42 protein-coding genes and 1 tRNA gene are annotated in these 49,470 nt (G+C 48.6%); 18 read left to right on the forward strand and 25 right to left on the reverse strand.

Features of this window, described 5'->3' with window-relative positions; translation table 11 throughout:
• Positions 1-132: 132 nt before the first annotated feature.
• On the reverse strand, positions 133-750 hold the full coding sequence (locus tag F1593_RS17045; RefSeq protein WP_149402766.1) for a PadR family transcriptional regulator: 618 nt from the start codon (positions 748-750) through the stop codon (positions 133-135).
• A 164-nt stretch (positions 751-914) separates the two neighbouring features.
• On the opposite strand from F1593_RS17045, the gene F1593_RS17050 reads away from it, so the two are divergent.
• A complete protein-coding gene (locus F1593_RS17050) occupies positions 915-1,700 on the forward strand; it encodes a hypothetical protein (RefSeq protein ID WP_149402767.1) in 786 nt (261 codons plus the stop codon).
• Between the two features lie 105 nt (positions 1,701-1,805).
• On the opposite strand, the gene F1593_RS17055 is transcribed toward F1593_RS17050, so the two are convergent.
• On the reverse strand, positions 1,806-2,072 hold the full coding sequence (locus F1593_RS17055; protein WP_308483059.1) for a PLD nuclease N-terminal domain-containing protein: 267 nt from the start codon (positions 2,070-2,072) through the stop codon (positions 1,806-1,808).
• A 367-nt stretch (positions 2,073-2,439) separates the two neighbouring features.
• Here F1593_RS17055 and F1593_RS17060 point away from each other — a divergent pair, with 367 nt between their 5' ends.
• A complete protein-coding gene (locus F1593_RS17060) occupies positions 2,440-3,711 on the forward strand; it encodes an FHA domain-containing protein (protein WP_149402769.1) in 1,272 nt (423 codons plus the stop codon).
• A gap of 41 nt (positions 3,712-3,752) precedes the next feature.
• On the opposite strand, the gene F1593_RS17065 is transcribed toward F1593_RS17060, so the two are convergent.
• Positions 3,753-4,451, reverse strand: coding sequence for an MBL fold metallo-hydrolase (locus tag F1593_RS17065; RefSeq protein WP_149402770.1), 699 nt, complete (start codon positions 4,449-4,451; stop codon positions 3,753-3,755).
• A gap of 375 nt (positions 4,452-4,826) precedes the next feature.
• On the opposite strand from F1593_RS17065, the gene F1593_RS17070 reads away from it, so the two are divergent.
• A complete protein-coding gene (locus tag F1593_RS17070) occupies positions 4,827-5,231 on the forward strand; it encodes a zinc-ribbon domain containing protein (RefSeq protein WP_235932613.1) in 405 nt (134 codons plus the stop codon).
• A 188-nt stretch (positions 5,232-5,419) separates the two neighbouring features.
• Complete coding sequence (locus tag F1593_RS17075; protein ID WP_172632192.1) at positions 5,420-6,670, forward strand: 3-oxoacyl-ACP synthase III family protein; 1,251 nt, start codon at positions 5,420-5,422, stop codon at positions 6,668-6,670.
• A 41-nt stretch (positions 6,671-6,711) separates the two neighbouring features.
• Here the strand turns inward: F1593_RS17075 and F1593_RS17080 are convergent, their stop codons facing one another.
• Complete coding sequence (locus F1593_RS17080; RefSeq protein WP_149402772.1) at positions 6,712-7,227, reverse strand: hypothetical protein; 516 nt, start codon at positions 7,225-7,227, stop codon at positions 6,712-6,714.
• A complete protein-coding gene (locus F1593_RS17085; protein WP_149402773.1) occupies positions 7,203-7,598 on the reverse strand; it encodes a GNAT family N-acetyltransferase in 396 nt (131 codons plus the stop codon). The genes F1593_RS17080 and F1593_RS17085 overlap by 25 nt, the downstream gene beginning before the upstream one ends.
• A 210-nt stretch (positions 7,599-7,808) precedes the next feature.
• On the opposite strand from F1593_RS17085, the gene F1593_RS17090 reads away from it, so the two are divergent.
• The gene (locus tag F1593_RS17090; protein WP_149402774.1) at positions 7,809-8,609 is read left to right on the forward strand and encodes a phosphatase PAP2 family protein; all 801 of its coding nucleotides are present in this window, start codon (positions 7,809-7,811) and stop codon (positions 8,607-8,609) included.
• 139 nt (positions 8,610-8,748) lie between these two features.
• Here F1593_RS17090 and F1593_RS17095 read toward each other — a convergent pair whose 3' ends face one another.
• Positions 8,749-9,513, reverse strand: a complete 765-nt coding sequence (locus F1593_RS17095; RefSeq protein WP_149402775.1) for a hypothetical protein — start codon at positions 9,511-9,513, stop codon at positions 8,749-8,751.
• A gap of 339 nt (positions 9,514-9,852) precedes the next feature.
• Between F1593_RS17095 and F1593_RS17100 the strand changes: the two genes are divergently transcribed.
• Positions 9,853-10,329 (forward strand): PaaI family thioesterase, encoded by a 477-nt coding sequence (locus tag F1593_RS17100; protein ID WP_172632193.1) that lies wholly within the window; start codon positions 9,853-9,855, stop codon positions 10,327-10,329.
• A 294-nt stretch (positions 10,330-10,623) separates the two neighbouring features.
• Here the strand turns inward: F1593_RS17100 and ftsH are convergent, their stop codons facing one another.
• From ftsH to dnaB, 8 genes are all read right to left on the reverse strand, one after another.
• A complete protein-coding gene (gene ftsH, locus F1593_RS17105; RefSeq protein WP_149402777.1) occupies positions 10,624-12,651 on the reverse strand; it encodes an ATP-dependent zinc metalloprotease FtsH in 2,028 nt (675 codons plus the stop codon).
• A 516-nt stretch (positions 12,652-13,167) separates the two neighbouring features.
• Positions 13,168-14,973 (reverse strand): hypothetical protein, encoded by a 1,806-nt coding sequence (locus F1593_RS17110; protein ID WP_149402778.1) that lies wholly within the window; start codon positions 14,971-14,973, stop codon positions 13,168-13,170.
• 13 nt (positions 14,974-14,986) lie between these two features.
• Positions 14,987-15,805, reverse strand: coding sequence for an alpha/beta fold hydrolase (locus tag F1593_RS17115; protein ID WP_149402779.1), 819 nt, complete (start codon positions 15,803-15,805; stop codon positions 14,987-14,989).
• 96 nt (positions 15,806-15,901) lie between these two features.
• The gene (locus F1593_RS17120) at positions 15,902-16,645 is read right to left on the reverse strand and encodes a class I SAM-dependent methyltransferase (protein ID WP_149402780.1); all 744 of its coding nucleotides are present in this window, start codon (positions 16,643-16,645) and stop codon (positions 15,902-15,904) included.
• Between the two features lie 233 nt (positions 16,646-16,878).
• On the reverse strand, positions 16,879-17,532 hold the full coding sequence (locus F1593_RS17125) for an ATP-dependent Clp protease proteolytic subunit (protein WP_149402781.1): 654 nt from the start codon (positions 17,530-17,532) through the stop codon (positions 16,879-16,881).
• Between the two features lie 287 nt (positions 17,533-17,819).
• Complete coding sequence (locus F1593_RS17130; protein ID WP_149402782.1) at positions 17,820-19,448, reverse strand: ATP-binding protein; 1,629 nt, start codon at positions 19,446-19,448, stop codon at positions 17,820-17,822.
• Positions 19,448-20,200: a DnaD domain-containing protein gene (locus F1593_RS17135; protein ID WP_149402783.1), complete on the reverse strand. Its 753-nt coding sequence runs from the start codon at positions 20,198-20,200 to the stop codon at positions 19,448-19,450. Before F1593_RS17135 ends, F1593_RS17130 begins: the two co-directional genes overlap by 1 nt.
• A 17-nt stretch (positions 20,201-20,217) precedes the next feature.
• The gene (gene dnaB, locus F1593_RS17140) at positions 20,218-21,552 is read right to left on the reverse strand and encodes a replicative DNA helicase (RefSeq protein ID WP_149402784.1); all 1,335 of its coding nucleotides are present in this window, start codon (positions 21,550-21,552) and stop codon (positions 20,218-20,220) included.
• A 935-nt stretch (positions 21,553-22,487) separates the two neighbouring features.
• On the opposite strand from dnaB, the gene F1593_RS29325 reads away from it, so the two are divergent.
• From F1593_RS29325 to F1593_RS17155, 3 genes are all read left to right on the forward strand, one after another.
• Positions 22,488-23,447 carry a peptidylprolyl isomerase gene (locus F1593_RS29325; RefSeq protein WP_149402785.1) on the forward strand — a complete coding sequence of 320 codons (960 nt, stop codon included), beginning with the start codon at positions 22,488-22,490 and terminating at the stop codon, positions 23,445-23,447.
• Between the two features lie 156 nt (positions 23,448-23,603).
• Complete coding sequence (locus F1593_RS17150) at positions 23,604-24,116, forward strand: peptidylprolyl isomerase (protein WP_149402786.1); 513 nt, start codon at positions 23,604-23,606, stop codon at positions 24,114-24,116.
• A gap of 183 nt (positions 24,117-24,299) precedes the next feature.
• Positions 24,300-24,773 (forward strand): nuclear transport factor 2 family protein, encoded by a 474-nt coding sequence (locus tag F1593_RS17155; RefSeq protein WP_149402787.1) that lies wholly within the window; start codon positions 24,300-24,302, stop codon positions 24,771-24,773.
• Positions 24,774-24,862: 89 nt separating this feature from the next.
• Here F1593_RS17155 and F1593_RS17160 read toward each other — a convergent pair whose 3' ends face one another.
• The 6 genes from F1593_RS17160 to F1593_RS17185 all read right to left on the reverse strand — a co-directional run bounded on the left by F1593_RS17160 (position 24,863) and on the right by F1593_RS17185 (position 31,705).
• Entirely contained in the window at positions 24,863-25,468 is a 606-nt protein-coding gene (locus F1593_RS17160) for a hypothetical protein (RefSeq protein WP_149402788.1), read from the reverse strand.
• Between the two features lie 16 nt (positions 25,469-25,484).
• Entirely contained in the window at positions 25,485-26,033 is a 549-nt protein-coding gene (lepB, locus tag F1593_RS17165) for a signal peptidase I (RefSeq protein WP_149402789.1), read from the reverse strand.
• 463 nt (positions 26,034-26,496) lie between these two features.
• Positions 26,497-28,713 (reverse strand): glycosyltransferase family 2 protein, encoded by a 2,217-nt coding sequence (locus F1593_RS17170; RefSeq protein ID WP_172632194.1) that lies wholly within the window; start codon positions 28,711-28,713, stop codon positions 26,497-26,499.
• Between the two features lie 16 nt (positions 28,714-28,729).
• A complete protein-coding gene (locus tag F1593_RS17175; protein ID WP_149402791.1) occupies positions 28,730-30,082 on the reverse strand; it encodes a lipopolysaccharide biosynthesis protein in 1,353 nt (450 codons plus the stop codon).
• A gap of 392 nt (positions 30,083-30,474) precedes the next feature.
• Entirely contained in the window at positions 30,475-31,221 is a 747-nt protein-coding gene (locus F1593_RS17180; RefSeq protein WP_149402792.1) for an RNA polymerase sigma factor, read from the reverse strand.
• 410 nt (positions 31,222-31,631) lie between these two features.
• Positions 31,632-31,705 (reverse strand) — tRNA-Gln (locus F1593_RS17185).
• A 333-nt stretch (positions 31,706-32,038) separates the two neighbouring features.
• Between F1593_RS17185 and mdh the strand changes: the two genes are divergently transcribed.
• A complete protein-coding gene (gene mdh, locus F1593_RS17190; protein WP_149402793.1) occupies positions 32,039-32,965 on the forward strand; it encodes a malate dehydrogenase in 927 nt (308 codons plus the stop codon).
• 51 nt (positions 32,966-33,016) lie between these two features.
• Here the strand turns inward: mdh and rsmI are convergent, their stop codons facing one another.
• The gene (gene rsmI, locus F1593_RS17195; RefSeq protein ID WP_149402794.1) at positions 33,017-33,772 is read right to left on the reverse strand and encodes a 16S rRNA (cytidine(1402)-2'-O)-methyltransferase; all 756 of its coding nucleotides are present in this window, start codon (positions 33,770-33,772) and stop codon (positions 33,017-33,019) included.
• A 58-nt stretch (positions 33,773-33,830) separates the two neighbouring features.
• Positions 33,831-35,387: an AMP-dependent synthetase/ligase gene (locus F1593_RS17200; protein WP_172632195.1), complete on the reverse strand. Its 1,557-nt coding sequence runs from the start codon at positions 35,385-35,387 to the stop codon at positions 33,831-33,833.
• Positions 35,388-36,118: 731 nt separating this feature from the next.
• Here F1593_RS17200 and F1593_RS17205 point away from each other — a divergent pair.
• The 3 genes from F1593_RS17205 (at position 36,119) to F1593_RS17215 (ending at position 39,785) form a co-directional block, all read left to right on the forward strand.
• Entirely contained in the window at positions 36,119-37,501 is a 1,383-nt protein-coding gene (locus tag F1593_RS17205) for a helix-turn-helix domain-containing protein (RefSeq protein ID WP_149402796.1), read from the forward strand.
• A gap of 298 nt (positions 37,502-37,799) precedes the next feature.
• Positions 37,800-38,702 carry an RNA polymerase sigma factor gene (locus F1593_RS17210; protein WP_149402797.1) on the forward strand — a complete coding sequence of 301 codons (903 nt, stop codon included), beginning with the start codon at positions 37,800-37,802 and terminating at the stop codon, positions 38,700-38,702.
• Positions 38,703-38,735: 33 nt separating this feature from the next.
• Positions 38,736-39,785, forward strand: coding sequence for a hypothetical protein (locus F1593_RS17215; RefSeq protein ID WP_149402798.1), 1,050 nt, complete (start codon positions 38,736-38,738; stop codon positions 39,783-39,785).
• On the opposite strand, the gene moaC is transcribed toward F1593_RS17215, so the two are convergent.
• Both moaC and F1593_RS17225 read right to left on the reverse strand, forming a co-directional pair.
• A complete protein-coding gene (gene moaC, locus F1593_RS17220) occupies positions 39,782-40,297 on the reverse strand; it encodes a cyclic pyranopterin monophosphate synthase MoaC (RefSeq protein WP_149402799.1) in 516 nt (171 codons plus the stop codon). The genes F1593_RS17215 and moaC overlap by 4 nt on opposite strands.
• Before the next feature lie 125 nt (positions 40,298-40,422).
• Positions 40,423-41,775, reverse strand: coding sequence for a helix-turn-helix transcriptional regulator (locus F1593_RS17225; RefSeq protein ID WP_149402800.1), 1,353 nt, complete (start codon positions 41,773-41,775; stop codon positions 40,423-40,425).
• Positions 41,776-42,677: 902 nt separating this feature from the next.
• Here F1593_RS17225 and aroC point away from each other — a divergent pair.
• Positions 42,678-43,844, forward strand: coding sequence for a chorismate synthase (gene aroC / locus F1593_RS17230; protein ID WP_149402801.1), 1,167 nt, complete (start codon positions 42,678-42,680; stop codon positions 43,842-43,844).
• A gap of 118 nt (positions 43,845-43,962) precedes the next feature.
• On the opposite strand, the gene F1593_RS17235 is transcribed toward aroC, so the two are convergent.
• Complete coding sequence (locus tag F1593_RS17235; RefSeq protein WP_172632196.1) at positions 43,963-44,457, reverse strand: Fur family transcriptional regulator; 495 nt, start codon at positions 44,455-44,457, stop codon at positions 43,963-43,965.
• 356 nt (positions 44,458-44,813) lie between these two features.
• Between F1593_RS17235 and F1593_RS17240 the strand changes: the two genes are divergently transcribed.
• The 4 genes from F1593_RS17240 (at position 44,814) to F1593_RS17255 (ending at position 48,937) form a co-directional block, all read left to right on the forward strand.
• Complete coding sequence (locus F1593_RS17240; RefSeq protein ID WP_149402803.1) at positions 44,814-45,083, forward strand: hypothetical protein; 270 nt, start codon at positions 44,814-44,816, stop codon at positions 45,081-45,083.
• Positions 45,080-45,946 carry a formate dehydrogenase accessory sulfurtransferase FdhD gene (gene fdhD / locus F1593_RS17245; protein WP_216368896.1) on the forward strand — a complete coding sequence of 289 codons (867 nt, stop codon included), beginning with the start codon at positions 45,080-45,082 and terminating at the stop codon, positions 45,944-45,946. The genes F1593_RS17240 and fdhD overlap by 4 nt, the downstream gene beginning before the upstream one ends.
• 131 nt (positions 45,947-46,077) lie before the next feature.
• Positions 46,078-47,517 carry a tRNA uridine-5-carboxymethylaminomethyl(34) synthesis GTPase MnmE gene (gene mnmE / locus F1593_RS17250; RefSeq protein ID WP_149402804.1) on the forward strand — a complete coding sequence of 480 codons (1,440 nt, stop codon included), beginning with the start codon at positions 46,078-46,080 and terminating at the stop codon, positions 47,515-47,517.
• Between the two features lie 214 nt (positions 47,518-47,731).
• Complete coding sequence (locus tag F1593_RS17255) at positions 47,732-48,937, forward strand: hypothetical protein (RefSeq protein ID WP_149402805.1); 1,206 nt, start codon at positions 47,732-47,734, stop codon at positions 48,935-48,937.
• Positions 48,938-49,470 lie beyond the last annotated feature (533 nt).

Genomic DNA, 49,470 nt, shown 5'->3' on the forward strand with positions numbered 1-49,470 from the left:
ATTCTGTCGTGCAGGAAAGGTGCACAGCACCTTTCCTGCACTACATAATAAAAAGATGTTTGAGCACCGCAGGTGCGAAAACTCATGCACAGAGATGGTGGAGACCACGGGAGCCTGGCAAATCTCTGTCAGTTAGTCTTCATGCTGGCTATGCAGCCGTTGTTCGATGCGCGCAATCGCCTTATCGGTCACAGCCAGGTCGGCCTTAAGCTCTGCCTCCTTGTACTCGCGTACCAGTAACTGATACTCAAGTAAGTGAGGACGTTTCACGGGGCGGTTACCATATTCGCGCAATGCCCATTCCATATGTTCTAATTGTCTTAACACGCTTTCACGATGATCGCGTAGATGAAGCAACGCTGTCTCATCAGTGGTCTCACCACAGAAAAAGAGCTTGGTCAAAAACTCATCTTTAGTAAAGCGTTCCGGGACATCTTCCTGCAACCAGCGTGCTAAATCTTTTTCTCCGGCGGGAGTCAGGCTGTACACTTTCCGGTTGGGACGGCTGGTTTGAACGATGATCTCGGCGTCGATCAGTTTCGCTTTATGCAGATTTTTTAATGTTGTATAAATCTGACTGTTGCCAGCATTCCAATAGGGAGCCACAGCGCGTTCAAAGGTCTGCTTAATATCATAGCCACTCAAAGGGCGCGCCCAGAGTAGGCCAAGCATGATATAGCGCAGCGTGTTACGCGAAGAACTGTCTCCGTTTTCATTTTCATCAATGAAGGTATCTAAGGATTCGTGCATGGACTACTTCTCTCATCTTATAAGCTTAAGCTAAAATTATTGTTGCGTATTATAGCACCTTCGTGGCAGGTCGTCATAGCCTGACACAATATTTGTATATGGATGCTACCTTATAAAACGTATACCATAGAGAACAGGGAAAGATAAAGGGGGATAGTGCTATCATGACTAATGTAGAACAGGCAGTTGTTGTTGGAAGTTTTGAGGATCGCAAGGCAGTAGTCAAGGTACTTGAGGCGTTGACAAAGGCAGGCTTTCAAGAAGATCAACTGGGCTTTGTGGCACGCACTCATGAGGAGCATGTAGCTCAAGCTCAGCAATATGCTCCACGGGCATTGGCCCGAGGTCTGTTGGGTGGATTGATAGGTGCGGCAGATCTGTTACTGGTACCGTTTATTGGTCCATCGGATGCATCAAATGTTTTAGCGGCTGCACTTCCGGCCACTGAAGAAGCGCTGGATCGTCTTCCATATCCAGGCTCCAAAGGGCACAAGAAGCCGCTACAGCGTCCTGATGATGCCCTGCGTGAGACCCATGAGGCTCCTTTGACGACGTCCGAGGTCTCTGAGACAACAGCCCAGAGGCAACCTATCGAGACGACCGGTGAGGATGAGGATGAAGAGCAGGCAGCGCATGAGCAACGTACCAGTAGTATCACCGGAGGAGTGATTGGTGGAGCGCTGGGTGCGGCCGCTGCGGCATTGCTCCTGCCGGGTATCGGTCCCGTAGTAGCTGGAGGTATTATTGCGGCTGCCCTGGGAAGTGGCGCTGTCGCTGGCAATTTTCTGGGAACGCTCACGAATATTGGTGTGCCGCATGAACATGCCCGCCATTATGCCCGGGAAGTTAAAGCTGGTCGTACAATTGTGACAGTCAAAGAGAGCGCTCGTCCACAAGAGGCCGCCAATATCTTACGCCAGTATGGTGCACTGGATGTCCAGATACACTAAAATTGGATCTGAATTGTGGGATTATGCTGTTTTTTTCTTCTGTATTGCAGGAAATACATTGTTCGTATTTCCTGCAATACAGAAGAAACTCTAAACGTATTGTTTTTAGCGTGAGGTGAGCGGTGGTTGGTTGTAGTTTTGGGGTAAACGACTTCGTGGGCGTCGGCGCATGAAGTAATAGATGATCGCACCAATAACGTGCGTGAATACAATGATAATAATCCAGACAATTTTGTCATTGCTGTCTGAGGGTTCATTTTTAATGCAATCTATTAACATCCAGATCCAAAAAACGGTAGCTAAAATGGCAACGATACCAAAGAGGCAATAAAAACCTAGAAAAATGCCCATACCTAGCCCGGCGTTTCTCATAACTTATCCTTCTCTTTCATTCTGATTATCAAAAGTTTATAGAGATAAAATTCTTCTCATATGCTAAAGACGCTAGAAGGATGAGATTTTAAAATGGCAACCTGCCCCACAAGTCCCATGTATTTGCCCGTTGTGATACAAGATGATATCATGAGCCTGAAAGTAGCCTCCTGAGACGGTGGTCTGTTTGCCATGGTAAGAGGTTTAGCTTAATGGATGTACAAAGAAACGTTGTATTTCTTAGGTTGACTATGCTTATGTTCCTTTTACCACCATCCATTGGCTGTGAAGAAGGGAGCATACCACGAGCGCAATAATATTTTCCTCCTGGTTTTATATCGATTGCTACGGTGGTATTGTATGTTGTTTGCTCTCCATCGTTGCCATACTCCTTTTGCGTCTCCTGAGCCGCCGGGGATCGCGCTATCAGGTGTTGATTACGGGCTCATTATGTGTGCTCGGTGCTTTGCTACTGATACCTGCATGGTTATGGTTCCACCTGCGTATGGTGGGCCCACAGACGCATCTTTCAGCCAGCGAAATCTGGGGCATACTTGTCTATGTATTTGTCTGTAGCTGGCTTATTCCTTTGCTGGCGCTGCTTGCAGCCATTGTGAGAACGCGTGCTAAAAAGATCTCTGAGCGCATTCATGCACGGTTCGCCACACAGGAGCAATCCTTTTCCGCTGCCGCTTCTCGGGCCTTACAGCCTCCTCACTATCAACCTGGCACACTCGCTCCCTTTGTCTTTGGTGAGGACACCCCCTGGGGATGGTTAGAATACAAGAATGGCAATTTTCAGGGTCAGCGTCTGGCACTGAAGCGTGCCGTGGCCACATTGGGACGCGATGAGAACTGCGATATCTGGCTTGACGATGAGATGGCCTCCCGCCATCATGCAGAACTGGCCTGGTATGATGGCAAGGTTTGTCTGACCGATTGCGGTAGCCTCAATGGATTGTTATTGAATGGACAGCCAGTACAGGGGACCGTCCTGCTGGAAGGGGACAATCTATTTGAAATTGGCTCGCAACAATTTTGCTTTCTACTGGCCGAACAGCAAGAGATATTAAAGGATCAATATGATCCCCTCGTTAATCATACCTGGCGTTCTATGCTGGATCTGCAGGGGGATAGCAATATCAGCATCCCATTGCCCTCTGCCACGGTACCGGGCTATGATAGAAATCCTGTTAGCACAGGGCGTCCAGTGTTAGAGACGGATCACTCGCTTCCCTTTTTTAAAGCGGCACCCCAGGTGAACTATCTGTTAATCAAGAATGGCGAGCGAGCGGGACAGCGTTTGATGCTGGAGGGTTCGATCATTACCATTGGCAGTGGTGATACCTGTAGTATTCAATTGAAGGAGCCTTCAATTGAGCCAGTTCATATGCGGGTCGTGCGGGTACCTGCAGGCTTCACCCTCTATAACGAAGGCAATAGCACCTTGCTGAATGGCAAAATGCTGCACACACCACCGATCTTGCAGGTTGGCGACGTGCTTTCTCTAGGGAATTTGCAACTAGAATATGGTGTTGGCCCCCAACTTGGCAATACCACGATGCCACCCATTCCAATCACGAAGTCGATGAGTGGCCCGGTCCCTTTGCGTTTACCCAGTAAAATAAAGCCAGTATAGCTGCTGGTGCTTGTGTTTGTAGTTATAAGAGAGATTATTCATTACCACTCTACATCTACATTATTCAGTGGATGCAGAGAGAGGATGGGACGTCCATGGCCTGGATAGAGATAGTGAACCTGTAAGCTGCGTAAGAGACGGAGCGTCTCTTCTAATTGCCGCCGATTGGTGCTCCCACGCAATAACGGCGCACCTCCCTGAATCGTAATCACAGTATCCCCACACAGCAGTTCCAGGCTAAAAGGATTGTAGAGACACAGGCTCTCAGGTGTATGCCCTGGACTGGCAATCACGCGCCAGTAAGGATGATCTGGCAAGCCAACCACATCATCCAACCAGAGATCGACCAATTTATATTGGCGTTCATAAATAGGTGGGAAGAGATCCACATGTTGCAGCGGCCCTGTCATAAGATGTTCTGCCAGTTGCGCAAAAGAGGGTGTTCCTCTTCTCTCATGGGCGGCTTTCTCGATCAGACGTCGCACGACGGCTGAGGCCGCCACGGGAGCGGAACTTAATTTATGCATCGCCTCCACACCAGCTGTGTGATCGGGATGCAGATGTGTCAGCACAATCAGATCAATATCAGCGCATGAACGATGCAGAATATGCTGAATATAAAATTGGAGCTGGCGCACATTCAACTCGGTGCCTGGATCAACCACGATCAAGCGCTCATCATTGATGAGATACGTATTCGCCATTGAGAAGCGGTCGGTAATGGTATGAACCTGGCGCATAGAGAGAGTATTTTCCTCGGTAGATGACTCATGAGTATAGTCAGAGTTCAAGGCGTTCCTCCGGCAATCACAGTAGAAATGTAATTATATCCTAGCATCAAGGTCAAGGAAATACTGCATTTTTGCAGTTAATATGTTACAATGAGATATGTGGTTACGGAAAACTTCCCTTCTGGTATGTATTATCCTACCTCCGGCTTCCGTTCCGTCTCCCGGTTGTATAGGACACCACTGCCTGATAGCCACCATGAGGTACATCTCCTGAGATATATCTATCTATGGAAAGATCTATCTCTTGTCTTATTACCACTGTACAAAATTTGTCAATGTATGTAAGATGGAACGTGTGTAACTCAAGAAGAGGAAAATATACCCATGATGTTTAATGAGGGCTACCGGGATCAAGTACTTGTTTGTCGTGATTGCAATAATGAATTTACGTTTACAACCGGCGAGCAAGAATTTTATGCCAGTAAAGGTCTGACAAACTCTCCAACCCGGTGTCCGAGCTGTCGCGCAGCACGCCGCGGCCAGCAATTCAGTGCTCCACGGGCCCCACGTGAGCAGCACGAGGCCGTTTGTGCCAGTTGCGGTCGTAACACAACCGTTCCTTTCATTCCTCGTGAAGACCGTCCAGTATATTGTAGCGATTGTTTCCAGTCTCAGCGTGCCTCTTCCTCACGCCGTGATGATTATCGCGGCTATAGTAATAGTGACAGTGGGTACAGTGGTGGTGGTCGTGATCGCGGCGAGCGTCGCGGCGGTCGAGATCGCTGGTAAGCTTTTATCGTGGTGTAAGAGTCGTAGCGTTCGACTTATCCAGAAATCTTTAATGGGAGGACCAGGGGTCAATGCGTACCATACGCGATCTCTGGTCCCTTCCTTTTTTAGCGGCATTCAAGACGATATGATATACTGGTTGGGAATTATACGCTCTTTTTATCCTCATTATGGAGGTTTCGTTGTCAATGACATTCACTGATTCTGCCGAATGGCCGAATTATTCATTTGTAATTCCGCATATTTATACGCAGGCGAAAGTTCGCCTCGTGGGCCTGGGTGCATATGTGCCGAAAGGCGTGATTACCAATGAATTTTTTGCATATATTTCTACCCGTCTTGGCAGCCCACGGCGTGCTGAAGATTTGGAGCGTGTCACTGGTTTAGTGACGCGTCATGTGCGTGCCAGTACGCTTGAGTTATGCCGCTCGATGGCTGGTGCAGATGCACCGGGATTACTGGATGATCCTACCGCTCCGCGTGAGGAATCAATGGTCGATATGGCGGTGCATGCTGCCCGGCGTGCCATTGCCAGCGCGGGTCTCAAGGTGGAAGATATCGATACGGTTGTTGGTATCTCTTCCTCAGATAATGAGGGTTTTCCTACCATTGCTGGTCTGGTAACGCATCGTCTGGGCCTGGGTCCTCTGCGTTCAACGATGCTCAAAGGTGCCTGTGCCTGTCAGGCTGAAGGTTTTCAGGTTGCGACCGAGATCCTGGCGGCCAGTACAGCTAAACGCGTACTGCTGGTAGCGACCGAGGCTCTCTTGCCAAATATCATGCATGTGCTGGATTGGAAGACCAGTTCCCTCTTTGGTGAGGGAGCTGCCGCTTTTGTGTTGGAACGTGGGGATGAAGATACCTACGTCATTAATGGATCTGATGCCAGTCTGGCTCAAGCGCTTCTCTATCAGACACCATTGCGTAAAGATTCTGTTGATATGGCTGAGATAGATCTGAAGATTCGTCAGTTATACAGCGAAGGTCGTGGTCAAGAATTGAGCCAATTGCTCTCGCAGTATATGGTTGGCTATACCAGGATGAATGGGAAAGAGGTTTATCGCGAAGCCCCTCGCGCTATGGCGGAATGTGTGGATGCCTTATGCCGTCATGCCGGGATCAAGCCCGCTGATTTAGCTTATATAATTCCTCATCAGGCCAACTCGCGTATTACGCGCCGCCTGGGCGATTTGCTGATACACGATTTCGGCTGGCCTGAAGATACCCTGGATAAATTAGTGGACAATTTCCGCTATTATGGTAACCTCTCGAATGCCAGTATCGCATTAGCCCTGACCGAGATGTTACGTCAGGGACGCATACAGGATGGACAATGGCTTGCTCTACCAGCGGTCGGCGGTGGATTGAACTACGGTTGCTGGTTGTTGCGCTACCATGATCTCAAAAATCTAGAGGCGGCCATTAATCCTGCTGATTAATCCCTTTCCAATGTAGCCCGCACCCTTAAGGTGCGGGTTCTTTATTGCAGTTCGCGTTCATAGGTTGCAAAGCTAGACGCATCGGGAGTATACTCGACGCCTGCAAAAGCATCCTGAATCAGCAACGTATGGGGTGCATAAATGAAAACCTGCTCGGCTGGTAGAGTGGTCAGCCGTTGGCGCAGATCATAGGCTATCAGACTGATTGCTTCGATAGCTGTACCATCGAGATAGCCCACCGAGAACCGCTGCTGATTTTGTATGCTGGTCGTGATTTCAGCGATTGCCAGGCCATCCAGCCGCTCCCAGCGTTGCAGGAGATAGATCTGTTGGGCAGCGATCTTCTGCTCTAAGAATGCAGCCGTAATCGCGCGTGCTTTGAAGCGATGATAGTAGAGGCCACCAACGAGCGGAAAAATATTGGACGCATTGAGATAATCGATAATGGCGTCAAGATCGTCCTGAGTGGCAAGTCGCGTCTGTTGCTGTGGAGCACGCGCTACTGGTTTGCTAAAAGGGGTAGCCTGATAGCCTAAAAAATCTCCCACATGACGCATATGCATACTTTCATACAATTGGATGGGGATAGTATTTGACTATCGACCGCCAGACGTAGGATAGTTGCCCCGCGCCGCATGGCTTCAACGCTGGCCGTCTCACTAAGCGCCCTGGCGAGTCCCTGACGTCGATATGTAGGGTCGACGCGCAAGCCCTCTAGCCACGCCTCCTCGCCATTCAGCATCAGTATATGGGCAGCTCCAACTGGCTGGCCATCGATGGTGGCCACCAAAAGCTGACCGGCGGGATCTTGTAACCAGTTATCCCAGACATGTTCAATATAATCGCCATCTGGAAATGTTTGCGTACAAAAAGCCAGTACAGCCTCACGATCCTCAGATAGTGCTGTACGAATTTCTTTCACTGACATAGAAATAGAATCTCCAAAATATAGAATGTCTCCCTGAATATCTTCTATTCAGCTCCCATCATAGCATTCAACGTCGTGATGAGTATAGTTTTATTTTTATGCTTAGAAACCTTTTTGTTGAGGCATACGTAATGAAAGTACCAAGTCGATATATCCTCAGAGATCAGTATCCCTGGAGCAGCATATAAATAATCATATGAGGTAGTTACTGTGAAGCAACAAAAGCCAGCCAATGAACAAATACAAGAAAATGTTCAAAATATGGTTCAGAAAGCTCAGGATGAGGTTGAAGAAAGTCGTGAGCCCTGGTATCGGGTATCACGCCGGGCGCAATTTCTGATTGTGGCTTATCTACTCATTTTTGTCCTTTTTACAATCCTGGCCTTATACGTCCATTTCAATCCAGTCCTGTCTGTGGACGTGACGATCACAAAAGAATTTCAGGAAAACCATACTCCTGCTTTAAGTAGTTTTATGGTCGCAGTCAGCTTTCTGGGCAATCAATCTCTGATTTTTAGCTTGCTTATCTTATTGACGGCCGCTGTCTTCTGGGCTGTGCGTTTGCGCCTGGAGGCACTCTTCATTATTGGATTGTCTGTCGTCTCCACGCCTATTAATCTACTCCTCAAGTTTCTGGTAAGTCGTCCCCGTCCAACAAATACGCTGGTGGATGTCTTCCAGCGGGCAACGGGGCAGAGCTTTCCCAGCGGTCATGTAATGTCATATGTCGCATTCTGGGGATTGCTCTTCTCATTTTGCCTGATCCTATTCCGGCGTGATCGCTGGTGGATTTATGTGCTATTGATTGTTTCTGGACTCTTCGTGGTCCTGGTTGGACCTTCACGCATCTATCTGGGAGATCACTGGGCCAGCGACGTGATCGGAGCTTATCTGATTAGTGGTTTAATGCTTGGTATTACGCTCTGGATTTATCTGGCTTTGAAAAAGCGTGCCGTCTTGACCCGACCACTCAGAAGTGCGCGGCATCAATTACCTGTAGAAGCACAATAGGATCTTGTTGCTCGCCTATCGGCAGGCGCGAAGATTGCGAAAACAGAGGCATCTGTCATTAGGATAGAAAAAGAGGAATTCTCCACTCCAGGCGAATTCCTCTTTTTCTATCCTAATGACGATTCATTACTCCTACCAATCAGGCTTCTGAACTGTTTTCATGTTTATCCTGATCGGAACTGGGGGATATCTGATTATTTTGTGAGCTATGTGTGCTACGACGGCGCGAAGCGCGCCGTGGGGTCGCGGGTGCTTTCGAGGACGCTGGTGCTGCTGAAGTTACTGCGGTTGCGGTAGTTTCTTCTGTGATTGTCTCTGCCAGCTCTTCACGGATAGGGGCAGGAGGCCATGCTCCTGGTTGGCTATTTTCCAATGAAATACTACCTGCACCTGATTTGATGGAGGCATCAGTGGTAGTTTCATGAGGGGTAGTGTCGCTCTGGCTGGCCTGTTCCGTGGTGTATGTAAGATCTCTATCGAGTGTTGTGGATGCGTTCTCGCCGATGTCGACGCGTCCCTCGGCTGGTTCTAGCGAAACGTGGCGCAATTCTTCAATTGCTTCACTGTCTTCGTAGGACTCGCCTGGATCTGGCTCCTGGCCCGTATACGTATCGGAGCTGGTTTGAACTTTTTTTTGGGTTATGTCTTTGTGGGATGCTTTTTGGCCGCTTTTCTTATGCGCAGGTTGTCGAAGCTGTGTGAGTGAGTCTTCAAGATCCTGTAGTCTGCCAGTATGGTTCTTCAGGTTCTCCTGAGCCCTTTGAATCTTCTGCTCGGCCTTTTGCACATCTTTTTTGACTTGCTCAACTTTGAGCAGCAATTTCGCCTCTTTTTTAGCCAGTTTCTTTCTGCTTGTTAAAGCATCGTCCTGAGAGGGCTTTTGGGTATTGGATGTTTTAGCCATTCTTTCTTCCTTATCTAGAGCCTGCAATGCTTGCCTTGCAAATAGGAGATATGCTCTCTATCTTAATACGATGCGAACAAAATCTTCGTTCCGTTAGCTTTTTTAGTACTGATCCATAAACGTAGGTGCGAGAGCCATAATAATTTGATGTGACCGTTTTTATTGCTGAGTTTTATCAAGTAAGCTTATTTCTTAGTATACAATATTCGGGATACTATAGATATTTAACTATTTATCTTCTTTTTCTACTGCTCATTTGCGAAGCTATTTACGTAGAAAAAGGTTTGGGGTGGTGTGATAGACTCAATGGAATCCAGTGAAGGAGGATATTTTCTATTTATGGATCTTAATGATACTTCTGACTATCAGCGTTGTTTTGCCTGTGGTCAACAAAATCCTTTTAGCTTGAAATTGGTTTTTCGTGAAGAGAATGCTACCGTTGTCTCAGACTTTCTGCCGCGCGAAGAGCACCAGGGATTTCCGGGCGTGATTCATGGAGGGATTATTGCTACGGTGATGGATGAGGCGCTCAATCGTGCCTCCGTTTTTGCCACGCAACCCACCTGGACGATGACAGGGCGGTTAGAGATACGCTATCGACGTGCAGTACCCTATGGTCCTTTATTGCGTGTGCGCGCTTCTTTAACGTCGCAGCGTGGGCGTATGGTCCAGGCGAGCGGGAAGTTGATGCTGGCTGACGATGAGCAGGTGATCTTCGCGGAGGCGCAGGGTACTTTTATGGCTCCCAGCTCTGCTGTTCTGGATGCGGTCATGAAAGATTATCCTGCCATGCGTACTTTCTTTACAGAAGTGTGACTGAGGTCAGCCCCATCCGGAGTTTCTCTATCTTTTAGGGTGAAAGCGGGGTGCAGGGGCGGCAGCCTCCGACGGAGCGCGCTGGCAGGCATGCCAGGGGCATGACAGTCCTCGCCATTATTACCTTCCCCCATCACCCGGAAGGATGGAGGTCTTTTATTTGAACTATTTGGGTATTGCAGGTGTGGAAAACCATGCAAGAAGATCATGGAAGCCTGGCACATTCTAAAAGAGAGCCGCTTCCTCACTATAATGAGAAAGCGGCTCTCTTTTGCTTTTCAACCTGATGGGTTGTTATTGTATTTGTGGTGGTATTACAGGATCAATGGGAGGAGGAGGGGCCAGGGTTGCGACAGCCTGCTTGACCGCCTGGAGCTGCGATTCTGCAATCGGAGCACCAGTCTCTTCCATGATGGCATGTAACTGTTTGATATCAATGGTCTCGTAGCGGCGCAGATCTTGCGCGATACGATCCAGGGTTGGACGGTAGGTTGTGAGCAGATTGAGGGCTTCTTGATACGCCGCACGAACGATACGATCAACTTCCTCGTCAATGAGCTCAGCCGTTTCTTCGCTATAATCGGTTGGCGTGCCAGTATCGCCACCGCCAGCAAAGGGATTTTCGCGGTCGCTAAAGGAAACAGTTCCCAGGCGCTCGCTCATACCCCAGCGGGTTACCATCTGGCGCGCGATCTGTGTCACGCGCTGGAGATCGTTTTCGGCACCGGTGGTGATACGATCAAATATCACTTTCTCCGCAGCACGTCCGCCTAATGCGGTGACGATGCGTGTCAGTAAATATTCTTTTGAATAGTTATAGCGATCATCCAGAGGGGTATACATGGTAACACCCAGGGCCTGACCACGTGGGACAATCGTTACCTTGGTGACTGGATCTGTATCATCGAGCAGGAGACCTGTCAGGGCGTGTCCACCTTCGTGATAGGCCGTGACATCCAGGTCTGCATCACTCAAGACCAGTGGGCGCTCGGCACCCAGCAGAATCTTATCCAGCGCTTCTTCAAAGCAGCGCTGATCAACATTGTCGCGGTTGCGGCGTGCTGCCAGCAAGGCGGCCTCGTTGACAAGATTCGCCAGATCCGCACCGACCATACCTGTGGTCGAGCGTGCCACCATGATCAGATTAATATCGCTAGCCAGAGGTACTTTGCGGGTGTGAATCTTTAAGATCGCCAGACGACCGTTCCAGTCGGGACGGTCCACAGTCACACGGCGGTCAAAACGTCCAGGACGCAAGAGCGCCTGATCCAGGCCATCGGGACGGTTCGTTGCCGCGATAACCACGACAGCCTGACGATTGTCGAAACCATCCATCTCGACCAGCAACTGGTTCAGCGTCTGTTCGCGCTCATCATTGGTATTGATGCTCGAACCACGCTGACGACCAACCGCATCGATTTCGTCGATAAAGATGATACTGGGTGAAGCTTTCTTGGCCTGTTCAAACAGATCACGCACGCGACTGGCACCAACACCAACCAGCACTTCGACAAACTCAGAACCCGACATCGAGAAGAATGGAACCCCTGCTTCACCGGCCACGGCGCGTGCCAGCAGTGTTTTACCAGTTCCCGGAGGGCCCACCAGTAAGACACCGCGTGGAATCTTACCACCCAGGCGCTGGAACTTCTGAGGAGTCTTTAAGAACTCCACTACTTCTTCTAGCTCATACTTTGATTCGTCAACACCTGCCACATCAGCGAAGGTCGTGCTTGGACGATCTTCTAAGATCAGCTTGGCGCGGCTCTTCCCAAAGCTAAAGATACCTTGTTGTCCTTGCGAGGATCGGCGTGTAAAGAAGAAAAACAGACCAATCAAGAAGATCCACGGTAGCAGATTGATCAGTAAGTTCAGCCAGATTGAATTATCTGGTGGCGTCTGGTAGTTAAAAGGTACATTATGATTATACAATAATTGCGACAGATTAGGATCGCCATTGGGCAGTTGATAGACCTGGAACTGCTGCTGGCCTTTCACGGGCTGAATAAAACTACCCGTGATGTCTGTCGTGCCATTAATGGTGGCATTTTTAATGTTGTTGTCTTGAACCTGAGTAATAAAATCGTTGTACAGCAGAGGCAAACGCTGTGAATTGTTATTACTGCCAAAATTGTTACTTGCGATGCTGTATATGTACACGAGAAGCATCACCCCAACCAGCACAAGTAACCATTTATTGAACGTGTTTGATGGTCTCTGCTGTGGCGTTTGCCCGTTAGGTCGACCTGTAGGGCCAGGGCGCGGTTGCTGCCTATCGTTGCCGTTTTGTAGCCAGTACACATTCTCCGGCGGTTTTTCCATTGCAAATTACCTGCTTTCTTGGCCCTTGACATGCATTACCACTACGTATGAATGCATAAGGAAAATACTAGAGGCCGTATTATGGTAACACCCAGTATTATATCTCACTGATGACAGAAATGCATCACTTAAGATCAGATTTCGTCATGAATTCTGCGGAGATTATGGCCTGTCGCCGCTCTCTCTGGCGCATTTCTTCAGTGTTACAAGGTTGCTATTTTTTTCTTTTCTATAATCGCCATGTGCCTTGCCAGTAGCGGTGCTACTTTTCGCCCATGGTTACGTACGCTGTCCGCTAAGAGAAGATATCTCGACTATAATTACGCAAAGATTGCCAATTGCGTTGCAGTCTCGCAAAATATCAGGGCTTGATACTACTTTTGGCCTCCGCTGACGACGCGGGGCGCCGGTGTGAGATGCATCCCGCTGCTGTGCCCTATCCCATCTCCCATGCTGGAGGGATTTGAGATTTCACGGCGCGTGGCGCAGCAGGTGTATCTGGATGCGTAGTATTTTTTAGCCCGGCGGCCATTTGATACTCGGCCAATAGCTGCGCATAGGTGGTGGATAATTATTGGTCGCTGTGATCGGGCGCTGTTCCCCTCTGGCGCGTGCGATCTGCGCCATCCCTTCCTCCCAGATGGCTATGCGCAGGCCAGTAACTGGACTGCGGCGACGTAGCCAGCGCCTTGCTGCGCCTGGCAGAGATCGCAAGCGGGGCCTCAGAAGGCTGTATAATTGATACTGTACAGCCTGACCTCCCAATTGCAACCAGGCACTGATCCAGCCGATAATCTCTGCGGGACTGAGAGTTGTCAGGGCGAGCTTATAAATAGGGGGATAATAGCGTGGCGTGTTCAGTACCACACGCGTATAATCCAGCCAGCCAATGCGATCCTTAAAGAAATCATTGGTGACTTGTGGACCCAGATCCTGTAAGACGCGGCAAAAAACATTGAATGTCTCATTGACTTGCCAGGCCGGTTCCTGTTTTTCGGAGTGGGCAATCATGAATTTGCTGAAGGCCCCGGAGACGGCTGGTACCGCTTCCGAGGCGCGAATGCGATTGAGATCTCTGGCTCGCAGGCTCTTACTCTCCAATGCCTGCGCAAGCAGGGTTGTAATGCGTTGCAGATTGCGCACATACGATCCAAAGCCGCAGAAGGTTAAGGGCGATTGGAAGGCTGCGGCATCTCCCAGGGAGAGTACACGATCATAGGCCAGGATCTTTTGTTTCTGCTGCCAGGGAAGTGTGATATTATAGCCCGCCGGGATAAAACCATATACCGGCTTGAGAACCTCAACATTACTGGTATCTTTATAATCTGGTAGCAAGGCAAAGAAATCGTCGAAGAGCGCGAATAGATCAACCTGACTACCAGCTTCTGCATAATAGAAGAGATAGATAGCGACCTGATCTTCTTTGCCTGGAAAAGCTTCCCAGATTAACTGACGATCATGGCGTCTATCCTCGGTTGATACCAGTACTTCACCTCGTGTCGTATCAATTTCCCGGCTGCCCGGGCCTGCTTTATAGCCACGCGCAACGGTGCCCACGGTGGGACAGACCAGTGAAAAGGGACGGCCACAATTGAGCTGGCAGGCAATCGGGGAGGTTGATCCCATGCCGTCGATCAGCAGTTGAGCGCCATAGCTATGGAGAGAACCGGCGGCATCGCGGACATCGACGCAGACATGTTGCGCGGGCTGTACGGCACAGCGTTCAAAAGTCGTATGGTGCAGAATCAGGTTTGTTCTACCAGTAGCTGACTGATGCTCCTGAATCTTTTTGACACACAGGGCTGTCAGTTTCTCGGCATCGATAGCGATATTCAATACATCCTTGAGATGGAGTTCGGTCGCTGGCACCTGGATATGCGCGGCATGGAAACGCACAAAGCCATCCTGATATTCGCATAGAATTACAGATTCAAGTTCGGCGCGGGTAAGCAAACCACAATCAAGCAACTCCTGTAGCTCTGCGCGTGAAATATTCCATTCGCGATGGACAGCTCCAACCGTAAAACGGTCAAAGACCAGTACCCGTAAAGCATAGCGTTGCGTCATCACTGCCGCATTGAGGAGATTCAACCCCCCACCGGCGTAGATGATATCAAAAGTATCCTGCGCGGGCAGGACGGGACGCGTCTCTGTGACCACCACCTCAGTATACTTGCGTTGTGATCCCGACAGCAATAGCTGTTGCCAGCTGGTGTTGAGATCATGCAAGCGCTTGAGATGGATCTCTCCCTGCGGAATGCGGGCAAATGCCTGTGCAAGATGTGGATACTGACTGGCAAGTTGCTCGATAGGTGTTTGCATATGCATAATTTCTTTAATGCTCTGTTAGAAATTGAGAAACAGCAGTCATATATGCCTGATACTGATCCCTCCGAATACTATGTCCCGCACCTGTGATATGGACATGTTTGCCATTGGGCCAGTGTTGGAGCACCTGTTGCGCAATCTCAGCCGTCACCATGGAGCCGCGTGCAGGCTCTCCTGTGATCAGTAGCGTCGGACCGTTAAGCTCAGTCACCATCTCACCCCAATCGCGGGTAAGCTCTTCGATAGTGGGAGAGAAGATTTCAGCTCGAAACTGACCTTGTGCCTCGGCCCAGGGAATAATCTCCTCGCTCGACCAGAGGGGATTAAACTCATGGGCATCCTCGATGCGTTCTTCAAGGGATTGCTTTTGCATCGCGCGTATACTATCCCCCCATTGCTGCAAGCCCCGCGCTGCCTCGGCTCGTGCAGACTCAGGGATTGGCTTGCGCCAGGTGGGATCTTCGAGCAGGACGGACCGTACCAGCTCTGGATGTAGCTCAGCCACACGGGCAGCGGTATGGGCTCCCATTGAATGTCCAAGCAGTGTGACCTTTCCCAGTTGTAGCGTGTTGATCAACGCCACCACATCCGAAATTAAAAGATCCATGGTAAATCCAGTGCGTGGATCGTCTGAGAGACCATGACCACGGGCATCGGGCATAATCAGTTTATAATCAGCTTCAAGCGCTTTTGCGATAGGTGTCCAGCAGAGTCCACTATCGGTAAAGCCGTGGAGCAGAACCACAGGTGGCTTGTCTCCGCCCGTATGATGATAGTGTAGGTTTATACCGTTTGCCTGGACTTTTCCATCAGACCATGATGACATAATTACATTGTCTCCTGTAAAAGTAGTTGTGCTGTCAGTATAAGCTATTTATGGTAGTGTTTGCTGATCCTGACAGGAAGAACCTTTACCAGTATTCTACCAATGCTCTGCCCCGGTGTTCTTTTCTCCCAGCGTAATGAAGACCTGCCAGCGTTGGCTATACACGCGTTGTGAATGGCGTTGCAAACCGAACTGCTCTAAAGGTATGAGGTTGCCAAAGGGCTGACCGGGTAATTCTTCAGTTGTAAATGTACTATCTGTTGCTCCATTGAGTTCAGTATGGGTGTTTAATGGCACAACTTCTCGTTTGCGGTGCTGGACGACACCTGTCCCATAGACGAGAAGATGAATGAGAAAAAGGATGGGCTGGATAAATCCCACGGACTCCAGATGTGCGCCTTCGATAATAATTAGCCGCCCGCCCGGACGCAGGACGCGCTCCACCTCAGCAATGGTATCGGGATCATAGATATAGTCAGAGGGAAAGGTACTTACGACAGTATCAAAGCTCTGATTGGCAAAAGGGAGAGTTTGGGCTGATCCTTGAATAATGCGTGCGGCATTCCCAAGCTGGCGACGTTGTAAAGTACCTCGTGCGGCAGCAACCATCTGGGCTGAATGTTCGACCGCCTGACAGGTATAGCCTGCCGCGAGCATATCCGCCAGTAGATCCCCCAGCCCACAGCCCAGTTCTAAGACATCCTGTCCCTGGACGCGTTGCAAGACCAGACGCTGCCAGATCCGCCATTGACCGGCAAAGGGAACTGTACTGGCGAAACGGTAAAGATAGCGATTTTTATAGAGTGTTTCAAACAACAAGCTACGTAAGCGTGGACTCATACTTCCTCAATCCCTGTCTATCCTTTCGATGATTGTTGCATCCATTCACTCCGCAATCTGTATCTGTAGGAGATGGAATTGTTCTAGCATAAAGGGCCAGGTTGTTTGTCGTGTATGTTCCGCGAGGGGAGCACAGAGGCAAATAACCTGACCCTTCTGTTGCATATCCAGCGCCGCTTGTTTATCGGCGGAGATGGATTTTATGCACCTGCATGTATGTTGCTAGCCGTGACTTATTCTTCCTTGCCTGAAGAAAGGATGTCGTCAATCAGGCCATACTCAACAGCCTGCTGGGCTGTCAGGTAGTAGTTGCGGTCTGAATCTTGCAAGATACGCTCGGTTGTCTGACCGGTATGTTTCGAGAGAATCTCATACAGGCTGCGGCGGAGACGTAAGATCTCACGGGCTGTGATTTCAATATCGGCCGCCTGACCCTCGGCACCGCCGAGAGGCTGATGGATCAGCATGGTTGAGTTCGGCAAGCAGAAGCGCTTCTCTTTCGCGCCACCAGCCAGCAGGACTGCGCCCATACTCATGGCCATACCCATGCAGACTGTCGAAACATCCGGGCGAACCCACTGCATGGTGTCATAGATAGCCAGGCCAGCATAGATGCTACCACCTGGTGAGTTTACATACATATTAATATCTTTTGTCGCATCTTCACTTTGCAGGTAAAGTAACTGCCCGACAATACTGTTTGCAACCATATCATCGATTGGTGTGCCAACGAAGATGATGCGTTCTTTTAACAGGCGCGAGAAAAGATCCGAACCGTAAGTGCCACGAGGTGTGGTCTCGACAACGTTGGGGATGATTCCCCGCGGCTCCAAGAGTTCGCGTGATTCTCTAATCCATTTTGGATCGCGCGGATCGAATTTGGTCATGTTCGCTCCTTACTTATCTATCACGGTCAATTTCCTTGTAGACTGGAAAATGTACCGTTGGTAAAAAATGAATGTGCAGAGGAAACCCACATATGGGGGACGTTTATAGTTATGATAGCACTTACAAGATGCGAGTGCAAGAAACGGCGAAGAATAAGCTGTAGAGCTCTTTTTTTTCTTCCTTACCACTCCAACGACAAGCAAAAGAAGCAAAAGGTAGGATTGGGGGCTGACACCCCAAACCCCGGCTGTTGCCGGGGATGGGCAGTCTATAGGTGCGAGTTTTTTTAGTGTTTTCGGTTTAGTGGGCGGTAATCTCTGGCCCCATCCATGGAGACGGTAGTGACCAGGGCAATGTCGGCGAGGCGAGAGCGAATCCGTTCATCGACTCCCTGTAGTCCTTTGGGATTGGCTGTGACGACAGTCGGCATGTTGAGATTGTAGCGATAGTTGAGCAATTGAAAGAGTTTTTCGTTTGCCCAGGGTGAGCTTTGCTGCGATCCCAGATCGTCGAGCACTAATAGTTCGGCTTCCCGCATTTTGGAGAAGAGTTGGTCGTAGACCTCGGTGGCAGTAGGGGCGAAGGCTGCACGCAAGTGATCCAGGAGATCGGGTACGGCTTCAAAGAGCACTACTGCTCCACTGTCCAGGCTGCTGTTAGCTATCGAGGCAGCAAGGTGCGTTTTACCACAACCGTTGGGACCGATCAACACCAGCCAACCATCAGGATTATTGGCGAATTCTATGGCGGCGTTAAAAGCTTTCTGGACGCCGGGTGTGTGCAATGAAAAAGTGCTGAATGTCTGGTTGTGGAAGGCATCCATATTCGACATGCCGCGCAATTGCTGGCGGCGTTTTTCTTTACGTTCGTTTTCTTTGCAGTCACAGGGTATAGGTTTGCCAAAGTTTGGATGACCATAGTTCACATTAGCTCGTAAGTAACCAGCACCTTTACATTTCGGACAGATACTCCTGAGGGGAATTGGTTCTTCGATGACGGGTGAGGGGGTTATTTCTGGGGTTGGCGCGACTGGCGCTTCTTGACGCACTGACTTCAGATAATTTGCTGGCACAGCATGGGTTGAGTTTGAGTTTGAGCTTGTTCGTGTGTGTATACCACGCTCGCGCTCCCTTTCAATCCCAGAGATGGTTTGTTGATTCAAAGGTTGGGTGACACGTGAGTGGACCGTCATCTGCTGCGCTGCGATCGCTGATGCCAGGCGCGTGTCGTGCAGGTTGCGCGTGCCACGGGTTGAAATTTCTGGTTCTACTGGCTGGCGTTGACGATAGTTTTGAACAGGTTGAAAGGTAGATGGCCCCTCTTCAAAGACCTCTATTTCATTTTCTTTTTCATAGTAGTATTGACCAACGGGTCCTTTTTCCCAATCCCCATAGCCCAATCCATTGCTTTCCCACTCTTCCATGGTATCGGTTTGCTGGGGAGCAGCGTTATAGGCATCATCGGGCGCATGCATGGGAGCGTAATAATTATTGGTCGGGCGCGGCTGCAAAGGCTGAATGCGTTGCTGATCCTGATGTGGTTGTGGTTGCGATTGATATTGTACACCTGACTCGCGGGCATTTCTGCGCGTGGGCGAGGTAGAATAATGGGATGGATCAGCACGGGAAACTGGTTCGCTATAGTCACGTCCCTCGGGTCTGTTTGGGAGGGGTTCTTCATCCTGGAGTTGATATGAATAGGCACGGGCACGCGCATTGAGTGACGGATTCTGCTGCTGATAGGTGGAAGCAGAGTGATCCTGGTCGTATTTATTTTTCATGCGCGACTGATAATCGGAGGTAACCCGGCGCGAAGAGATACTGTCTTTTGTATGGGGTGTTCGCGTACGTGCACGTTGCTCGGAAAGAGGTTGACGCGACCCCGTGCGGTCAAAAATTTCATTGAGGCGCTCCACTATTGCCTGCCTTCCGTTTCCCAGCGCCGAAGAATGGCGCGAATATAACTCCACTTACGTTTATTTTGTTCAACAGCTTCACGAAAAGCTGCTTCAATCCAATCTTGAGGATAGTGATCGGCTGCGTCTTTTAATTCATCCGCTATCATTGGTGATAATAAGCCAATATTTTGCTCATATAATACAAAAATATTTGGACGTTCTATCTCAACGTGCATAGGGCGAATAGCATTGTTGTAGCCTATAGAACTAGCATACACTTCTGCACCAACGGCCAATTGATTTTGTGGTTGAGCTGGTTGCTCGTCCCGCATTAGCAAATGCGCAGGAATCATTTCTCCTCCCTGTAATTCTATAACGGCTTTGCGGCTCCGGGCGGTATTAAAAAAGTACCAATGAATAAAGAGATCAGCCCCTTCGCCTGCGAGCCGAAGCTGTACTTTCAAAAGTGTGCCGCGTGCCACTGCCTGTTCGAGTCCGATGCGTAAGCGCTCCTCGGATGGTCGTGGATCACCGCGGCGCTTGAGACTGCGCTGTAAAAGATGATCATTGATGAGATCTTGATCACTCACACAGCGTGGATTGCCCTGTTGCTTTGCGAGGAGATAGAAGATATGGAGCGTGACCTTTAGTTCCGCGCTGTCCTCTATCTCTGGTAAAAGTTGCGTAAAAAAAACCTCTGGAATCGGGACATACGGATTTTTTCCGCCAGGGAAACCTGTAAAACCCGCTGGGCCGCTATATGTGGTCATTACTAGTCACCCCCAAATTATTGTTCTGCTGGTGGTGAGACTTCCAGATCGCTAAAACGCGTCTGGCTCGCCTGAAAATACAGGCTGACTTCGCCGACAGGTCCATTACGGTGTTTGGCAACGATAATATCAGCAATATTTTTGCGTTCGGATTCAGGATTATAAACGTCATCGCGATAAATAAACATCACAATATCTGCATCTTGTTCAATTGAGCCAGATTCACGCAAGTCTGAGAGCTGTGGTATTTTGGATTGGCGGCTCTCAACAGCACGAGAGAGCTGCGCCAGAGCCATTACCGGCACATCGAGCTCACGGGCCAGACCTTTGAGATTCCGACTGATCTCAGAAATTTCCTGCACACGGTTATCGTTCCGTTTACCAGCAGAAGATTGCATTAACTGCAAGTAATCGACGATAATCATATCGATGCCATGTTCTGCTTTGAGCCTGCGCGCCTTACTGCGCATCTCCATAGTAGAGATACCCGCAGTATCATCCAGCCAGATATTGGCCTCGGAGAGCGTGCCCATCGCAAAGACAATGCGTTCCCACTCATCATCCTCAATCCATCCAGTACGTAAGCGCTGCTGGTCAATCGCTGCATCCATAGAAAGCAAACGTTGAATCAGTTGTTCTTTACTCATTTCCAGACTGAAGATCGCAATAGATTTTTTGTGCTGGACGGCAGCGTTGTGCGCAAGGCTCAAGCAGAGACTGGTTTTTCCGACCGCCGGTCGGGCTGCCAGAATAATCAGGTCCGATTTTTGTAAGCCGCCCGTCAGTCGATCCAGGTCGGTAAAGCCTGTGGGAACACCGACCACCGTACCACGACGCTCGTGTAGCTTATCCAGCTTACTCATATAGTCGCTTAACAGTTCGCTGAGTGAAGAGAAATCGGCGCGCGCATGGCGCTGACTGATGCCGAAGATGAGCTTCTCAGCCTTATCCAGAGCGACATTCGCATCGTTCTCTTCGTAAGCGCTGGCAGCTATCTCGCCGGCGGCATGAATCAGGCGGCGCAGGATGGCGGTACGTTCTACGATACGTCCGTAGTATTCAATGTTGCCGCTGGTCGGCACCTGATTGATTAAGGACGTAATGTAGCTGGCACCCCCAACTCCTTCCAGCTTATTCTTGCGTTCAAGCTCATCACAAATAGTAATAAAGTCGGCGGCTTCTCGCTGTTCAAAAAGCTGGAGAATCGTCTCGTAGATGGTCCGGTGTGCATCGCGATAGAAATCATCGGGCGTCAGAAAATCAGCAACCTGGATGATTGCTTCTGGATCGATGATGATACTACCGAGGACACCACTCTCGGCTTCTATATTTTGCGGTAATAATTTTTCCACGTCTTCAACTCCAGCATCTACTTATCTTATGCCAACCCTGGTTTATCCATAGGGCTATGCTTGTGTGCAAAATAATCAGTCCGTTTCTACAATACGATCTATACGATAGCATGAGAAATGCATAGTGAAAGCCACTCCCAAGTGAGCGTAAAAAAATATCTAAGTGCGGGCTGATGCAAGCAGCGCGTGCTTGTTTTTATGATTGGTTTGAATTGCAGCAACAAGCATTATAGCATATACACGAACATTTGCTCTGTCTGCTTAGACCCAATACCTCAATCCCCATGAGCTTGCCACTCTTTGTAATCCCGCTTGAAAAGTTTCTGTTCATATCCAGGAGCCCTGGCTCCTCATTATTATTATTACACCCTTATAGATACTGTATCCGTTCCCAACAAATACAGCGGATGTCAGGATAATGCGGTGCACAAGCAAGCTGCGCCCGGGGAAGAGCACTGCTGACATTGGTTACCTCATGTGCTCAAAGTGTAACGAATAATTGGGCTGAAAGCAAATCGTTTTTTGCCACTCTTCCATCTGGATAAGTGGATATCTGATTCTCTTTTAGTGGATAAAACAGGTAAAAATGACACATTTTTCAGACTTATCCACCAGGAAAAGGAGTTTTCCCCTGTTATCCACAAAGTTATCCACCAAATTCTGATGGGAATGTGGATAAACTTGCACAACATTGATAGGTAGAGGGGGGAAGCATGGGCTAGGTTAATTATATAGGCCAATTGTCGGGCTGATATAATGAAGTGAGCAGAGTGAAGAAGGACTTTTTGTTCACTGGCTAGATTTGCCGGCCAGTCTGAGTAAAGATGGATGAAGACAGGACTTGACCATAAAATGCAGTAAGGTTATGATAAGTCAACAAATTACACGAGTTTGTATTGGTCAGGTAACAAAGAAGGAGCATTGGAAAATCTCTCATGCCAAAGACGACAAAACGTGCTGAAGCGAGGCGCGCCGCAAAAATTTCACGGGCACATTCTACCCAACTGCCCAATTTGGATGTAAAAAGCGATCAGGGACGCCGTACTCCTCCGGGTTATAAGCCTCCTGCTCGTGGTATTGCGCGCTACCCCTGGGCCGCCAGTATTTTAGTGGCGGTGGTAATTATTTGCGCGGGATTGTATTTATTTACCAATCATCTCTGGCCTTTTGCATTGGCCAAGGCGACGACCACCAAACCAGCCGTCACTGCGACATCTGTGGTCAAATCGGCCACCACGCCACAGGTTGCTGCCACACCGACGACAGCGGTCATCAGCGGAACCGTTACAGACGCAGCTTCACCCTGTGCAAAGAACGATATGCTCAGTGCGGTCACCGATACATCTGCTGGGCCAACGGCAAATCAAGTCAAGAGCATCAGCCACACCTATAGCAAAGCTGAGAACGTCATTGACACCAATAAGATTTATTGTGCTGGTATCAATACCAACCATGGTTTAGTGGTTGTCGAACTTGATCCCAAGCTGGCCCCCAATACCGTTAACAACTTTGTCTTTTTAGCGCAGAAGCATTTCTATGATGGCCTGACCTTTCACCGTGTCATGTCTGGCTTTATGGCGCAGGGTGGTGACCCAACCGGTACAGGTACTGGTGGCCCTGGCTATAAATTCAATGATGAGAAGGTCCAGGGTTCATATACCGCAGGCACCATCGCGATGGCCAACTCTGGCGCAAATACTAACGGTAGTCAGTTTTTCATCAATACGGTTGACAACTCAAGTAAGTTAACCAAATCCTATAACCTATTCGGCCATGTGGTGCAGGGCTTAAATGTGGTGCAGAGTTTCACCATAAACTACGATGCTAGCAACAATCCTATCGCGGGCGCGGCCCCGAACGTGATGGAGCATGTGATCGTGAAGGCTGCTTCCTGAGTCGCAAGCACTGATTACAGCAGAGTTGCACAACACTGGCATAACTTGACAGCATGCCATAGAATGGTAAGGGCTTCCTATAAATGTAGGAAGCCCTTAAACTGTAAAGGCGACTCTTCAGAATGTCGCTCTCAAGTTATGGAAGGAGAAATATACTTGGCTAAGCAATATAGTGCTCCACCAACAATGCAAATTGATAAAACCAAGACATACAAGGCCATTTTTCATACAGATAAAGGTGACATCACTGTCGATCTGTTTGCTGCTCAGGCCCCTGAGACGGTCAACAACTTTGTCTTCCTGGCTCGTGATGGCTTCTACAATAACACGACCTTCCATCGTGTCATCGGCGGCTTTATGGCGCAGGGTGGCGATCCAGAGGGTTCCGGTCGTGGTGGCCCTGGCTATCGCTTTAACGACGAGCGTGGTGCTCTGGCATTGAAGCATGATGGCCCTGGCGTTTTGTCGATGGCAAATGCTGGTCCAAATACCAACGGCTCACAGTTCTTCATTACCTATGAAGCCACTCCCCACCTCAATGGCAAACATGGTGTGTTCGGGAAGGTTTCTCAGGGCATGGATGTGCTCCGTTCACTGCGCGAGCGTGATCCAATGCGTGACCGCCAGCCTGGTGATGCGCTGCACTTCATCGAGATCGTCGAAGAATAAGCAGCGTTTTTCCTGCATTTCCCACAATCTATCAGGATTGTGGGATTTTTTTTGCTCTTATCCCTTTGCTCGCTCTCGCACGTATTACAAGAAACATGAGATAAGATCGAGAGGGGCGGCGCGCTATGAAGATAAAAGCAAAGATTTGATGTCGTGCGCGCTGCTGGTAGAAGGAGTGTTGTTATGAGTTCCAATCGCGTGGATGTTGTGAAATCTTTGATTGCAGCCTTGCAATCTGGTGATATAGAGTTAGCTACTCATCTTTTGGACGAGCAATTTGAGATGACCGGCTTCGCGCAAAAGTCCCTGTCTCAGGCCCAATTTTTAGGGATGCAGGATGCCTTGCTGGCAGCAATGCCTGATCTTTCCTATCATCTGGAAAATGCTGCTCGTTTGGAGGATCAGAATAGTGTAGAGGCAAACATAACTCTGACTGGCACCCACAGTAATGATCTTGCTCTTCCTCTGTTTGGACTGGAGTTGATCCCGGCAACAGGCATCGCAGTCACGTTGCCACAGACCGCGGTCACTTTTGAGGTGGTAGATGATAAGATTGTGAAGATGGCTTTTGAGCCAGTAACTGGTGGTGGCCTATCGGGATTATTGCAGCAGGTTGGCTCTGAACTCCCACTTCTGCCAGATAACACTGTGGGATAGTCCGGCTCAGGCTTGAGGGTGGTAGAGGTAGGGGAAAGGACCAATCTGGATGTGGGGACGACCATAGCAAGCATGGTCGTCCTGAAGTATTATTCCACTTCCTGCTGAGCTTTTTTGGCGAGATAATAGGGATGTTTGCGGGTGGCTGTCTGTGTACCCCAGAGGCTAATCAGGGCTCCAATCAGCGCCCAGACCAGTACAAAGACCACCAGGAGCAGTATCCCGCTAGCAGTAGTGGAGGAGGCTGTGGCTGTATTGGTCAATCTGCCAGGATAATTGGGGATATATTGTAGGACGATACCCCCGATATAGGAGACGGCTCCAACCAGGGCACCGGCATAAAAACCATACAGGCGGCGTACCGATTTCTTTCCGACCAGGAAACCTACCCCAAAGGCCACCAGTAAAGCCAGGGTATAATTCAGGCAACTCAAGCCGAGAATGGTCTGGGCTGTCCCAAGTGACATATTATCTCCCTGGCTGGCCGCTGTGCGAAAGAGAGACGTATTTGAGAGGGTTGTCCCGATCGAGATGACCACTGTGAGCAGGCCACCCAGAATACCGATCCCCAGGGCGTTACGGAGGCCATGAGGTGGAAATGAGGTAGAGGCCAGGGAACCTTCTTCAAGCGAGCTATCGTTGCCATAGTCAAACGCTGGACGCGAATTGGAATAGTGCTTTTCCGAGTCTTGCATTATGCTTATTATCCTCTTATTTGTTTGGGAGGTCTTTATAGACATCCGAGTGGGTGTCGATGAAATGAATATGATTGAGTGGCCAAAAGACCAGCACAGCTTTGCCGACAATATAGTCCCTGGGCACAAAACCCCAGGTTCGTGAGTCATCGCTGACAGGGCGATTATCTCCCATCACAAAATATTGATTGGCAGGTACGGTCCAGGTCTGACCAGCCAGATTATAGGGCGCGCTGATATAGGCCTTCTCATCGAGAACCTTCCCATTAACAGTCACCGTATCGCGATCAGTCGTAATCGTATCTCCTGGTAGGCCAATCACGCGCTTAATGAAATTTTGTGTCACATCCCTGGGATAGTGGAAGACGATCACATCTCCACGTTCAGGGCCATGGAACAGATAATTCACTTTATTGACCATGACATATTGATCGGTGACAAGTCCTGGCTGCATGCTGGGTCCATCGACACGATAACTTTGCACCACAAAGCGTACAACGAGGAAAATCAATATGGTGAGTGCCAAGATTTCGACAATTTCACGCGCTAATTGTGAACGTTTCAACTCAAAACCCTCTCTTATTTTCCGGCTGCTTCGGATTATAGGACCAGCAGCCGAAGAATTGCCACCTGGCCTTATTTTTTTGCTGTTCTCATTATAGCTGATTATCGTTGCCGCTTTCACCTCTTACCAGAGCAATTTACTATACTCTCGCTTTGTATTTCTTGTATTTTGTGAGCGGTCAACTCCTGTATCGCGGCATGATGATATCACAATTGTAGGAAGAATGGCAGCGAAACGGCTTGTGCTGTGAATAAGCATTGAACAAATAGGTTATAGCACAGGCTAAATTTTTTGCTGGTGGCCGAGCGCGGAATGCTCTGAGCAGTGGTTATTTGTTCTTTTCTGACACAGCTTTTGGATCAAAAAGTAGATGGGTGAATAGTACTAACTAAGATCACTCCACTGTTCAAGAGCGAAAGCGAAGTGACCTTGAGACATGCCCTGTATAAGGATGTAAAGGTGACTAGCCCTGTTGTTCGGTGGGAGCTGACATAATGGCTAGCAGGCGTTGGTAAGAGACACTAAGATGCTGTGCGTAGGTTTTCCAACCTTGCCGATAGTCCAGCGCAGCTGACTCGGCCAGGGTATGTTGATATTGTCGCTGTGGAGCCAGCAGTAGCGTCTGTACCAGCGAAGAGCGCTGGGTTGGATCATAGAGCAGACCTGCATGCGGCGGTAGTAAACCATAGAGACGTGGCAGATTGGGCGAGATGACCAGACGCTCATAGGAATAGCAGAGCATGGCGATCGCGGGCATGCCGGCTGTTTTTGCTGTGCTATAGGGCATGATCAGAGCATTTGTTGCGGCAAGATAGAGTGGTAAATCTGCTTCATGATAATCCACGAAGGTATGGAGAGCTGGATTTAATGCGGCGCGTTGGATCAGCTTGAGCGCCTGTTTTTTATCGCGTGGCGTGCCCACGAGGAGCAATTGAGGAGATAGTGCCGCCCGCTGACCATCAGCCAGTAACAGGGTGCGCATAGCCGAGAAGGCTTCGATGCAGTAGATAATTTCATGTTCGGTATGGAGATGAGCCAGACAGAGATAGACAAACGTCTCATTGGCTTGCAGGCCTAGTTGCTGACGAGCCTCAAGGCGTTCAGGTGTGGTCGTGAATACTCCCTGTAAACCTGGATGCGAGAGAAAGTGGGTACGGGTATGCCAGCTATAGTCCTGATAAAACTGTTCTGGTCGTCGTGTACATGTATAAATAATATGGCTCTGCGCGAAGATACGCCGCTCAAAGGCACGCCGCGCGGCACTGTGAAAGCTCCGCACATTATGCCACCAGCCGCCTGCATCTGTACTGACAATGCCCAGACCTAACCATCTGGCAAGGAGAAGTTTTAGCAAGAAAGCGTGGCGTTGCCAGATGGATAGATCAAATCTCCCAGGCTGATAGAGATGGAGGATGCCAACCGCAGTATGTTGATGGGCACGATGCCGCCATAACCAGGAAAAGGGAATTTTCGCTGTACAGGTCGTACAATAAACACCCTGCTGAACGAGCGCTTGCGCCTGTAATGCGGCATCCTGTTCATGAGCCTGGACCATTAATACATGTGGGGTACGTAGCGTTGCTGGCGTGTGATTGCTGAGCATAAAACGTTGTTGAATACGTCCCCAGGTTCTCGCCTGCGACATGGCGGCATGGAGACGCTCACTGGTGGATTTGCGGGCCAGATAAAGCCGCGGGCGCTGGTAGAGACAGATCTGGAGCAGCGTTTTCACTTCCAGCCAGATGGAAAGAATGGTCTGAAGGAAAGAGTCGCCCGCCGCATCCTGATATTGGTCAATATCAGCGTATTGTGCCAGGATTTCAGAGCGACCCTGCCAGTAGGCGCGACCAACCAGAAAAGGACGTGCCAGACGAGCAGGTGAGACACGATGCATGATTATTGCTGTGGGTTCATACCAGAGCGTACGTTGCTGTAAGCGCAGGCGGCGGCAGAGATCAGCTACCTCAGCATTAATAGGACTATGCAGGCGCTTGGTCAGGAACGGCGAGAAATCTCCCGCACGTTCGAGTGCTTCACGTTTGACGGAGAAACAACTGGCCGCAAAGTTGATATTTTCAGGCAGGCGTGTCCGTGAACGAAAAGGCATATAGTAGCCAAAAGTCTCTAGCATGTCATCCGTCAGCCAGTAGGGCTTCTGTGCCTCCCAATACAGTTCTACACAGCCACCAATTGCATCGGCCTGAGTTTCCTGATAAGCAAGTTGGAGGCGTTCCAGAAAAGCAGGATCGGCGAACATATCATCATCCAGAAAGATAATAATCTCGCCACAAGCCACGGACACGCCAGTATTGCGGGCATAGGCCAATCCATTGCGCTTCTCAAGCAGGCATTGTGCACGCCACTGTGTGGATGTTATGGGCTGATGTCCATGATCCACACCGAGATAGGTCTGAATGGCATTGAATGTCCCATCCTCGGAACCATTATCCACCACAATCACTTCGAATGATTCATAAGAGAGTGTTTGCTTTCGCAGGCTGGCTAATGCCGCCAGTACCAGCGTACGGCGGTTATAGGTGCAGATGACGACACTAAAACGCGGGCGTACAGGTTGTTGTCCGGTCTGATGTTGTTCTTTGTTACCCGTCCTGAAAGCCCCCGTCGAGCGTGTACGTAATGAAATATGGGCTGTATGGACAGCGGTATGTTGATGCGTCATAATCTCTCCTCTTGTCCTAATGCAGCGTGCCATGGCGCAACAATACTTTTTTACACAGAAGGATGGAAATCAAGGCCGAGGTAATTTGAGCAATGGCGCTCACAAGTGCCGCGCCTTGCATCCCCCAGAGGATGATCAAGGGAACTGCCAGGATGATTTTTAGGCCCGCCACGCCGACATGGCAGGCTCGTTGCAACTGCTGCATCTGACTTTTAGCATAGCTTTCATGGCTGGCAAGATACGTCAGCCCTACCGTTGCGATACTGCCAAATACTGTCGCGATGAGGAGAATACGCAATGGTTCTACCATTGGCAGATAGTCCGTTCCCAGATAGCTCGCGATAAAGATGGGACAAAGCAGGATCATGAGCGTACAGATAGGGACTGAGAGAAAAATAATGTAACACGAGGTTCTGACAAAGGCATCATATTGATTTAGATAGCGATGTCCCGGAAAAGAGCGTAGCACCAATGGAAAGATCCACTGAGCAAAGAGCGAGGGAGCGACGCCAATAATCTTGCCACTGATAATCGTACTCAGTGCGTAAAAGCCTAATTCTTGTGGATTACACCAGCAGGCGAGCAATAATAATTCGCTACGTTGCCAGATGATAGCATCCAGGAGAAAATGGATACGCGAATGATGCATGTTGTGGATCAGGCGTTCCTTCAGGAAAATACCTGGTGTTAGCGCCTGCTCTAGTGGTAGCAGACAGATAACACAATAGACTGCCAGGACCAATGTCAATGTGTTGGAGAGTGCGCAGGCCAGAATAAAGATCTCAATGGGATGCCCATTGATCTGGGTTGCAATGAGTGTGAAGAACAGGGTCAGGAGTCCACCAAAGAGATTGAGCATGATCAGCAGATCTGAACGGCGCAGGCTACGCAGTGTAATGCCTGCCACGCTACTCAATAATAATGGGAGGGTCGCCAGACTGAAGAGGAGCAAGAAGCCCGGTACAAAGTCATGGAATACCCGCGTCAGAAAGAAAGAGAGCGCGAGGTAAATCAGACAATACCACAAAATATTCCGATGTTGACGATACCACAAAAAATAGAAGATACCTGCCATAAGGCGAGGTGATTCGCGGCTCTGTGTTGCCGCAATTTGGCGGCTTGTCAATGTTGACATACCAGTGCCAATCACCGGAATGATGACCGTTGCCAGCCATTGTGTAAAAAGATAACTCCCAAACAGGCGCGGTCCCAGCATGCGAGCAATACAGATATAGATGCTGGCATTGATCAGTATCGAGCATGCGCGGCAGCTATTTTGCCAGACAGCGGCGCGATTGAAGCTTGAAACATGAAATTGCTGCTGTATAAAAGTTCGTGTTTGTAAGAACGAAATATCCCTTCCACCCACCTTTTTCCCCCTCAGATTATAGAATGAAGCGTCCAGTTCTTTTGTTCATACTTGTGCCTTTAAAATGGAAACAGACTGTTCATACTGATAATTGTACCATACTATGGGATAATACTTTATTCTATTGCTTATCATGTAGGAAGACAGCGTCGTAGTAAATAAAAGAAGAGCTGCGAGTTTTTATCGCATATAGCTCTGGCATCAAAGAAGAGATAAGGAACCGACCGATTTATTGGGAGGCAGAAGGTGTGGTGTTTTTATGCAGGAGCGTGTTTTACCAGTATGAGGAGGCAGTTATTGTGTTAGATCACGGTGAAGAAATATAACATACACCGTATGAACTGCCTCCAGATCCTGTTTGTAAGCCATAGGTAGACATGTATAACATAGTGTTACGCAGCCGACGGCACGAAGCCAAGCAGACAACGTGGTGTCACTTCTTCTTCTTCTTCCATCTCGGAAGCACGCAGGATACGGCGGAGATTCGTGAGCGCGGCCTGAATTCGCTTTTTCAACGTATTTTCGGACGTATCTAATGTTTGCGCCATCTCCGGCAGGGTCATTCCATTATAATAATGCAGTACAATAACAACCCGTTGTTTCAAAGGGAGGCTTTCAATTGCGTTCGCCAGATCCCAATCACGTTCCATTCGTCCTTTATAGTCATCGGCGGCCTGAGAGATCATATCTGTCTCCTGTTCGGATAGAGCCTGTCGCATAAAGGCGCTGGTGCGGGCCAGACGGCGCTTAAAGCTAATACACTGATTGACAACGATACGCATCAGCCATGGACGAAGAGCCCCCGCCTTACGTAAATCTCCCAGATGATGCCAGGCCTGGATGAGTGCATCCTGAACCACATCTTCCGCAATATCGCGATCCCCAACAATCATCGATGCTGTACGCAACATCAAAGTGCTATATTGATCCACAATATCCCCAAAGGCGTTATGATCACCTTGAATCGCGCGGTTCACCAGTGCCTCTTGTTCCAAGAGTTCTGCAGTTTTCTCAGCTGAAATATCATCATTGGCCTGTTGATCGGTATCCATATTGATAGTGGTATCCAGACCTGGCAGTTCAACAACTTCATCCAGCGTTAGGATAGTTTCTTGAGCCTGGGCTGTGGCTGAGACCATGTGAATTGTCCTCCTGCTAGAGTTTTACTGTGCAAACTATATACAGGAATATAACATACGATATACATATGAACAAGGTGTGCCCGCTCATGGATTTTTGCACATCACTATTTTCTTATTCTATTTGTAGAAACTATCTACAAACATTGTACAATGGACGTGCTATTGGGAGGGATCTCCTATCTGACGGATTTCATCAGGATATTTGCTTATGTGCCATATTAAGGATCTTTTTTGTCCCTTAATAGCCATTTATAGCTGGACCACTTGCTTGTAATAAATGAGCTTCGGAAGTGCTCTTATAAATTCTTGTAAAGGCTTGAAACAAAAAAGGTAGTTGGCTTTTCATCATTTTATTGATGAAAAGCCAACTACCTTTTTTGTTTCAAGCCTCTACAAGCCGTTGCAAGTGGCTGGGGTACAGGGATTCGAACCCCAATTAACTGATCCAGAATCAGCCGTCCTACCGTTGAACGATACCCCAATATTTTTTTGTTTCGCGTCGATCTCTCGTTCGCATAGGTATAATACTCCATCCATTGCTTTCTGTCAAGCGCTTTTTATTGAGTTTTTGAAAAGTGCGAAAAATCCATTGTTCTGGCCCTGTTTTATCCATTTCGGGCGCACATGGCACCCATCGCCAGAGCAAAAAGAACGGGATTGGTATCAGATTCAGGGTGCTGGTTAATTGCCAATCGTGGCCCTTTAGGCATACAATAGCGGTAGAACGCTAAACATTTTATTAGTGGTAGCGGTTAAACGCGATCTCGAAATCGATTAAGAAGCAATGAACATGGACATATGAAAGGATACGTCGATGCGAAGTAAAATCACTGTAGTGGGAGCTGGATTTGTTGGGAGCACCCTCGTACAGCGTATAGCGGAGCGTGATTACGCTGATGTGGTAATGTTTGATATCGTTCCCAACATGCCTCAGGGGAAGGCTCTCGATATGCTCCAGGCTGGTCCTGTATTGGGCTATGATACCTTGATCACTGGCACCAACGATTATGCTGATACCGCCAACTCTGATCTGGTGGTGATTACCTCTGGTTTTCCACGCAAGCCTGGCATGAGCCGCGATGATCTCTTGAAAAAGAATCAGCAAGTTGTCACTCAGGTCACCGAACAGATTGTGAAATATTCACCTGCTTGTATTCTCATTATTGTCACCAATCCTCTGGATGCGATGGCCCAGGTGGCATTGCAGGTCAGTGGTTTCCCTCGTGAGCGTGTGTTGGGTATGGCAGGCGTCCTTGATACTTCCCGTTTCCGTACGTTTATCGCGCAGGAATTGGGCGCCTCGATTCGGGATGTGCAGGCGTATGTGCTGGGTGGACATGGCGATAGTATGGTGCCGTTGTCTCGCTTATGCACAGTCGCAGGTGTGCCAATCTCCGAGCTCTTGCCAGCCGAGCGCATTGAACAGATTGTCCAACGCACACGCGATGGTGGTGCGGAGATTGTCAATCTGCTGGGTAATGGTAGTGCATATTTTGCTCCCTCCGCCTCAGTCTTACAGATGATTGATTCTATCATTCTGGACAAAAAGATGATCATGCCGTGCGCAATTTATTTACAGGGTGAGTATGGGCTCAATAATCTGTTTGTAGGTGTGCCCGCCAAATTAGGGGCCAAAGGCCTGGAGCAGGTGATTGAGGTCGAACTCTCTGAGAATGAGCAGGCCCTGCTCAATAAATCCGCCGAGGCCGTCAAAGAATTGGTGACTGTGTTGGGTTACTAGGAGCACGCTCTTGTCGTAGTCGATGAGGAAGGAAAGAGCACTGCTAGTGCCCTATTCCTCCTCATCCATCGCATCTTCCACTTCGGCTTTGACGTCATCCTCCGTATTCTGCTCCTCACGGTTGCGCAACGATTTCTCTTTTTCCTGACCACCAATTACGACAATATATTCGCCTTTTAATTTGGCGTTCTGGGGTAAGGCAGCTAACAGAGATGAAAGTGTTCCACGCTCAACTTTCTCAAACATCTTGGTCAGATCATTTGCCAGAGCAGCCGGTCGGTCACCAAAGACGGCAAGAGCATCTTTCAAAAAGCCATCCAGGCGATAGGGGCTCTCATAATAAATCAGAGTATGAGGAGCCTCACGATCCACCTCAAAAAACTTCCGTCGTCCCACTGGCTTGCGAGGAGGGAAGCCACGGAAGGTAAAACTATGGACCGGGAGGCCAGAGAGCACCAGGGCCATCACAAAAGCTGTGGCACCTGGAATCATGGTCAGCTCGACCTCCGCCTGAATAGCGCGACGTACCAGCGTAAAGCCAGGATCTGAGATGCCAGGTGTCCCTGCATCGGTTACCACCGCCACGGATAGCCCCTGTTGGAGTAAGGCGATAATGTGATCTCCGGCGCGCTGTTCATTGTGTTCATGGAAGGCCATTTGACGTTTTTGGATGTCGAAGTGCTTGAGCAGCATGCCCGTTTTGCGGGTATCCTCGCTGGCGACAACATCAACAGAGCGCAGGATTTCCAACGCACGGAGCGTAATATCGTTCAGATTCCCAATCGGGGTTGCGACTAAGTAGAGCATGGGTGCCTTTCTCTCTGGTAGCTATCCTTAAGATCCTGGTTTACCTGCCCGCTATCTGTTACTTCTGGCGGATAACAGGCAAAGTGTCGAAGACTTCCTGACGTTTGACCTTGAGTGTGTGGGTACGTGGGAAATCTTTTTCCGGCCAAAGGGTATATCCTTTGATTTGTTGATGGGGAGCCAGCAAGCGATTTGCCTGCTGCACAGCCATCTTCGCCTGGCTGGCATCCTCCATCAACAGAATTGCATGGACGGTAGGTCCATGATTATTCTCCGAGATGCCCAGGATCACCGCCTCTTTGACGCCCGACTGGTTCTGGAGTACATTCTCAACATCCTCAGGATAGACATTCATTCCGTTCGCAAGGACAATCAAATTTTTCTTGCGCCCTTTCAGGTACAGATTATGATGTTTGTCAAGATAGCCCAGGTCGCCTGTGGCATACCAGCCATCCCTGAATGCCGCCGCCGTGGCATCTGGATTTTGCCAGTAGCCCAGGGCCACATTGGGACCATGGACCAATATCTCGCCATCCTCATTGATGCGCACGCTGATACCTTCCAGAGGGATGCCTACTGATTCAAGTGTATGGTCATTGAGTGGATTGACCGAGATTACTGGAGCGCACTCAGTTGCTCCATAGCCTTGCAAGATGCGAAATCCCATTTGTTCCCATGTATGGCCCAGTGTGGGAGAAAGATAGGCTCCGCCGCTGACGAATAAACGGAAATGACCTCCAAAGCGCTCATGAACGCTACGAAAGAGAAGATGACGCCATTTGAAAGGAACGTACGCCGCAACTTTATGCAATACCTTCCAGGCTTTTTCGCGCTTCTGACGTCGCACCTCACGTTCAATGCCATTCATAAATAATTGTAATGCCTGTGGCACCAGAACCATCAGAGTCACATTTTGAGTTGTAAGCAATTTAAATAATGTATCTGGAACCAGTGATCCCGCGTAAACAATACTCGCGCCAGCATGCAGCAGTGCGATTTCAATCGTCATCTCAAGCATATGGGAGAGTGGTAAGATTGAAAGGGAGCGATCTTGCGAACTGATTTTCACGCGCTCAACCGAGGCCAGGGCATTCGAGGCAATATTGTGATGCGATAACATTACTCCTTTGGGCTGTCCCGTCGTGCCAGATGTAAATACGAGTTCAGCGAGATCATTTTCCTCCACAGTTGGCAAGCGAGCCATATCAAGGGCAGCTTCGGGAAGAGCATGAATATCAATAAAGGGAATGGAGAGATCTTTCAGGCTCTCATAATTTTTCTGCGTTGTAATCAAATATTTTGCGTCTGTCACATCGAGCAGGCGGTGTAAAAAATCTTCTTTCGTATGCACATCCAGTGGCACAACCGCCAGGCCAAGCAAGAGCGATCCAAAATAGGCCACTAACCAATTTGAGCAGCTGGCGGACCAGATCATCACCCGCTGGCCTTTTTGTACATCTTGCTGTTGAAGATAGCCCGCAAAGCGTTGAACCCGTTCCTGAAGCTCCTGATAGGTTAGGATCGACATCGTATCGTTCGCCGCTGGTTCAATAAGGGCCGGGCGCATCCTGAAATGTTCAGTTGAGCGCTTGAATAATAGAGGAATGGTACTCATCTTCGAGCTCATGCATCCTTTCGCGGAGACTAATAATAACAGTGCTACTGAAAAGAGGAAACGCCACATGTTTCTAGCAACTAGATACAACCAGTTCAGTATATATATGCAGCGAAACTTCAGAAAAGATGATTCATTTCTTCTGCATTATAGTGTAGTTGGGGCGTTTTTACTAGAGGCAGCCATCGTCCCTGAACGTTGAATCGGGTTCTTATCAATTCAAACTCGATCATAACTTCTTCCTATAGTTAGGATTGTATAGTCCATCTCTATTTTTTATCGACTGCTTGCTATCGTTTCAATGTATGCGCTATTACATTGGTATGTGTTAATAACTGAACCAATTCTCTGTAGGAAGCATGGAAGAAGAACAATATGAATGTAAAACAGAATGGTTTTTTACTGAAACCATCGTTACACCTGATATCCTTCATTGATGTGAAGGATTATATAATAAAGCGATGAAAAAAGTACAATATGGGTTGACTAGAATCGTAGTGTATGATAGACTACGAAATATGAAGTAACATCTAGCTATTTTCCTTATTGTAGCATTCAGAATGCTTAAAACGCTCTCTATTTTTAGTGAGGCATACGCGAGAGTTGCTGATTGCGATACCTGTAAGTATGTATGTGAGTATCTTAAGGAAAAGAGTAGCTAGTTCCCATCAAGAATAACCAAGCTTCTAAATTAGAACATCATCATATTATTGATTGAAAGGAACTATTCCATGCCATCCCTTGAAACTGCGAATGTAGGGAAGGCTGTTGCCGCAAGAGTCGGTACGAATATTCGTGAGGTTCGTACAAAATTGGGCATGACTCAAGCTCAACTGGCCGCCCCGGAATTTTCCATTTCCTACATTTCGGCCATTGAGCGCGGTAAGATACGTCCCTCTCTCAAAGCCCTCTCCATTCTGGCTCGTCGCCTGGATGTTCCACTGACATTCCTTCTAGAGGGTTCTCCCTCTGGTGCTGCAGAAGCGCGTGCTGTTGGCTACTCACCTGCTGATTCTGGACCAGATCAGCACGTAGATGTTGATCTTTTGCAAGCTAATGTACTGGTGCAGCAAGGTGATTATGAGCAAGCCAAGGCCCTGCTGGGGCCGATTCAGCCTGAGCGTGTCACTACTGATCAAGTCTATCGTTTATATCTATTGCGTGGTCAAGTGCATTTGAGTGCGGGTGAGTACCAGGAAGCAGTGGTTGACCTGCGCAACGCTGTCGCGCAAGGTGAAGCACTCAACGATAGTGAATTCATCGAACGGGCTCGGAATCTGTTAGGGAAAGCGTACTTTTTACTCTATAACTATACCCTCGCTGTAGAACACCATCAACATTGTTACACTGCGATTGAGAATGGGCAGATCACCGACCCTATATTCTCACTCGATGTCTTCAGTAACCTGGCAAACGATTATTTTCGATTAGGGGACCTGGAGAAATCTATTCTTTATTATCATCGTGCCCTTGAGACACTGGATGCCATGAATCGTGACAGCAAGAGTTTCGCGCGGCAATATATGAGCATCAGCCAGCACTATAAATCGGTTGGTAAACTGTCCATGGCCCGTGAATACGCCTTGCAAAGCCTGGCTATCTATGAGATGCGCGATGAGCAGCGTCTGGTGGGCATGACTCACCAGCGCCTGGGTAAAGCCTTAGAAAAGCAGCAGGACCTGGATGGGGCTGAAAAAGAGTATCGTCAGGCGATCATAATCGAGAGTGAATTGAATGACGAGATCTCTGCATCTGTTTGCCATACCGGGCTGGCTGAACTATTACTCAAACGGGAACAGACTGAGGAGGCAGAAAAAGAGGCTCGCCTGGCTTTGAAATATGCCCAGGCAGGTGGAGATGCGCAGACGCAAGGTCAGGCATTAATTGTCCTGGCTCAGATCAGCCATAAGTTGGATGACTACGCAGCTGCGGATCAATACTTTACCCAGGCATTAGAATTGTTAGATGCCTCGAACGCCCACGAAATTACGGCTGATGCTTACTTCCGTTACGCCAATCTTCTTGAAGAGCGTGGGGATGTCAAGCGTAGTTTGACAATCATCAAAAAAGCTTACGAACACCAGCGTCTGGGTAAGCGTGGAGATATTGAATAACTAGCAGGCGTGTCAGCGCCAGCTTACAAGTGAGCCACAAGATCCTGCTGGTATTGGAAATCAGACATTTTGTTTACAAACTGCGCTCCTACAAGGGTATCCAGAGCAACAACGCCCTTAGTAAGAGCGCAGTTTGTTGCGTATCATGCGTCTTCAATATACAATGTAGAAGAAAATCCAACCCGATACTTTCGGAGTATTTGTTTTTGATGCCTATTCTGGTTGTCTTCCAGGATAAAATGGATAACCATACTCATATCTCTATTTTAACATCGGCACCTCGGAGGAATATCCCGCAATGCCATTTACTGCACATGATTTGAGGTATCGAGCTGAGCAAAGCTATCCTTTACTGTATGCCTATCTGCATCGGAATGCGCAGCGCTTTTTGGGTGCGCTCAAGTATGATGCATTTGAAGTCGATACAGTGATTGGACATGTGGTTGAGCAGCTGGTTCGCCTCGGTATTTTGGGAGGAGAAGACCGGACTCCTCTCACCGCTTTGGATAATTTAAGTGATGCTCAATTCTATGCATTTTTGAGTCATAGTGTAAGAAACAAAGCTATCGACCGTCTGCGTAAACGCCGTTTGCAGGTCAGCTCGACAGCTGAATTAGAAGGATCTGATGACTCAGAGGCGGACAACAATCCTATCACGGATGCAGTAGAATCTTTGTGGGGAACAACGCCTTTTTCAACTCCTGAAGAGATAACGCTGCGTATTTCTTCACAATTAGAATTGCGTAACGTACTCAAGCATTGCATTCTTGCCTTGAATGCCGCTCCCAATCAGCTTCAGGCTGTCATGCAAGAGTTGCATGAGTTTGGAGCTGACGACTTTATATTGTTGCTGGCCGAAGAACTTCATTTTTCTTTTGATAGCGAACGGAATCCTCACATCAGCCAGCACAAGGATCATGCTCATAAAAAGCTACGCCTTTGCCTGCAACGACAGAGTTCCCATTTGACAGTCGCTGTGGCTTTGCGTATTACCATGTATACGGTTAAACATCCGACAGAGAAGAACCGCTATGAAGTACCTATACAGATGCTCGCGCAGGATGATTTCTCAGTTCAGGATGTGCAGAAGGCTTTATATGCATTGGTAGATGAAGGACTTATCGATTGGCATGGTGAGCAGAAAGTACAGCTTTCCTCGGACCAGTTGAAGCGTTTATCGCGTTTTTATAAAGAAGAGTAGCATCCAGGCATACAGAACTGAAGGAGATGTGCAATGAACGATGAAACGATCTTGGGCGGATCTTCCGAGCTCCGAGGAAATTATCAAACATTAGGATTGTGGTTACAGCAGATTTTGCAGCGGCCAGAGCCATCAATAACAGAAACAGCCACTGCCGATAATGATGGTGAGGCCCAATTGGAGCTCACTCTGGCTGGTAACTACCATCTTTCCTTCTACCAACAACTGCCTGACTTTATCATGGCTCTGTTGAACAATGATCTTCAGGCTCCACTTACCTATGCGCCGTTACTTTTTCATTTAGCTGCTTGCCGTGAATGCCATTCCGCATATCTGGATCTCTATAGTTCGATGCATGCCGCTGTCTATCCTATCGCCACTCGTCCACTGTTGGGACAAGGAACACGGACGCTCTCTGCGACACCGCACCGGATGCTCAGCCATCTCAGTCAGTCATTGATCAGTCAGGCGGAGGCCATCTTGCTACAGGCGCGCCACGAGCATATGGAGAATGATGCGGCGGCACGCTCATTGTTGCAATTAGCTTTACGGGTAAGCGCTCATATCACACAGAGTACCTTGCGGCGCGAGGCTTTAAAAGATCTGGTCCGTGTTGCCACGCTCTTTGAACAAGCTTCTACATCCTATCAGTCAGCCAGTAGCGAGCATTCCTATACTCCAGTCTTAGCTACGAGCGGTAACACACGGCGTGGTGCCGTGGTACGGCGTGCTGATAGTAGCGTCCATGCCCATACCGTAGACAACGCGGTGATTCGCTTGCAGGCCCAGTCTCTAGAGGGGAATATTGTGCAACGTGGTGAGATCCTTGAGCTGCAACTGCATAATCTTGAAGAGTCCCTGCGTGGTTCTTTTGTAATCATTTCTGTGTTCCTGGGATCACTGCTTGAGCCGGTGCGTTGGTCGGGTGGGAATCCTGGCGCGATTATGAGCGTCGTTCCAGTCGATGAAAATGGTACTCTCATCACGCCATTGGGCACCACTGATCTGCGCTTAACTCAGCCTGAAGAGCGGAATCTGCTAGAAGCAACGTTCATGCTACTCAATATCCATAAGCATGTCTAAGCAGGTTGGAAATTGACCGTTCCGCTCTTGCCGCCACTTTTCTGCGCGATATAAGCCTGCTCAAGCGTAATGGTTGTATCTACACCTTTGCACATATCATAAATAGTCAGTGCGGCAATGGATACTGCCATAAGTGCTTCAACATCGACGCCTGTTTTATAATGCGTGCGTGTGCGCCCCTCAATAAAGATGAAGCCAGTTTCAGGCTCAAGGGTAAACTGAATATCGATATGCGTCATTGGAAGAGGATGGCAGAGTGGAATGATCTGCGGCGTCTGCTTGGCTGCCATAATGCCAGCGATTCTGGCTACCTCCAGGACGCTCCCTTTGGAGATCTGATTTTGTTCGATCAAGTATAATGTCGCAGGTAGCATACGCACGCGTGCCTGCGCGATTGCTTCGCGCATCGTTTCAGGACGGTCGGTCACATCCACCATATGAACACTGCCCTGTTCGTTGAGATGAGTTAATTGTGCTGGTGTCTCTGGTTGCTCGTTTGGTGCTGTTGGCATAGACTGTGCCCCCTTTCAAGCACAGTATAGCACCAATGGATTGAACACTGACAGCCAGGCAGATCATAGTCTATGCAAATCTCTGATCGATACCCACTACCTGGTTGCCAATATTGTGTCGTGCATTATTTTTCTAAGGTCTGTCGACTTTGAAATGCACGGCGGAAGTGCGTAAAGGCCTCGCGTTCCTGCCCGATATCTTCCAGGATCTGGGCATAGCGTACCGATTCGTCAGCGAGTTCTTCGTGGCTCCCAATGCGTTCTAACATATTTAGTCCTTCGATAAAATGCTGGCTACCTTCCTCATAGGTTTGTGTGGCGTATTTAATGCGTCCGAGCACAATTAACGTGTCGGCAGTAATAATGGTGTCACCAAAGGTTCGTGCGATCTCATAGGCCTGGTGAGCGATGCTTTCGGCCAGCGTCAGATCTTCCTGGAGAAAATACCACTCTGCGTTGCGCGAAAGGAGACTGGCATAGCTCAACTGATCTTGTACGTTTTCTGCTTGTATCTGGAGCGCATTATCAAGATAATCACGGGCCTGTTGTCTATCAACTTTCATGATTGCCTGACCGAGATAATGATGAAGTTCACTTCTCAGTCGCTTGATAGTATCACTATTGTGTAATTGAAGACTCTTGTATGCATACAGCATTGCAAGATTATTATTTTTCTCTGCAGCATAATTTCGACATAAACTAGTGTAGACTGCTTGTATACTCTGTGTGGTCGTCAGTTTTTCTGTAATGGAGAGTGCTTTCTGGAACATTGCTAACGCCTGCTCAAAGTCTTCCGCACGTGTGTAATGCTGTCCCATTTGAATATACGTTTGAGTAGTGAAAAAAGGATCCTGGATGCCGCTTTCTTCAAGTTGATTGAGGCAGCGTTGATGTGCCAGTAAAGCCTGGGCGTGATTGCGCATAGCTGCATAGGTCAGGGCTAACTGATGCAGGATATGCAAATACAGATATTGATCGTTGAGCTCTTTGGCGAGCTGAATGGACTCTGAAAGAGTATATTCACTCTCCTGATACTTCGCTACCTGATAGTATGCCCAGCCTAATAGATACTTTTGCCGCAATTGATGTTGTCGTTTTGGTCGTTTAGAGGTGAGGCGTTCTAAGCGTGAAACTGCAGATGAAGCGCCTCCTTGTATAATTAAAATTTGTGATTCTAGTAATTCTAATTCTACTTCATCCTCTTCTCTCTCATTCAGCGTAGCGGCTGTCGTAGCTCGCTCTTCTTGTTGGGATTTATTGGGAAGTAACTGTATCGAGCTCAGCCCCAGGCGTGATGCTAGAATTTCCAGTGCCCGTAGCGACGGATGAATCTGGCCGCGTTCTATGGCTGAGATGTAACTGACAGAGAAATCGGGGGCAGCAAGTTGACTCTGTGTATAGTGTTGTGCGATACGTGCTGCCCGCAACTTTTCCCCTACAGATTTTCCAATCTTGTTTGATGGTTGCTCAGGGGACATGTTGACCTCCTAATGTTCTGATTTTAAGATAGAGAGTCAATAAATACACAAAATCCTGGTCAAATGTATTGTAAAATACACTTATGTATGGTGTCAATATGTTAGTGCAATCTGCATTCGAAAGATACTGTTAAATTTCGCTTGTGTTACAAGTAAAATTCTTTATTTACGCGCTTAGTTGTACTGTAATCAGTGCGTACTATAATGCTTAGGATATCTAAAATCCCCAGAGTGATAGTTTTCTACATTAAAGCTATCGTGCTAGCAGTTTGATTTTAGCTATATTCTTTTTATCTATTTTCTGCCTATTCTCTCCTCTTCTCCAGTGGAAAGGATGCTCATACAACACACTTGTCAGGAGGAAAAAGTGATCCATATTATATCTATTCTCGACTGAGTCCGGTGAGGTATTTACACAAGTAATTGGTATTTGTCGCACTCATTTGTTACAGTTTTTGCTCACTATGGATGGAAGGAAGCAAAAAATGTACTCGTATCTTCAACGTTATATATAGAGCCACGGTATAAAGCCATTTGATTTGAAGGTGTATTTTGCAAACAATGTCTTATGCTGTTAGGCTTTGTCCTACAAAAAATTATCACTTAAGGACAAAGTTGACCCTGTAATGAACGAACAAAGCGTTCTGTTTTGGACTATCAATTGGTCTGTTTCCTCTGTGCATCGCGTTTTTTTCTGTATGTGACGAAATGTTAGCTGAATGCAAACATTTATTATGCACGTGTTTTGTCAAATACTATGAGCACAAAGCATGTTGGGGGTCGTTGTATCCTGGTGTACAATTGAGGATGTTACCTGATTAAGAAAATAGTCGACCTCGCCTTTGTGGTGGAAGATTGCTATCGTAACGAGCCCGGTCAGGGTCTTTTGAGGAGTTCGCATTATGTTTCGATTTTTGACGGCAGGAGAGTCGCATGGTCCCTGCTTGACGATGATTGTAGAAGGTTTACCCGCCGGATTAACGGTGGAGAAGGCGATTGTGGATGCTGATCTCCACAGGCGGCAGGGCGGATACGGGCGCGGAGGTCGCATGAAAATAGAAAAGGATGCGATCCGCTTCCTGGCCGGTGTACGTCATGGCAAGACACTGGGATCTCCTGTGACCATGCAGATTGAAAACCTGGATTGGGTCAACTGGAATGAGCGTATGAGCGCGGCCCCGGTTGAGGCAGAAATCGATCCCGTGACACGTGTACGCCCGGGGCATGCAGATTTTACTGGTTCCGTGAAATATAGTCATGATGATGTGCGCAATGTGATTGAGCGTTCCAGTTCACGTGAGACGGCCTCGCGGGTTGCGGTTGGTGGTCTCTGTCGCCAATATCTGGCGCAATTTGGCATTGAGATCCATAGCCATGTCCTTTCCGTTGCCAATGTTACCTATGAGACCGAGCGTGCTTTGACAGCGGATGCTTATTCAGTTGAGATGTGGAGCGCCGTCGAGCAATCTCCGATGCGTTGTGCTGATGCTACTCTGACCGAGAAGATGATTGCTCGTATCCTTGAGGCCAAGCGTGAGGGTGATACCTGCGGTGGTGTTTTTGAAGTTGTGGCGACCGGCTTACCCATTGGTCTGGGAACCTTTAGCCAGTGGGATCGTCGTTTGAGTGCTCGGCTTGGTATGGCTATGATGAGTATCCCATCCGTGAAGGGCATGGAGATTGGTTCTGGTTTTGCGGCGACACGTACCACTGGTTCGCATGTCCATGATGTATTGCGCCATAATGAGCAAGGAAAGTGGTCTCATCTTACCAATAATGCAGGTGGCATTGAGGGTGGTATTTCCAATGGTGAGCCGATTGTGGTACGCGTTGGTGTCAAGCCTATTCCCACGCTGGCCCGTTCATTACCATCAGTAGATCTGGCAACGGGAGAAAATACTGATGAGAGCCGCTATGAGCGCAGCGATGTCTGTGTCGTTCCAGCCGCAGGTGTGGTTGGCGAGGCAATGATGGCGATTGTGCTGACTGAAGCATTGATTGAAAAATTTGGCGGCGATAGCATTGAGGAAACATTGCGCAACTATCACTCTTTTGTACAGCAATATTAATTGTTGGCAAGCCCTATCCTTGAGTGTACATTGAGTATTCATCACAAGCGTCCCAGCGGGTAAAACCGTGGGATGTTTTTTTGTGCTAGCAAGTGTGGCAATCGTATGTGAGAATAGATTAATCCTGAGAGACTATATCGAGGGTAGGTTGAGGATCGATGTTATCCTGAGCTAACTCCTGTTGTAACGTATGCCAGCAGTTGTCGCAGTAGCCTGCCGCGACCAATTCTAGCGAGAGATGGTGAAAGCCATATTGGGTTTGTAATTGCTCGTGGAGATCCCCTAACAGCGTTTCATCCAGGTGAATAGTGACATGGCAACGGCGACATATCAAATGATGATGCGCCTGTCCATCGGCTATTTCATACAATGGCTGGGCATCTGGAAGGTGACTCTCACGGATCAGGTCAACGCTTTTGAGCAATTCAAGGGTGCGATAGACGGTCGATAGACTGACACAGGGATTTTGCTGTTGGACGCGTTCCATTATCTGATCAATACTCAGGTGGCCTTGAGCTTCCTGAATGACGTTTAAGATCATATGACGTTGTGGGGTTAAACGGTAGCCGTGCTTGCGCAGTATGGCATCGCTCGATTGTTGAAACGAATGCATCCAGAAGCCCCTTCCCATAGATGTACAATACATATGTGTGTATCCTAGCACTCGTAGGAAATGGCGTCAACGCATGCGTTTTCTGCCAGAAAAGGGCCGAGCCGCGTTTATTCTCAGTATGTGTTTGATTCCCATGCTCTCCACGATCTCTGTGCATGAGTTTTCGCACCTGCGGTGCTCAAAATAGTTTTTAGTGTGTAGCGCAGGAAAGGTGCACAGCACCTTTCCTGCACTACACACTAAAAAGGGCGCAGGCGCGCACGCGCCTGCCAGCAGGTGAGCAGCAAGATCCCGATGGGAGTGGGCATCAAACACTTTGTCAGTGAAGCTGTTTTGCTACGGTCTGGAGGGAAAATATGGTACACTGGGAGCATCGCTATCTTTTAGGCACAATGATTTTCTCTGTGGTGGGAAACGTGGTGCGGGATTTCGAGGATGAGTATGAAGCCTGGCGCTGGTTGGAAAGTGGTGGTTGGGGATTAGTGGCAATCGAGCCGCCAGATCCTATCCGACCCGACGCATGTAAATATTACTTTAAGCGACAATGCCCCTCTATAGCGAAGCCGGTTCCCATTAGCAGGACGTATTCCGTTGTGAACGAAGGACGGAGAAGGAGGCGTGTATGACTTTTTCGCATTCCTGGCGTTCCGCACTCGATCCTCAGCGCGTGATGGAGGCTGGTGTGGTCCACTGGCAAGATGAGCATGCGCTGGAGGCTGCAGAATACCTCACGATGGAAGAGCCATTTGAGATTCGTCTGGCTCATCAAAGTTTAGCCGTTATTATGCGCACGCCCGGACATGATGAGGAGCTGGCGCTGGGCTTTTTGCTGACCGAAGGAATTATCCACACGGGATATGATGTGCTCTCGGTAGCAAATGATGAGGATGAAGATGGGTTACCTCTGGAGAATGTAGTGACTGTGATGTTGAGATCGGTTACTCAACAGTCCGCTTTGCAGGCACATCCGACGATATTTGAGCGGCACTTTGCGGTTTCCGCCAGTTGCGGCCTGTGCGGCAAAAATAGCATTGCAGATATCTTGCAGGCTGTTCCAAGATTGGAACCGGATACATTGCAGGTCCCGGCCAGCATTTTCTATACGTTGTCGGATCAACTACGGGCGCAGCAGGCTGTTTTTCGTCATACAGGTGGCTTACATGCGGCTGGCCTCTATAATCTACAGGGAGAATTACTCTTGTCGCGTGAAGATATCGGTCGTCATAATGCTGTGGATAAGCTGATTGGCAATGGTTTGTTGCAGGGGTTCTTTCCCTATCGAGAACATATCCTGTTAGTGAGTGGTCGCACCTCATTTGAGATTATCCAGAAAGCTTTATTAGCCAGAATTCCCTTTGTGACTGCTATTTCCGCGCCTTCCAGCATGGCGGTTGAGCTGGCTGACAAAGGGGGGATTACTTTAATCGGTTTTTTGCGCGATCATTCCATGAATGTGTATACTCACCCAGAACGTATCAGTCAGGAATGAGTAGCTTTGTCCCCTCGTAAGTGCGTCCCTTTGTAGCTTGTTGTTTTGAAATTTCCTGGAATGGTAAGAAGGCCGGGAGCCATTGTGGTTGTACCTTCTGTGGCTCTCCCTTGGATATGATATAGATTTTTATGCATAACGACACAATTGCAGCTATCGCGACTCCGCCCGGTGTTGGTGGTGTTGGTATCATTCGTGTGAGTGGCAGTGATGCCTTTGAGGTGGTCTTGCCCCTTTTAAAACGGCCCGGCAGTTCGACTGCCTTGCCTTCCTCACACAAATTAACCTATGGACAGATAATTGATCCACAAAGCAGCGAAGTGTTAGATGAGGTCCTGGTTGCCTTCATGCATGCTCCGCATACCTATACACGCGAACATGTTGTCGAGATTCAGGGTCACGGTGGTCCATTGGTGCTACAGCGCATCCTGCGGGCCGTCCTGGCACGGGGCGCTCGTCTTGCTAATCCCGGTGAGTTTACCATGCGTGCTTTCCTGAATGGTCGCCTGGACCTCGCTCAGGCTGAGGCTGTCATGGATCTGATTGAATCCGAAACAGAAGCGGGACAGCGTCTGGCTATGCAGCAACTGCGCGGTCGTCTGTCGGATCAAGTTCAGCAGGCGCGCCATGCTACCCTCAGCGTCATTGCGCGCATCGAGGCCAGTATCGATTTTCCTGAAGACGACATTCCAACCCCGCAGGCAGAGGAGCTTAATCCTCTAATTGATGAGGCACTGCGACAGGTTGAGTTGCTCCTGGCCGGATCTGATCAGGGTCGCCTCTATCGCCAGGGTCTGCGCACCGCCATCATCGGTCGTCCCAATGTTGGTAAATCCAGCTTGCTAAACGCCTTTTTACGAACTGAGCGTGCGATTGTCACCGCCATCGCTGGCACGACCAGGGATACCGTCGAGGAGGCGGTTAATCTGCGTGGGATACCATTGCATTTAATTGATACGGCTGGCATTACACCCACCGAAGATCCAGTTGAGGCTATCGGGGTACAGAGGAGCAGAGCTGCCGCTGAGAGCGCCGATGTGATGTTACTGGTCTTTGATAGCTCTGAAGCGCTGACTGAACAGGATCGCCTGGTATCCACGGAGGCGCAGGCCATGGGATTTGGGGTACCATCTTCAACTTTATCTTCAGATGAGCAGGTTGCCACCCACCAACGCCCGGTTTTACTGGTACTGAATAAATCGGACCAGGAGCAACGCATTGACAGAGCGGAGCTAGAGCAACTGTGGCCTCATGCTACATTTATCTCTACTTCTACCTTCTCTGATGCCGGTCTCCAACAACTCGAAGATGCTCTGGCAGATGTTGTGCTGGCGGGCCGCATGCTGCATAGCGAGAGCGTGCTGGTGACCAGTACGCGTCATCAAGAAGCTTTGCGCCGAACAATGGAAAATTTACGCGCCGCAGGTCGTTCGTTAGAGCAACGCGTACCGCTAGACTTCGTCTCGATTGATTTGAGAACCGCCTATGATGCTCTGGGAGAAGTAACGGGTGAGACCGCTAGCGACGATTTATTAGATAAAATCTTTAGTGAGTTCTGTATTGGCAAATAATTTTAACGGTAATGCGCGAAGCAAGCGGTATCTTTTCTGTATAGGCTCTCATTAGTTGCCTGCGAGCATCTTTTTGCTGTTCAGCTATAAATTGCTACACTTTATGATTATGAGCCGTTTTTAAATATATGATCTTGCGGAAAAGATAGCTTGAAGCGATTGAGATAAAATAGAGGTAATTGAAGACGTGAACGTATTGAAGAATGTCTTGAACATGCTAAAGAAACCTGCTGGCGTGATATTAATCGTAGTCGTTGTGCTTTGTATTGTGCTCGCCGCGCTTTCCTATCGATTGGTCAGCACATCCCTTGAGCAGCAGACACAGATGACGCAGGTATCTACCAGGACAGCGACACCAACACCGGCAAAGACCGCCCCGGCTATCAAAGCCAGTCCCACGCCCGCGCCACTCCTCCTGCCTCCTGTAGATCGTTCGAAAATCAGAGGCATAGCCGGAGATCCAGGCACAGATTATACCAATATTCCCTGGGTGCGTTTAAGTTCGCCAACTTGTGGTTGGGGTAACCTGCAGGGCCAGGCATTAAAAGATGTGATTCAGAAATATCATCGACAGGGCATCCGTGTTTTATTCTCCATCTGCCAGAACACAAATTTATTAGATACCGCCAAGTTTACTGACGCTGCTCAGGCGTATCCTGATGCGGTGCAATGTGGCAATGAGCAGATGAAACAGGACTCATCTGTGTCTTTTCTCTACGTGCAACCTGCTACATTTGCTAAATTCTACGATCTGTGTGAAAGCGCGATCCACAAACTACGGCCGGAAACTCCGGTGATTCTTGGTTCGCTTGATCCTCATGTAGCTGGCGCTGATTATCAGCTACTGGTTAATCAGGTTAACTACCTGGATCAGATGCAGACGGCCATGAATACCAATGTGCACCCTGGTGGACACTGGAACTGGCGTCACCAGACGCTCGGTCTGATTGATAGCTGGCACAATGGTTGGGGGGGATCAAATAATCTCTCCGCCCTCTTTGACTTCTGGTCACAGCAATTTCAAATTGACAGCAAACAACTGGGCAATCATTTATGGGTTATTGAGGGGACCGGTTGTTTTAAAGGCTGCGGTATTAATGTGGACAACTCGTATGATGTTGGTGCTTCCCATATACTCTCGCTGGTTACCGACGTGCAAACCATCCAGCAATATGACGTGCCATTTTTTTACTTTAGTGGGAAAGATTTTCAAGATCAAGGCATCAACTGGCCGATTGGTATTCTTGACATGAATGGTCATGCGAAGCCTATTCGCCAGGACCTGGCGATGGGAGCTGTCACTTTATCCCTCTCATGTGGTAGCAAGCATGTCACAGTAAAGAATCAGTTGCAACTGCTTGCCAATCTCTATAACAATTGCGCCTTGCCCGGCAACTACGTAAATATCCTGACCAGTTAAACAGACCACCAGCTCAAATCCGTATCCTCACTGCAAGACCATGGGCTCTATATGAGATTGTAGTGAGGATACATGGACACCAATTTTACCAATCAGAGTGTCTCGCTAAAAATTGGTCCTGAAAAGGCTTGACAAAAGGGCTGAATCCAGGTATGATTTATGAGTTGTCGTGAGTAACGCTACTAATGATGCAGGCCACATTAAAGTGGTCCCTCAGGGATACCAATTCTCCGCAGTACGAGACGTTTAGTCGAAGCTTTATTTGTCTTCTAGATTGAATGTTGAAACCGGAAAATGGAAATTATGAGGCAAGTAAAGTTCTTCGGAAAAGTACTTGACAAACCACCACAGGTATGCGATACTTCGAAAACCGAAGCGAGCGAACAAGAAAAACGAAATGCTCGTACAGCGATGTACCTTGACAACTGAAGAGTGGAAAGCAGAACAGTAACTGGAACTATACAAAGAAAAATTTATAGCTCCTGTCAATTCAGTCTTGGATATGCAGCAATGCATAGGTTAAGACAACAACA

It is taken from the genome of Dictyobacter arantiisoli, assembly GCF_008326305.1.
Taxonomy (GTDB): domain Bacteria; phylum Chloroflexota; class Ktedonobacteria; order Ktedonobacterales; family Ktedonobacteraceae; genus Dictyobacter; species Dictyobacter arantiisoli.

What these genes read in the sequence shown, in the direction of transcription:
- F1593_RS17085 (WP_149402773.1), bottom strand. Translation starts at nt 7,598, where the DNA reads ATGTCAGTGAAAGAAATTCGTACAGCACTATCTGAGGATCGTGAGGCT.
- F1593_RS17115 (WP_149402779.1), bottom strand. Translation starts at nt 15,805, where the DNA reads ATGTCATCATGGTCTGATGGAAAAGTCCAGGCAAACGGTATAAACCTA.
- F1593_RS17125 (WP_149402781.1), bottom strand. Translation starts at nt 17,532, where the DNA reads ATGACCAAATTCGATCCGCGCGATCCAAAATGGATTAGAGAATCACGC.
- F1593_RS17160 (WP_149402788.1), bottom strand. Translation starts at nt 25,468, where the DNA reads ATGCAAGACTCGGAAAAGCACTATTCCAATTCGCGTCCAGCGTTTGAC.
- mdh (WP_149402793.1), top strand. Translation starts at nt 32,039, where the DNA reads ATGCGAAGTAAAATCACTGTAGTGGGAGCTGGATTTGTTGGGAGCACC.
- F1593_RS17225 (WP_149402800.1), bottom strand. Translation starts at nt 41,775, where the DNA reads ATGTCCCCTGAGCAACCATCAAACAAGATTGGAAAATCTGTAGGGGAA.
- F1593_RS17170 (WP_172632194.1), bottom strand. Translation starts at nt 28,713, where the DNA reads ATGACGCATCAACATACCGCTGTCCATACAGCCCATATTTCATTACGT.
- F1593_RS17100 (WP_172632193.1), top strand. Translation starts at nt 9,853, where the DNA reads ATGGATCTTAATGATACTTCTGACTATCAGCGTTGTTTTGCCTGTGGT.
- F1593_RS17070 (WP_235932613.1), top strand. Translation starts at nt 4,827, where the DNA reads ATGATGTTTAATGAGGGCTACCGGGATCAAGTACTTGTTTGTCGTGAT.
- F1593_RS17045 (WP_149402766.1), bottom strand. Translation starts at nt 750, where the DNA reads ATGCACGAATCCTTAGATACCTTCATTGATGAAAATGAAAACGGAGAC.
- F1593_RS17210 (WP_149402797.1), top strand. Translation starts at nt 37,800, where the DNA reads ATGCCATTTACTGCACATGATTTGAGGTATCGAGCTGAGCAAAGCTAT.
- F1593_RS17205 (WP_149402796.1), top strand. Translation starts at nt 36,119, where the DNA reads ATGCCATCCCTTGAAACTGCGAATGTAGGGAAGGCTGTTGCCGCAAGA.
- F1593_RS29325 (WP_149402785.1), top strand. Translation starts at nt 22,488, where the DNA reads ATGCCAAAGACGACAAAACGTGCTGAAGCGAGGCGCGCCGCAAAAATT.
- F1593_RS17240 (WP_149402803.1), top strand. Translation starts at nt 44,814, where the DNA reads ATGGTACACTGGGAGCATCGCTATCTTTTAGGCACAATGATTTTCTCT.
- F1593_RS17155 (WP_149402787.1), top strand. Translation starts at nt 24,300, where the DNA reads ATGAGTTCCAATCGCGTGGATGTTGTGAAATCTTTGATTGCAGCCTTG.
- ftsH (WP_149402777.1), bottom strand. Translation starts at nt 12,651, where the DNA reads ATGGAAAAACCGCCGGAGAATGTGTACTGGCTACAAAACGGCAACGAT.
- F1593_RS17180 (WP_149402792.1), bottom strand. Translation starts at nt 31,221, where the DNA reads ATGGTCTCAGCCACAGCCCAGGCTCAAGAAACTATCCTAACGCTGGAT.
- F1593_RS17065 (WP_149402770.1), bottom strand. Translation starts at nt 4,451, where the DNA reads ATGCGCCAGGTTCATACCATTACCGACCGCTTCTCAATGGCGAATACG.
- F1593_RS17120 (WP_149402780.1), bottom strand. Translation starts at nt 16,645, where the DNA reads ATGAGTCCACGCTTACGTAGCTTGTTGTTTGAAACACTCTATAAAAAT.
- aroC (WP_149402801.1), top strand. Translation starts at nt 42,678, where the DNA reads ATGTTTCGATTTTTGACGGCAGGAGAGTCGCATGGTCCCTGCTTGACG.
- F1593_RS17080 (WP_149402772.1), bottom strand. Translation starts at nt 7,227, where the DNA reads ATGCGTCATGTGGGAGATTTTTTAGGCTATCAGGCTACCCCTTTTAGC.
- F1593_RS17135 (WP_149402783.1), bottom strand. Translation starts at nt 20,200, where the DNA reads ATGACCACATATAGCGGCCCAGCGGGTTTTACAGGTTTCCCTGGCGGA.
- fdhD (WP_216368896.1), top strand. Translation starts at nt 45,080, where the DNA reads ATGACTTTTTCGCATTCCTGGCGTTCCGCACTCGATCCTCAGCGCGTG.
- F1593_RS17075 (WP_172632192.1), top strand. Translation starts at nt 5,420, where the DNA reads ATGACATTCACTGATTCTGCCGAATGGCCGAATTATTCATTTGTAATT.
- F1593_RS17095 (WP_149402775.1), bottom strand. Translation starts at nt 9,513, where the DNA reads ATGGCTAAAACATCCAATACCCAAAAGCCCTCTCAGGACGATGCTTTA.
- F1593_RS17215 (WP_149402798.1), top strand. Translation starts at nt 38,736, where the DNA reads ATGAACGATGAAACGATCTTGGGCGGATCTTCCGAGCTCCGAGGAAAT.
- F1593_RS17200 (WP_172632195.1), bottom strand. Translation starts at nt 35,387, where the DNA reads ATGAGTACCATTCCTCTATTATTCAAGCGCTCAACTGAACATTTCAGG.
- rsmI (WP_149402794.1), bottom strand. Translation starts at nt 33,772, where the DNA reads ATGCTCTACTTAGTCGCAACCCCGATTGGGAATCTGAACGATATTACG.
- F1593_RS17235 (WP_172632196.1), bottom strand. Translation starts at nt 44,457, where the DNA reads ATGCATTCGTTTCAACAATCGAGCGATGCCATACTGCGCAAGCACGGC.
- F1593_RS17255 (WP_149402805.1), top strand. Translation starts at nt 47,732, where the DNA reads ATGCTAAAGAAACCTGCTGGCGTGATATTAATCGTAGTCGTTGTGCTT.
- mnmE (WP_149402804.1), top strand. Translation starts at nt 46,078, where the DNA reads ATGCATAACGACACAATTGCAGCTATCGCGACTCCGCCCGGTGTTGGT.
- F1593_RS17050 (WP_149402767.1), top strand. Translation starts at nt 915, where the DNA reads ATGACTAATGTAGAACAGGCAGTTGTTGTTGGAAGTTTTGAGGATCGC.
- F1593_RS17055 (WP_308483059.1), bottom strand. Translation starts at nt 2,072, where the DNA reads ATGAGAAACGCCGGGCTAGGTATGGGCATTTTTCTAGGTTTTTATTGC.
- F1593_RS17110 (WP_149402778.1), bottom strand. Translation starts at nt 14,973, where the DNA reads ATGCAAACACCTATCGAGCAACTTGCCAGTCAGTATCCACATCTTGCA.
- moaC (WP_149402799.1), bottom strand. Translation starts at nt 40,297, where the DNA reads ATGCCAACAGCACCAAACGAGCAACCAGAGACACCAGCACAATTAACT.